The sequence below is a fragment of the Pseudomonas sp. DWP3-1-3b3 genome, assembly GCF_049896305.1.
Taxonomy (GTDB): Bacteria; Pseudomonadota; Gammaproteobacteria; order Pseudomonadales; family Pseudomonadaceae; genus Aquipseudomonas; species Aquipseudomonas azotoformans_A.
The window spans coordinates 284,087-328,378 of the sequence record NZ_JAFCUA010000007.1; the positions used below are offsets into that span (position 1 = coordinate 284,087).

General features: G+C 56.2%; 53 protein-coding genes and 4 tRNA genes (1 of these 57 running past the window's edge). 3 read left to right on the top strand and 54 right to left on the bottom strand.

What is annotated here, in order from left to right; all coding sequences use genetic code 11:
• Positions 1 to 233, bottom strand: the 5' portion of a protein-coding gene (locus tag ACP7BX_RS22210; RefSeq protein WP_426131770.1) for a GlxA family transcriptional regulator. 727 nt of this gene lie to the left of the window's left edge; the window shows 233 of its 960 coding nt (coding positions 1–233); its start codon is at positions 231 to 233; its stop codon lies beyond the left edge, outside the window.
• A gap of 96 nt (positions 234 to 329) precedes the next feature.
• On the opposite strand from ACP7BX_RS22210, the gene ACP7BX_RS22215 reads away from it, so the two are divergent.
• A complete protein-coding gene (locus tag ACP7BX_RS22215; protein WP_033897983.1) occupies positions 330 to 890 on the top strand; it encodes a cysteine hydrolase family protein in 561 nt (186 codons plus the stop codon).
• Between the two features lie 21 nt (positions 891 to 911).
• Here ACP7BX_RS22215 and tam read toward each other — a convergent pair whose 3' ends face one another.
• Entirely contained in the window at positions 912 to 1,673 is a 762-nt protein-coding gene (gene tam, locus ACP7BX_RS22220; RefSeq protein WP_426131772.1) for a trans-aconitate 2-methyltransferase, read from the bottom strand.
• A gap of 101 nt (positions 1,674 to 1,774) precedes the next feature.
• Here tam and ACP7BX_RS22225 point away from each other — a divergent pair, with 101 nt between their 5' ends.
• Positions 1,775 to 2,683, top strand: a complete 909-nt coding sequence (locus tag ACP7BX_RS22225) for a LysR family transcriptional regulator (protein WP_314533590.1) — start codon at positions 1,775 to 1,777, stop codon at positions 2,681 to 2,683.
• A 19-nt stretch (positions 2,684 to 2,702) separates the two neighbouring features.
• Here ACP7BX_RS22225 and ACP7BX_RS22230 read toward each other — a convergent pair whose 3' ends face one another.
• The 3 genes from ACP7BX_RS22230 to ACP7BX_RS22240 all read right to left on the bottom strand — a co-directional run bounded on the left by ACP7BX_RS22230 (position 2,703) and on the right by ACP7BX_RS22240 (position 5,558).
• Entirely contained in the window at positions 2,703 to 3,527 is an 825-nt protein-coding gene (locus tag ACP7BX_RS22230; protein ID WP_314533591.1) for a hypothetical protein, read from the bottom strand.
• Positions 3,528 to 3,638: 111 nt separating this feature from the next.
• Positions 3,639 to 4,154, bottom strand: a complete 516-nt coding sequence (locus tag ACP7BX_RS22235; RefSeq protein WP_017849542.1) for a single-stranded DNA-binding protein — start codon at positions 4,152 to 4,154, stop codon at positions 3,639 to 3,641.
• 9 nt (positions 4,155 to 4,163) lie between these two features.
• Positions 4,164 to 5,558 carry an MFS transporter gene (locus ACP7BX_RS22240; protein ID WP_010206876.1) on the bottom strand — a complete coding sequence of 465 codons (1,395 nt, stop codon included), beginning with the start codon at positions 5,556 to 5,558 and terminating at the stop codon, positions 4,164 to 4,166.
• Positions 5,559 to 5,736: 178 nt separating this feature from the next.
• Between ACP7BX_RS22240 and uvrA the strand changes: the two genes are divergently transcribed.
• Positions 5,737 to 8,571, top strand: a complete 2,835-nt coding sequence (uvrA, locus tag ACP7BX_RS22245) for an excinuclease ABC subunit UvrA (protein ID WP_033900046.1) — start codon at positions 5,737 to 5,739, stop codon at positions 8,569 to 8,571.
• Positions 8,572 to 8,637: 66 nt separating this feature from the next.
• On the opposite strand, the gene bfr is transcribed toward uvrA, so the two are convergent.
• The 49 genes from bfr to birA all read right to left on the bottom strand — a co-directional run bounded on the left by bfr (position 8,638) and on the right by birA (position 44,058).
• On the bottom strand, positions 8,638 to 9,102 hold the full coding sequence (gene bfr, locus ACP7BX_RS22250) for a bacterioferritin (RefSeq protein ID WP_033900044.1): 465 nt from the start codon (positions 9,100 to 9,102) through the stop codon (positions 8,638 to 8,640).
• Positions 9,103 to 9,257: 155 nt separating this feature from the next.
• Positions 9,258 to 10,706, bottom strand: a complete 1,449-nt coding sequence (locus tag ACP7BX_RS22255) for a catalase (protein WP_426131775.1) — start codon at positions 10,704 to 10,706, stop codon at positions 9,258 to 9,260.
• 237 nt (positions 10,707 to 10,943) lie between these two features.
• Entirely contained in the window at positions 10,944 to 11,330 is a 387-nt protein-coding gene (gene rplQ, locus ACP7BX_RS22260; RefSeq protein WP_003176402.1) for a 50S ribosomal protein L17, read from the bottom strand.
• Between the two features lie 41 nt (positions 11,331 to 11,371).
• Entirely contained in the window at positions 11,372 to 12,373 is a 1,002-nt protein-coding gene (locus ACP7BX_RS22265) for a DNA-directed RNA polymerase subunit alpha (RefSeq protein WP_003176403.1), read from the bottom strand.
• Between the two features lie 22 nt (positions 12,374 to 12,395).
• Positions 12,396 to 13,016 carry a 30S ribosomal protein S4 gene (gene rpsD / locus ACP7BX_RS22270; RefSeq protein WP_003176404.1) on the bottom strand — a complete coding sequence of 207 codons (621 nt, stop codon included), beginning with the start codon at positions 13,014 to 13,016 and terminating at the stop codon, positions 12,396 to 12,398.
• 18 nt (positions 13,017 to 13,034) lie between these two features.
• Positions 13,035 to 13,424 carry a 30S ribosomal protein S11 gene (gene rpsK, locus ACP7BX_RS22275; RefSeq protein WP_002555466.1) on the bottom strand — a complete coding sequence of 130 codons (390 nt, stop codon included), beginning with the start codon at positions 13,422 to 13,424 and terminating at the stop codon, positions 13,035 to 13,037.
• A 30-nt stretch (positions 13,425 to 13,454) separates the two neighbouring features.
• The gene (rpsM, locus tag ACP7BX_RS22280) at positions 13,455 to 13,811 is read right to left on the bottom strand and encodes a 30S ribosomal protein S13 (RefSeq protein WP_003194635.1); all 357 of its coding nucleotides are present in this window, start codon (positions 13,809 to 13,811) and stop codon (positions 13,455 to 13,457) included.
• Positions 13,812 to 13,940: 129 nt separating this feature from the next.
• Positions 13,941 to 14,057, bottom strand: coding sequence for a 50S ribosomal protein L36 (gene rpmJ, locus ACP7BX_RS22285; protein WP_002555468.1), 117 nt, complete (start codon positions 14,055 to 14,057; stop codon positions 13,941 to 13,943).
• Between the two features lie 28 nt (positions 14,058 to 14,085).
• Positions 14,086 to 15,414 (bottom strand): preprotein translocase subunit SecY, encoded by a 1,329-nt coding sequence (secY, locus tag ACP7BX_RS22290; RefSeq protein ID WP_003194637.1) that lies wholly within the window; start codon positions 15,412 to 15,414, stop codon positions 14,086 to 14,088.
• Positions 15,415 to 15,852 carry a 50S ribosomal protein L15 gene (rplO, locus tag ACP7BX_RS22295; protein WP_003176407.1) on the bottom strand — a complete coding sequence of 146 codons (438 nt, stop codon included), beginning with the start codon at positions 15,850 to 15,852 and terminating at the stop codon, positions 15,415 to 15,417.
• Between the two features lie 3 nt (positions 15,853 to 15,855).
• Entirely contained in the window at positions 15,856 to 16,032 is a 177-nt protein-coding gene (gene rpmD / locus ACP7BX_RS22300; protein ID WP_003186033.1) for a 50S ribosomal protein L30, read from the bottom strand.
• Positions 16,033 to 16,034: 2 nt separating this feature from the next.
• Complete coding sequence (rpsE, locus tag ACP7BX_RS22305) at positions 16,035 to 16,535, bottom strand: 30S ribosomal protein S5 (protein WP_003176409.1); 501 nt, start codon at positions 16,533 to 16,535, stop codon at positions 16,035 to 16,037.
• 3 nt (positions 16,536 to 16,538) lie between these two features.
• Entirely contained in the window at positions 16,539 to 16,889 is a 351-nt protein-coding gene (gene rplR / locus ACP7BX_RS22310) for a 50S ribosomal protein L18 (RefSeq protein ID WP_003186037.1), read from the bottom strand.
• A gap of 10 nt (positions 16,890 to 16,899) precedes the next feature.
• Positions 16,900 to 17,433, bottom strand: a complete 534-nt coding sequence (rplF, locus tag ACP7BX_RS22315; RefSeq protein ID WP_003194640.1) for a 50S ribosomal protein L6 — start codon at positions 17,431 to 17,433, stop codon at positions 16,900 to 16,902.
• 12 nt (positions 17,434 to 17,445) lie between these two features.
• Entirely contained in the window at positions 17,446 to 17,838 is a 393-nt protein-coding gene (gene rpsH, locus ACP7BX_RS22320; RefSeq protein WP_010206883.1) for a 30S ribosomal protein S8, read from the bottom strand.
• A gap of 206 nt (positions 17,839 to 18,044) precedes the next feature.
• Positions 18,045 to 18,350: a 30S ribosomal protein S14 gene (gene rpsN / locus ACP7BX_RS22325; RefSeq protein ID WP_003176414.1), complete on the bottom strand. Its 306-nt coding sequence runs from the start codon at positions 18,348 to 18,350 to the stop codon at positions 18,045 to 18,047.
• Positions 18,351 to 18,363: 13 nt separating this feature from the next.
• Positions 18,364 to 18,903: a 50S ribosomal protein L5 gene (gene rplE / locus ACP7BX_RS22330; RefSeq protein WP_003194642.1), complete on the bottom strand. Its 540-nt coding sequence runs from the start codon at positions 18,901 to 18,903 to the stop codon at positions 18,364 to 18,366.
• A 22-nt stretch (positions 18,904 to 18,925) separates the two neighbouring features.
• On the bottom strand, positions 18,926 to 19,240 hold the full coding sequence (gene rplX, locus ACP7BX_RS22335; RefSeq protein WP_007896770.1) for a 50S ribosomal protein L24: 315 nt from the start codon (positions 19,238 to 19,240) through the stop codon (positions 18,926 to 18,928).
• A gap of 11 nt (positions 19,241 to 19,251) precedes the next feature.
• Entirely contained in the window at positions 19,252 to 19,620 is a 369-nt protein-coding gene (gene rplN / locus ACP7BX_RS22340; RefSeq protein ID WP_002555479.1) for a 50S ribosomal protein L14, read from the bottom strand.
• Positions 19,621 to 19,643: 23 nt separating this feature from the next.
• On the bottom strand, positions 19,644 to 19,910 hold the full coding sequence (gene rpsQ, locus ACP7BX_RS22345; RefSeq protein WP_003176419.1) for a 30S ribosomal protein S17: 267 nt from the start codon (positions 19,908 to 19,910) through the stop codon (positions 19,644 to 19,646).
• Positions 19,911 to 19,912: 2 nt separating this feature from the next.
• On the bottom strand, positions 19,913 to 20,104 hold the full coding sequence (rpmC, locus tag ACP7BX_RS22350) for a 50S ribosomal protein L29 (RefSeq protein ID WP_002555481.1): 192 nt from the start codon (positions 20,102 to 20,104) through the stop codon (positions 19,913 to 19,915).
• Positions 20,104 to 20,517, bottom strand: a complete 414-nt coding sequence (rplP, locus tag ACP7BX_RS22355) for a 50S ribosomal protein L16 (RefSeq protein WP_003176421.1) — start codon at positions 20,515 to 20,517, stop codon at positions 20,104 to 20,106. The genes rpmC and rplP overlap by 1 nt, the downstream gene beginning before the upstream one ends.
• Positions 20,518 to 20,529: 12 nt before the next feature.
• Positions 20,530 to 21,216, bottom strand: a complete 687-nt coding sequence (gene rpsC, locus ACP7BX_RS22360) for a 30S ribosomal protein S3 (protein ID WP_003176422.1) — start codon at positions 21,214 to 21,216, stop codon at positions 20,530 to 20,532.
• Between the two features lie 13 nt (positions 21,217 to 21,229).
• Positions 21,230 to 21,562: a 50S ribosomal protein L22 gene (rplV, locus tag ACP7BX_RS22365; protein WP_003103908.1), complete on the bottom strand. Its 333-nt coding sequence runs from the start codon at positions 21,560 to 21,562 to the stop codon at positions 21,230 to 21,232.
• Positions 21,563 to 21,573: 11 nt separating this feature from the next.
• Positions 21,574 to 21,849 carry a 30S ribosomal protein S19 gene (gene rpsS, locus ACP7BX_RS22370; RefSeq protein WP_003232420.1) on the bottom strand — a complete coding sequence of 92 codons (276 nt, stop codon included), beginning with the start codon at positions 21,847 to 21,849 and terminating at the stop codon, positions 21,574 to 21,576.
• Positions 21,850 to 21,865: 16 nt separating this feature from the next.
• Entirely contained in the window at positions 21,866 to 22,690 is an 825-nt protein-coding gene (gene rplB / locus ACP7BX_RS22375; RefSeq protein ID WP_003186055.1) for a 50S ribosomal protein L2, read from the bottom strand.
• A 14-nt stretch (positions 22,691 to 22,704) separates the two neighbouring features.
• Positions 22,705 to 23,004, bottom strand: coding sequence for a 50S ribosomal protein L23 (gene rplW, locus ACP7BX_RS22380; RefSeq protein WP_002555488.1), 300 nt, complete (start codon positions 23,002 to 23,004; stop codon positions 22,705 to 22,707).
• Positions 23,001 to 23,603, bottom strand: coding sequence for a 50S ribosomal protein L4 (gene rplD / locus ACP7BX_RS22385; RefSeq protein WP_003176424.1), 603 nt, complete (start codon positions 23,601 to 23,603; stop codon positions 23,001 to 23,003). The genes rplW and rplD overlap by 4 nt, the downstream gene beginning before the upstream one ends.
• 12 nt (positions 23,604 to 23,615) lie before the next feature.
• On the bottom strand, positions 23,616 to 24,251 hold the full coding sequence (rplC, locus tag ACP7BX_RS22390) for a 50S ribosomal protein L3 (RefSeq protein ID WP_003194649.1): 636 nt from the start codon (positions 24,249 to 24,251) through the stop codon (positions 23,616 to 23,618).
• A gap of 81 nt (positions 24,252 to 24,332) precedes the next feature.
• Positions 24,333 to 24,644 carry a 30S ribosomal protein S10 gene (gene rpsJ / locus ACP7BX_RS22395; RefSeq protein WP_003186070.1) on the bottom strand — a complete coding sequence of 104 codons (312 nt, stop codon included), beginning with the start codon at positions 24,642 to 24,644 and terminating at the stop codon, positions 24,333 to 24,335.
• 158 nt (positions 24,645 to 24,802) lie between these two features.
• Positions 24,803 to 25,996 (bottom strand): elongation factor Tu, encoded by a 1,194-nt coding sequence (tuf, locus tag ACP7BX_RS22400; RefSeq protein WP_003176426.1) that lies wholly within the window; start codon positions 25,994 to 25,996, stop codon positions 24,803 to 24,805.
• Positions 25,997 to 26,026: 30 nt separating this feature from the next.
• Entirely contained in the window at positions 26,027 to 28,132 is a 2,106-nt protein-coding gene (fusA, locus tag ACP7BX_RS22405; protein WP_033900034.1) for an elongation factor G, read from the bottom strand.
• A gap of 30 nt (positions 28,133 to 28,162) precedes the next feature.
• Positions 28,163 to 28,633, bottom strand: coding sequence for a 30S ribosomal protein S7 (gene rpsG / locus ACP7BX_RS22410; protein ID WP_002555493.1), 471 nt, complete (start codon positions 28,631 to 28,633; stop codon positions 28,163 to 28,165).
• 118 nt (positions 28,634 to 28,751) lie between these two features.
• Positions 28,752 to 29,123, bottom strand: a complete 372-nt coding sequence (rpsL, locus tag ACP7BX_RS22415; protein WP_002555494.1) for a 30S ribosomal protein S12 — start codon at positions 29,121 to 29,123, stop codon at positions 28,752 to 28,754.
• 216 nt (positions 29,124 to 29,339) lie between these two features.
• Positions 29,340 to 33,539: a DNA-directed RNA polymerase subunit beta' gene (gene rpoC / locus ACP7BX_RS22420; protein ID WP_033900032.1), complete on the bottom strand. Its 4,200-nt coding sequence runs from the start codon at positions 33,537 to 33,539 to the stop codon at positions 29,340 to 29,342.
• 64 nt (positions 33,540 to 33,603) lie between these two features.
• Entirely contained in the window at positions 33,604 to 37,677 is a 4,074-nt protein-coding gene (gene rpoB, locus ACP7BX_RS22425; protein WP_019819139.1) for a DNA-directed RNA polymerase subunit beta, read from the bottom strand.
• Between the two features lie 219 nt (positions 37,678 to 37,896).
• Positions 37,897 to 38,262, bottom strand: a complete 366-nt coding sequence (gene rplL, locus ACP7BX_RS22430) for a 50S ribosomal protein L7/L12 (RefSeq protein ID WP_003210093.1) — start codon at positions 38,260 to 38,262, stop codon at positions 37,897 to 37,899.
• A gap of 78 nt (positions 38,263 to 38,340) precedes the next feature.
• Positions 38,341 to 38,841, bottom strand: coding sequence for a 50S ribosomal protein L10 (gene rplJ, locus ACP7BX_RS22435; protein ID WP_016969477.1), 501 nt, complete (start codon positions 38,839 to 38,841; stop codon positions 38,341 to 38,343).
• Positions 38,842 to 39,039: 198 nt separating this feature from the next.
• Positions 39,040 to 39,735, bottom strand: a complete 696-nt coding sequence (rplA, locus tag ACP7BX_RS22440; protein WP_033900028.1) for a 50S ribosomal protein L1 — start codon at positions 39,733 to 39,735, stop codon at positions 39,040 to 39,042.
• A complete protein-coding gene (gene rplK, locus ACP7BX_RS22445; RefSeq protein WP_003176435.1) occupies positions 39,735 to 40,166 on the bottom strand; it encodes a 50S ribosomal protein L11 in 432 nt (143 codons plus the stop codon). The genes rplA and rplK overlap by 1 nt, the downstream gene beginning before the upstream one ends.
• 117 nt (positions 40,167 to 40,283) lie before the next feature.
• Positions 40,284 to 40,817, bottom strand: a complete 534-nt coding sequence (gene nusG, locus ACP7BX_RS22450) for a transcription termination/antitermination protein NusG (RefSeq protein ID WP_003176436.1) — start codon at positions 40,815 to 40,817, stop codon at positions 40,284 to 40,286.
• Between the two features lie 9 nt (positions 40,818 to 40,826).
• Positions 40,827 to 41,195 (bottom strand): preprotein translocase subunit SecE, encoded by a 369-nt coding sequence (gene secE / locus ACP7BX_RS22455; RefSeq protein WP_003194658.1) that lies wholly within the window; start codon positions 41,193 to 41,195, stop codon positions 40,827 to 40,829.
• A 45-nt stretch (positions 41,196 to 41,240) separates the two neighbouring features.
• Positions 41,241 to 41,316, bottom strand: a tRNA-Trp gene (locus ACP7BX_RS22460).
• Between the two features lie 161 nt (positions 41,317 to 41,477).
• Positions 41,478 to 41,553 (bottom strand) — tRNA-Thr (locus tag ACP7BX_RS22465).
• 26 nt (positions 41,554 to 41,579) lie between these two features.
• A tRNA-Gly gene (locus ACP7BX_RS22470) sits at positions 41,580 to 41,653 on the bottom strand.
• Between the two features lie 24 nt (positions 41,654 to 41,677).
• Positions 41,678 to 41,762: transfer RNA gene (locus tag ACP7BX_RS22475), tRNA-Tyr, on the bottom strand.
• 143 nt (positions 41,763 to 41,905) lie between these two features.
• A complete protein-coding gene (locus tag ACP7BX_RS22480; RefSeq protein ID WP_314533619.1) occupies positions 41,906 to 42,352 on the bottom strand; it encodes a hypothetical protein in 447 nt (148 codons plus the stop codon).
• A 7-nt stretch (positions 42,353 to 42,359) separates the two neighbouring features.
• Positions 42,360 to 43,109: a pantothenate kinase gene (locus ACP7BX_RS22485; protein WP_426131779.1), complete on the bottom strand. Its 750-nt coding sequence runs from the start codon at positions 43,107 to 43,109 to the stop codon at positions 42,360 to 42,362.
• Positions 43,099 to 44,058 carry a bifunctional biotin--[acetyl-CoA-carboxylase] ligase/biotin operon repressor BirA gene (birA, locus tag ACP7BX_RS22490; RefSeq protein ID WP_314533622.1) on the bottom strand — a complete coding sequence of 320 codons (960 nt, stop codon included), beginning with the start codon at positions 44,056 to 44,058 and terminating at the stop codon, positions 43,099 to 43,101. Before birA ends, ACP7BX_RS22485 begins: the two co-directional genes overlap by 11 nt.
• Between the last annotated feature and the right edge of the window lie 234 nt (positions 44,059 to 44,292).

Here is a 44,292-nt window from a genome sequence, read left to right on the forward strand (position 1 = left end):
GGTGGCACCAGCACAGCCATCATCGGTTGCTCGGAGCCAGGATGGCTGCTGAATACGCGCGCCGGTTTGCCGGTAAGATCCATCTGCCAATGGCTGACCCGCAGCAACGGCAATTGCGCGGACTGATGCTCGGCGGCGATGCGGTTGGCCACGCCGAACAGGTCGGTCAAGCCATGCACGGCCGCCAACTGCGCACCTTGGTAGATCAACACGCCCAGCTCGACGACCACCATTGTCAGTTTTCCCCCTGTTATTGTCGGTGCAGCCAATCCCCGGTGCAGGCGCCAGCTAAGATACTGGGCCCATCAACCCATCACGAGGCAACACACATGGCCAAGCAAGCGCTCATCCTAATCGATATCCAGAACGACTACTTCCCTCAGGGCAAGTGGCCACTCGACGGCGTCGACGCCGCGGCAGACAAGGCCGCGCAAGTGCTGCAGGCGTTTCGCCAGGCGGGTGACGCGGTGATTCATGTTCGCCATGAGTTCACCTCCGAGGACGCGCCGTTCTTCACGCCAGGTTCCGAGGGGGCACATCTGCATTCCAAAGTGCTGAACGAAGGCAATGAGCCGGTGGTGCTTAAACACTTTGTGAATGCGTTTCGCGAAACCCGGCTGCGCGAACTGCTGGAACAACGCAGCATTACCGACCTGGTGGTGGTCGGCAGCATGAGCCATATGTGTATCGACGCTGTGGTGCGGGCGGCGGCGGATCTGGGCTACAAGGTCACGGTGATTCATGACGCGTGTGCCACGCGGGACCTGGAATTCAATGGGCAGGTGATTCCAGCGGCTCAAGTTCACGGGGCGTACATGGCCTCGCTGGCGTTTGGGTATGCGGGTGTAGTGTCGGCGGATGAGTACTTGAAGGCACAAGCGGCGGCTTGACCGCCACTTGGCTTTTAGGCGTTAGCGAGTCGCGATGATGAACAGGCGCGGAAACGGCAGCAACACCGTGCCATCAGCCAATGCGGGATAGGCCTTGATAATTCGCGCCTGGTATTCCTGTAGGAAAGCGGCTTTTTCGCTGTCGGTCAAAGGCGCGAGGAACGGCCTCAGCGCCGACGCCTTGAACCACTCCACCACCGCCGCGTGATCCGCCAACGGGTGCTGATAGGTGGTGCGCCACACATCGACGGTGCTGCAATGTTTGCTCAGCAGTTCGTAGTAGTAGCTCGCCGTGTGGCGTTCGTTATGTTTGACCGCAGCGATCTTGCCCGCCCACGGCCCCTCTGCCGCGACTTCGCGGGCAAGCCGGTGGGCGGGCTCATCGAGATTGTCCGGGGTTTGCACCGCCAGCGTGCCACCCGGCGTCAGTTGTTGGACCAGGTGCGGATAAAGCGTGGCGTGATCCGGCAACCACTGCAGGGATGCATTGGCCAGGATCACATCGAAGGTTTGTGCAGGTTTCCAGTCACCGATATCCGCCAGTTCAAAGTTCAGCGCCGGCAGCCGTTTGCGGGCGTCCACCAACATGTCATCGGAGCTGTCCATGCCGGTGACATGTGCCTGCGGGAAGCGCTCGGCCAGCACTTCGGTGGAGTTGCCGGGGCCGCAGCCCAGGTCGACGGCGTTGCGCACCTCGGTATTCGCAATGGCCGCGACCAGGTCACGGACGGGACGGGTGCGCTGCTGTTCGAACATCGTGTATTGCTTGGCTGACCAGGTCATCACGGCTTTCCTTCTTTTTGAGGTTGGCCACAGCCTAAATCTTGTGAGCCATGAGAACAAATGCCAGGATTGAAGCCCTCCCATACCTCAAAAGTATTCCTATGCTGGAGCTTCGCCAACTCAAGGCCTTCGTTGCCATCGCAGAAGAAGGCTATATCACCCGCGCAGCCGAACGCCTGGGCATGCAGCAGCCACCGTTGACGCGGATGTTGCAAAGCCTTGAGGCCGAATTGGGCGTGGTGTTGATGGAGCGCCTGCCCCGTGGCGTTCGCCCCACCACCGCCGGGCTCGCGTTGCTGGATGAGGCGCGGGAAATCCTCGCACAGGCTGAAGGCGTCGCGGATGTAGTCCGCCGTGCCGCACGCGGCGAACGTGGCCGGCTGGCCATCGGCTTTACGAGTTCGGCTGCCTTGCATCCTTTTGTACCGAGTGTGCTGCGGCTGTTTCGCGAAACCTTTGTCGGCGTAACAGTCGTGCTAGAGGAAGCCGGCACCGGCGAGTTGCTGGACGCATTGGTACACGAAAAACTCGACGCGGCGTTTATCCGCTCGCCTCTCAGCGGGACACAGTCGCTGCAAGACGAACCCATCCTGGTGGAGCCGATGCTGCTGGCGCTGCCCACCGATCACCCGCTGGCGCTTGATGCAGGCTCTCCCCTGCCCTTGAAGGCACTGGCGACCGAATCTTTCGTGCTTTATCGCCGGCGCGTGGGGCTGGGGTTGTATGACGCGATCCTGGTGGCGTGCCGCGAAGCTGGGTTCAGCCCGCAAGTGGTGCAGGAAGCCCCACGCATGACCGCAACATTGAGCCTGGTGGCGGCGGGACTTGGCGTGTCCATCGTGCCGGCGTCGATGCAGCGGTTGCGCGGGGACGGCATCGTGTATCGGGAATTGACGGAGTGCCGCAGCCTGGTGGCACCGCTGCATTTGGCGACGCGGATCGATGACGGTTCGGCGGTGTTACGCCGGTTCAAGGATATGGTGGTGACGGCGGCCGTTGCGGACGCCTGATCACCCCTGGAGCGCCGCGTTATTTCATCCGTGTCAGCGTGCTCATGTAGGGATCGCCATTGAGGATGAAATCCTCACGCAGGCGGCCATTGGGCATCGGCTCAAGGCTGGTCGGGGTCTGCAGCCGGTGTTTGGGAGAGCGGAACATCGCTTCATTGTCCGAATAGGTGTAACGCTGGAAGTGCAGCACATCGCCCACCCAGCGGACGTCGTTATAAAGGTAATGCCAGTTCTGGTCGCTGGGTGTGCTCAGGTAAAAGCCACCGCTGGCATCCCGTGCGATGGTGACCATCAATACATTGTCGGAGCCCCATGTGCCGGCGTAGCGCTCCATGCCCGGATGTTCGGGAATGGCTGGGGCGGCCACGAAATCGCTGGCCGCGTAGGGTCTGATGCGGGCCTGTTCAGCCTTGAGCGCCGGGTAGCGTTCGCAGACTGAGTCTATCGTGTCGACTTTTTCAAAGTCGTACCTGATCGTCATCCCATCGGTCCGGCTGGTGAACTGCATGAACTCAGGGGAGAAGACCAGCACCTTCAGTTCGAGGGTTTTGGACGGCAATATCATGTTGATCACCTGACCATCGTCCGTCACGGAATAGCCCATCACATCGGGCGGACTCTGGCTGGCCTTTACGCAATCGAATGCGTGCAGCACCAGTTGGCCGTCGGGCCTGAAGTCAGCCACCGTCGTTTGCCCTTCGTTCAACGCCTGCATGGCCCAGAGGCCGATAATCTGGCTTTTGTCATCAGCGAGGGAAGCGGCGGGCTTCGGGCTGGCCTGGAGTGCAGTGCAGCCGGTGAGTAGAACGGTGCTCAATAGGCATGAGAGAAGGCGGTTAGACACAGGTTCGTCCATGAATGTTTGGCGCGCGTGCGCGTGCGGGGGTCAACAAAAAGCCCCTGGAGCGAGGCTCAGGGGCTTTTCGGGAAACACTCAACAACTTGGAGCCGTATCCTAGAACGGGATATCGTCATCAAAGCTGTCGAAATCCGCAGCCGGTTGCGGAGCAGCCTGTTGGGGCGCTGGACGCGACTCACGCTGTGGCTGCTGGCTTGGCTGTGGACGGGACTGCTGTGGACGCGGTGCCGAGTTGGACATGCCGCCCTGGCCCTGTTGATCGCCCTGTGGACGGCCGCCCAGCAGTTGCATGGTGCCTTGCATGTCGACCACGATTTCGGTGGTGTAACGCTTGATGCCGTCTTTTTCCCACTCGCGGGTCTGCAGCTTGCCTTCGATGTAGACCTGCGAACCTTTGCGCAGGTACTCACCGGCGATCTCGGCCACCTTGCCGAACATCGACACGCGGTGCCATTCGGTTTTCTCGACCTTCTGGCCAGTCTGCTTGTCGGTCCACTGTTCGCTGGTCGCCAGACTCAGGTTGGTCACGGCGTTACCGTTAGGCAAGTAGCGAACTTCGGGATCCTGACCGCACGTACCGACCAATATGACTTTGTTAACCCCACGGGCCATAACGTTCTCCTAGGCTGGGCGCGCTGTCGGCACTGGGTTGACCAGTTGCTCGAGCGTCGCGCGATCCAATAATTCGGTGTCCAATTTGATGTAAATGGCCGCCTCTTCCGCGACCACGACTGCATCTGTTACCCCTACGACTGCCTTGAGGCGCTCTACCAGACCGCTTTCGCGGATCGCCTCAGGCGATAGCGGCAAACGCAGACTTGTGACGTAGGGAGGTTCGCGCATGGTAACAGCAAAGGCCAGCCAAAGTGCAGCCAGCCCGGCGCATCCGAGGAAGACAACCGACAAACCGCCATGCTGGAACATCCAGCCCCCCATGATGCCGCCCAGTGCAGAACCGAGGAACTGGCTGGTGGAATACACCCCCATCGCCGTGCCCTTGCCGCCGGCCGGTGAAACTTTACTGATCAGCGAAGGCAATGAAGCCTCCAGCAGGTTGAACGCGGTGAAAAACACCACCGTGCCGATTACCAGCGCCCGCAGGCTGTCGCCGAACTGCCAGAAGAATAGCTCAGTGAGCATCAGCGTCGTGACGGCGCCGAGCAGGATTCGTTTCATTTTGCGTTTTTTCTCGCCATAGATGATGAACGGGATCATGGCGAAGAACGAAATCAACAGCGCAGTGAGGTAGACCCACCAGTGTTGTTCCTTGGGCAGGCCGGCTTTTTCCACCAAGGCCAGGGGCAAGGCGACGAAGCTGCACATCAGCATCGCGTGTAATACGAAGATACCTAAATCCAGGCGCAGCAGATCCGGATGCTTGAGCGTCGGCAAGAGCGCCTTGCGTGCGACGCCCGACTCGCGATGCTGCAATGTGCCGGTGGAGCGCGGCACCATGAAGGCCACGATCACGATGCCGAACAGCGCCATGCCGCCGGTGGCGAGGAACAGTCCATGCAAGCCGAACGCACGGGTCAGCAAGGGACCGACCACCATGGCCACGGCAAACGACAGGCCGATAGTCATGCCGATCATGGCCATGGCCTTGGTGCGGTGTTGTTCGCGGGTCAGGTCCGACAGCAAGGCCATTACCGCCGCGGAAATCGCTCCGGCGCCTTGTAGGATACGTCCGGCAATCACGCCCCAGATGGAATCGGATTGAGCCGCGAGCACACTGCCGAGGGCGAATACGATCAGCCCGAGGTAGATGACCGGGCGGCGGCCAATACGGTCGGAAATGATCCCGAAGGGAATCTGGAAAATCGCCTGGGTCAGGCCGTAGGCGCCAATAGCCAGGCCAATCAATGCGGGGGTCGCGCCTGCGAGATCCATTCCATAGGTCGCCAACACCGGCAACACCATAAACATGCCCAGCATACGGAAGGCGAACACCAGGGCCAGACCGCTTGCCGCTCGGGTCTCGCCGCTACTCATGCGTTCGCTGTGGGGATCGTGCATGGAAAAACCTCGTGTGAACCGGCGGCGATTCTACCAGTCCCATCGATTGAGAGGGTATATGCGGCGGTTTGCCGCGCAGCTTTCATCTAAGGCTGCAAGCGGCCTTTTGACAGTGTATATTCATCCAGTCTTTAGCCGTATACTCCGGCATTATTTACGCCCGCCGTGCGAGGCCATCTTGGACAAGATCCTGATTCGTGGGGCTAGAACCCACAACCTGAAGAACATCGACCTGACCCTGCCCCGGGACAAACTGATCGTCATCACCGGCTTGTCCGGGTCCGGCAAATCGTCCCTGGCGTTCGACACGCTGTATGCCGAAGGCCAGCGTCGCTATGTGGAGTCGCTGTCGGCCTATGCTCGGCAGTTCCTGTCGATGATGGAAAAACCCGACGTCGACACCATTGAAGGCCTGTCGCCGGCAATCTCCATCGAGCAGAAGTCGACCTCCCATAACCCGCGCTCCACCGTGGGCACCATCACCGAAATCTACGACTACCTGCGCCTGCTGTACGCACGTGTGGGTATTCCGCGTTGCCCGGACCACGACATTCCCCTGGAAGCCCAGACCGTCAGCCAGATGGTCGACCTGGTGCTGGCCCAGCCGGAAGGGGCCAAGCTGATGCTGCTGGCGCCGGTGATCCGCGAGCGCAAGGGTGAACACCTTTCCGTCTTCGAAGAGCTGCGGGCCCAGGGTTTTGTGCGCGCGCGCATCAACGGCAAGCTCTATGAGCTGGACGAAGCGCCGAAGCTCGACAAGCAGAAGAAGCACTCGATTGACGTGGTCGTCGACCGCTTCAAGGTGCGCGCCGACCTGCAACAACGCCTGGCGGAATCCTTCGAAACCGCGTTGAAGCTGGCCGACGGTATCGCCTTGGTTGCACCGATGGACGACGAGCCGGGCGAAGAGATCATCTTCTCCGCGCGCTTTGCTTGCCCGATTTGCGGCCACGCCATCAGCGAGCTAGAACCCAAGCTGTTTTCCTTCAACAACCCCGCCGGCGCCTGCCCGACTTGCGATGGCCTGGGCGTGAAGCAGTTCTTCGATATCAAGCGCCTGGTCAATGGCGACCTGACGCTGGCGGAGGGCGCGATACGCGGCTGGGACCGGCGCAATGTGTACTACTTCCAGATGCTCGGGTCGTTGGCGTCGCACTACAAGTTCAGCCTGGAAGTACCGTTCAACCAGCTGCCGGCCGATCAGCAGAAGGTCATCCTGCACGGCAGCGGTTCGCAGAACGTCGACTTCAAATACCTGAACGACCGTGGCGACATCGTCAAGCGCTCCCACCCGTTCGAAGGCATTGTGCCAAACCTGGAGCGCCGCTACCGCGAGACCGAATCGGCCAGCGTGCGTGAAGAGCTGGCGAAATTCCTCAGCACCCAGCCTTGCCCGGATTGCCGCGGTACTCGCCTGCGTCGTGAGGCGCGGCATGTGTGGGTGGGCGAGAAGACCTTGCCGGCGGTGACCAACCTGCCGATCGGGGATGCCTGCGAGTACTTTGGTGTGCTCAAGCTGACCGGGCGCCGTGGGGAGATCGCCGACAAGATCCTCAAGGAAATTCGCGAGCGATTGCAGTTCCTGGTCAACGTGGGCCTGGATTACCTGTCGCTGGATCGCAGCGCCGATACCCTGTCCGGCGGTGAAGCCCAGCGGATTCGCCTGGCCAGCCAGATTGGTGCGGGTCTTGTGGGTGTGTTGTACATCCTCGATGAGCCGTCGATTGGCTTACACCAGCGCGACAATGATCGCCTGCTGGGCACGTTGAAACACCTGCGGGATATCGGCAACACGGTTATCGTGGTCGAACACGATGAAGATGCGATTCGCCTGGCGGATTATGTGGTCGACATCGGCCCGGGCGCGGGCGTGCATGGCGGGCATATTGTCGCTGAAGGCACGCCGGCTGAAGTCATGGCGCACCCGGATTCGCTGACCGGTAAGTACTTATCTGGCCGTGTGAAGATCGAAGTGCCGGCCAAACGCACACCGCGTAACAAGAAGCTGGCACTGCACCTCAAGGGCGCACGCGGTAACAACTTGCGCAATGTCGACCTGGAAATCCCACTGGGCTTGCTGACCTGTGTGACCGGTGTTTCCGGCTCGGGTAAATCGACGCTGATCAACAACACGTTGTTCCCTTTGAGTGCCACCGCCCTGAACGGCGCGACCACCTTGGAAGCAGCGGCGCACGACAGCATCAAGGGCCTGGAACACCTGGATAAAGTGGTCGATATCGACCAGAGCCCGATTGGCCGGACGCCACGCTCCAACCCGGCAACCTACACCGGTTTGTTTACGCCTATTCGTGAACTGTTTGCCGGGGTTCCGGAATCCCGCTCACGGGGTTACGGGCCAGGCCGGTTCTCGTTCAACGTCAAGGGCGGGCGCTGTGAAGCGTGCCAGGGCGATGGCTTGATCAAGGTTGAAATGCACTTTCTCCCGGACATCTACGTGCCGTGCGATGTGTGCAAGAGCAAGCGCTACAACCGCGAAACCCTGGAGATCAAATACAAGGGCAAGAGCATCCACGAAACCCTGGAGATGACCATCGAGGAAGCACGGGTGTTCTTCGACGCGGTCCCGGCGTTGGCGCGCAAGCTGCAAACACTGATGGACGTGGGCTTGTCCTACATCAAACTGGGCCAGTCAGCGACTACGCTGTCGGGGGGTGAGGCGCAGCGGGTGAAGTTGTCTCGCGAGCTGTCCAAGCGCGACACCGGCAAGACTCTGTACATCCTCGATGAGCCGACCACCGGCCTGCACTTCGCGGATATCCAGCAGCTGCTGGACGTGCTGCACCGCCTGCGCGACCACGGCAACACCGTGGTGGTGATCGAGCACAACCTTGACGTGATCAAGACGGCCGATTGGCTGGTGGACCTTGGGCCGGAAGGCGGCTCCAAAGGTGGCCAGATCATTGCCGTGGGCACGCCGGAGCAGGTTTCCGAAATGCCGCAGTCGCACACCGGTTACTACTTGAAACCATTGCTGGAACGCGACCGGGCCTGACTTTTTCGGGCCCAATGAAAAGCCCCTGTCACTTTACGGTGACAGGGGCTTTTTTGTAGCCGGGAATCAGAACTGCGATTGCAGGTAGTTTTCCAGACCAATCAGCTTGATCAGGCCCAACTGCTTTTCCAGCCAGTAGGTGTGATCTTCTTCTGTGTCGTTCAACTGCACCCGCAGGATTTCACGGGTGACGAAGTCGCTGTGCTGCTCACAGAGCTCGATGCCCTTGCAGAGCGCGGCACGGACCTTGTACTCGAGGCGCAGGTCGGCAGCGAGCATGTCAGGAACTGTGGTGCCCACATCCAGGTCATCCGGACGCATACGCGGCGTGCCTTCGAGCATGAGAATACGGCGCATCAGTGCGTCGGCGTGCTGTGCCTCTTCTTCCATCTCGTGGTTGATACGTTCGTAGAGCTCGGTAAAGCCCCAGTCTTCGTACATGCGCGAATGGATGAAATATTGGTCACGAGCAGCCAGTTCGCCCGTCAGCAACGTGTTGAGGTAATCGATTACGTCGGGGTGACCTTGCATCGCCCTACATCTCCCTGCTTGAAAGTCTGTAGTTTGAACCATGATGACTTGAAGGTCACGGGATCAACGGCAGAAAAGTGATGTTTTTCGGAGAAAAGTAGCTGAAATAACGCAAAAACCGCCCAAATGAGGGCGGTTCTGCTTATCGTTTAGAGTCAGTTAAGCGATACACCCAGCGCCTTTGCGATTGCTTCTCCATAAGCCGGATCGGCCTTGTAGAAGTGCTGCAGTTGACGTTGAACCACATCACTGGAAACGCCACCCATCGCGCCGGCGATGTTGTTGGTGAGCAAAGCTTTCTGCTCATCGTTCATCAGGCGGAACAGCGCACCGGCGTGGCTGTAGTAATCGGAGTCTTCACGGTGATCGTAACGGTCAGCCGCGCCGCTAAGGGCCAGTGCCGGCTCCGCATACTGAGGTGCTTGCTTCGGCGCATCGGCGTAGCTGTTTGGCTCGTAGTTAGGCGCTGCGCCGCCGTTGCTACCGAAGGCCATCGAACCATCACGCTGGTAGCTATTCACCTGGTTACGCGGGGCATTCACCGGCAGTTGCTGGTGATTGGTGCCAACGCGATAGCGGTGGGCATCGGCGTACGCGAACACACGACCTTGCAGCATGCGGTCTGGCGACAGGCCGACGCCTGGAACCATGTTGCTTGGGCCGAATGCGGCTTGCTCGACTTCAGCAAAGTAGTTCTGCGGGTTACGGTTCAGCTCCAGCTCACCGACTTCGATCAGCGGGAATTCCTTCTGCGACCAGGTTTTGGTCACATCGAAAGGGTTCTCGTAATGAGCGTTGGCCTGGGCCTCGGTCATGATCTGGATGCAGACGCGCCATTTCGGGAAGTCACCTCGCTCGATCGCGCCAAACAGATCGCGCTGGGCGTAATCAGGGTCAGTACCAGCCAGGCGAGCAGCTTCAGCCGGCGCCAGGTTCTTGATGCCCTGCTTGGTCTTGTAGTGCCACTTGACCCAGTGACGCTCGCCCTTGGTGTTAATCAGGCTGTAGGTGTGACTGCCGAAGCCGTGCATGTGACGGTAGCCATCAGGGATGCCACGGTCCGAAAACAGGATGGTGACCTGGTGCAGCGCCTCTGGAGAGTGCGACCAGAAATCCCACATCATTTGTGCGCTTTTCAGGTTGCTTTGCGGCAAGCGCTTCTGCGTGTGGATGAAGTCCGGGAACTTCAACGGATCGCGAATGAAGAACACCGGGGTGTTGTTACCCACGATGTCCCAATTGCCTTCTTCGGTGTAGAACTTCAAGGCGAAACCGCGTGGGTCGCGCTCGGTATCAGCCGAACCGCGCTCACCGCCTACGGTGGAAAACCGCAGGAAAGTAGGAGTTTGCTTGCCCACCGACTCGAACAGCTTGGCGCTGGTGTACTGCGTAATGTCTTGGGTGACCGTGAAAGTGCCGTAGGCACCAGAACCCTTGGCGTGCACACGGCGCTCAGGGATATTTTCACGGTTGAAGTGAGCGAGCTTCTCGATCAGATGAAAATCGTCGAGCAGCAACGGGCCGCGTGGGCCGGCGGAACGTGAATTCTGGTTGTCCGCAACGGGGGCGCCGCTGGCGGTGGTAAGGATTTTATTCTGGCTCATGCTCAATTTCCCTCAGGTCGGACTTGGAACTGCCGGCTAATCGGCTTGGAAGGAGTATTGATCATCAACATGACGCCTACAAATTCATTAAATTGTAGGCATCGATAGATAATTTCTAACGAACACTCCAACCCTATAGTGCCAAGCACAACCCTCGGAAGCTTGTATCGAGCACGCTTTGATCACGGGCACAAAAAACCGGGCACTAGGCCCGGTTCTTCGTTACAGCTTGTCGTCTTACTCGGCGCTTACAGCTTCGCCGGCAGTAGCACGATCAACCAACTCGACGTACGCCATAGGCGCGTTGTCGCCAGCGCGGAAACCGCACTTGAGGATGCGCAGGTAGCCACCCTCACGGGTAGCGTAACGCTTGCCCAGGTCGTTGAAGAGCTTACCAACGATAGCTTTCGAACGAGTACGGTCGAAAGCCAGACGGCGGTTAGCCAGGCTGTCTGTCTTGGCCAAAGTGATCAGCGGCTCAGCAACGCGACGCAGTTCTTTAGCTTTCGGCAGTGTAGTTTTGATCAGCTCGTGCTCGAACAGCGACACCGCCATGTTTTGAAACATGGCCTTGCGGTGCGAGCTGGTACGGCTCAGGTGACGACCACTTTTACGATGACGCATGGTTCATTCCTTACCAAACTCACGTTCGGTGATTACGACGATCAGGCAGTCGCCTTGTCGTCCTTCTTAAGACTTGCAGGCGGCCAGTTGTCGAGGCGCATGCCGAGGGACAGACCGCGGGAGGCCAGAACGTCCTTGATTTCAGTCAAGGATTTCTTGCCCAGGTTCGGAGTCTTCAACAGTTCTACTTCGGTACGCTGAATCAGGTCGCCGATGTAGTAAATGTTTTCCGCCTTAAGGCAGTTAGCCGAACGTACAGTCAGTTCCAGATCGTCAACCGGGCGAAGCAGGATCGGATCGATCTCGTCTTCCTGCTCGATTACCACTGGTTCGCTGTCACCTTTGAGGTCGACGAACGCAGCCAACTGCTGTTGCAGGATGGTTGCAGCGCGGCGGATAGCCTCTTCAGGATCCAGAGTACCGTTGGTTTCCAGATCAATAACCAGCTTGTCCAGGTTAGTACGCTGCTCGACACGGGCGTTTTCCACCACGTATGCGATACGGCGAACCGGGCTGAACGAAGAGTCAAGCTGCAAGCGACCAATGCTGCGGCTTTCGTCTTCATCGCTCTGACGCGAGTCGGCCGGTTCATAACCACGACCACGAGCTACGGTGAGCTTCATGTTCAGGGCGCCGTTAGACGCCAGGTTAGCGATTACGTGATCGGGGTTAACGATCTCGACATCATGATCCAGCTGAATATCGGCAGCGGTAACCACCCCCGAACCCTTCTTCGACAAGGTCAGCGTAACTTCGTCACGGCCGTGCAGCTTGATAGCCAGACCTTTAAGGTTCAACAGGATTTCAATTACGTCTTCCTGTACACCTTCGATGGCGCTGTACTCGTGGAGCACACCGTCAATCTCGGCCTCGACTACTGCACAGCCGGGCATTGAGGACAACAGGATGCGGCGCAGCGCGTTGCCCAGGGTGTGGCCAAAACCACGCTCGAGAGGCTCGAGAGTAATTTTGGCGCGGGTTGGACTGACAACCTGCACATCAATGTGGCGGGGTGTCAGGAACTCATTTACCGAAATCTGCATGGATGCACCTATTTTCTAGCCCTTACTTGGAGTAGAGCTCGACAATCAGGCTTTCGTTGATGTCGGCGGACAGATCACTGCGAGCAGGAACGTTCTTGAAAACGCCCGACTTCTTCTCAGTGTCTACTTCTACCCATTCTACGCGGCCACGTTGGGCACACAGATCGAGAGCTTGGACAATGCGAAGTTGGTTTTTTGCTTTCTCGCGAACTGCGACCACGTCACCAGCACGAACCTGGTAGGACGGGACGTTTACGGTCTGACCGTTAACGCTGATCGACTTGTGCGATACCAGCTGACGGGATTCGGCACGAGTCGAACCAAAGCCCATACGGTATACAACGTTGTCCAGACGGCATTCGAGCAGTTGCAGCAGGTTTTCACCGGTTGCACCTTTCTTGCCAGCAGCTTCTTTGTAGTAGCCGCTGAACTGACGCTCGAGAACGCCGTAGATACGACGGACCTTCTGCTTTTCACGCAGTTGGGTGCCGTAATCGGACTGGCGACCGCGGCGTTGGCCGTGGATACCAGGTGCTGCTTCAATGTTGCACTTCGATTCGATCGCGCGCACGCCGCTCTTCAGGAAGAGATCGGTGCCTTCGCGACGAGCGAGTTTGCATTTTGGACCAATGTAACGAGCCATTCTTTACAATCTCCTGGATTACACGCGGCGCTTCTTCGGCGGACGGCACCCGTTGTGCGGGATTGGCGTCACGTCGGTGATGCTGGCGATCTTATAGCCACAGCCGTTCAAAGCACGGACAGCAGACTCACGACCTGGACCTGGACCCTTGACGTTAACGTCGAGGTTTTTCAGGCCGTATTCCAGCGCAGCTTGACCAGCACGTTCAGCAGCTACTTGAGCAGCAAACGGGGTGGACTTGCGGGAACCGCGGAAACCCGAACCACCGGAGGTAGCCCAAGAAAGCGCGTTACCTTGACGGTCGGTGATGGTCACGATTGTGTTGTTAAAAGAAGCATGGATGTGGGCGATGCCATCAACCACTGTCTTTTTAACTTTTTTACGAGGACGAGCAGCAGGTTTTGCCATGATAATTTTCCTGTCGATTCGCTGGGGCGATTACTTGCGGATCGGCTTACGCGGACCTTTACGGGTACGCGCGTTAGTCTTGGTACGCTGACCGCGTACTGGAAGACCACGACGATGACGCAGACCGCGATAGCAACCGAGGTCCATCAAACGCTTGATTTTCATGTTGATTTCGCGACGCAGGTCACCTTCAGTGGTGAACTTCGCCACTTCGCCACGCAGCTGTTCAATCTGCTCGTCGCTCAGATCCTTGATCTTTGCGGCTGGGTTTACCCCAGCAACTGCGCAAATTTTCTGCGCAGTAGTGCGACCAACACCATAGATGTAGGTCAGCGAGATAACAGTGTGCTTGTTATCTGGAATGTTAACGCCTGCAATACGGGCCATTCAGTGGGACTCCAATTGACAGCTACCTACGCCCCGGAAGCCAAGAAATAGGGCGCGAGATAATATCGCTGTAATAACAAATAATCAACCCGGCAGCGCACTAGCTGCCGGGCTTCAAGCGGATCACACTCAGCCTTGGCGCTGTTTGTGACGCGGTTCCGCGCTGCAAATTACTCGAACAACACCTTCGCGGCGAATAATCTTGCAGTTACGGCACAGCTTTTTCACCGATGCACGAACTTTCATCACCAACTCCTCGAACCTTATGGGGTACTCAGCGCAACATGCCGCTGCCGTAGCCCTTCAGGTTGGCTTTCTTCATCAGGGATTCGTACTGGTGCGAAACGAGGTGCGATTGTACTTGGGACATGAAGTCCATCACAACCACGACCACGATCAGCAACGAGGTCCCGCCAAGGTAGAACGGAACGTTTGCTGCAACCACCAGGAACTGGGGCAACAAGCACACGGCCGTCATATATAGAGCACCGAACAGGGTCAAACGAGTCAGAACGCCATCAATGTAGCGTGCCGACTGCTCACCTGGACGGATGCCCGGAATAAAGGCACCGGACTTCTTCAGGTTTTCCGCTACGTCTTTCGGATTGAACATCAACGCCGTATAGAAGAAGCAGAAGAAAATAATCCCTGCACTAAACAGCAGAATATTCAACGGCTGACCAGGAGCGATCGACTGAGAGAGGTCCTGCAGCCAGCCCATATTTTCGGACTGACCAAACCAGGTACCCAACGAAGCCGGAAACAGCAAAATGCTGCTCGCGAAAATTGCCGGAATAACACCGGCCATATTCACTTTCAGCGGCAAGTGGCTGGTCTGCGCAGCGAAGACCTTACGGCCCTGCTGACGCTTGGCGTAGTGAACAGCAATACGACGCTGACCACGCTCAATGAACACCACAAAACCGATAATCGCTACTGCCAGCAAACCGATGGCAACCAGGGCGAAAATGTTGATATCACCCTGACGTGCAGACTCGAAAGACTGCCCAATCGCTCTCGGAAGACCGGCGACGATACCTGCGAAAATCAACATCGAGATACCGTTACCAACACCACGTTCAGTAATCTGCTCACCCAGCCACATCATGAACATCGCACCAGCCACAAATGTGGATACCGCGACGAAATGGAAGCCAAAGTCACCAGTGAACGCAACGCCCTGCCCAGCCAGGCCAACGGACATGCCGATAGCTTGGACGAGGGCGAGGACGACAGTGCCGTAGCGGGTGTACTGGCTAATCTTGCGACGGCCAGCTTCACCTTCCTTCTTCAACTGCTCCAGCTGCGGGCTGACGGCGGTCATCAGTTGCATGATGATCGATGCCGAAATGTACGGCATGATCCCCAGTGCAAAGATGCTCATCCGTTCCAGCGCGCCGCCGGAAAACATGTTGAACAAGCTAAGAATGGTCCCCTCATTCTGTCGAAACAGGTCTGCGAGTCGGTCCGGGTTGATACCTGGAACCGGGATGTGTGCGCCTATTCGGTAGACGATAATCGCCAGGAACAGAAAACGCAGACGAGCCCAAAGTTCAGACATACCGCCTTTGCCGAGCGCTGAGAGAGCACCTTGCTTAGCCATTTATTCCTCGAACTTGCCGCCAGCTGCTTCGATAGCCGAACGCGCACCTTTGGTGGCGCCGATTCCCTTGCCGATAGTGACAGCGCGAGTCACTTCACCGGACAGCATGATTTTCACACGCTGTACGTTGACGTTGATCACGTTGGCATCTTTCAGGGTCTGCACAGTAACGATGTCGCCTTCCACTTTAGCCAGCTCGGACAGACGCACTTCTGCGCGGTCCATGGCTTTCAGGGATACGAAACCGAACTTAGGCAGGCGACGATGCAGCGGCTGTTGACCGCCTTCAAAGCCTGGAGCGATGGTGCCACCGGAGCGGGAGGTTTGACCTTTGTGGCCACGACCACCAGTCTTACCCAAACCGCTACCGATACCACGGCCCGGACGATGCTTTTCGCGACGGGAACCCGGCGCTGGACTCAGATCATTGAGTTTCATCGATTAACCCTCTACACGCAGCATGTAGTAAGCCTTGTTGATCATCCCGCGATTCTCGGGAGTATCCAGGACTTCTACAGTGTGACCGATGCGACGCAGACCCAGACCTTTAACACACAGTTTGTGGTTAGGGATGCGGCCGGTCATGCTTTTGATCAGCGTTACTTTAACGGTAGCCATGATCAGAAGATCTCCTTGACAGTCAGACCACGCTTGGCAGCGATGGACTCAGGAGATTGCATAGCTTTCAAACCTTTGAAAGTGGCGTGAACCACGTTTACCGGGTTAGTCGAGCCGTAGCACTTGGCCAGAACGTTCTGAACGCCAGCAACTTCGAGGACAGCACGCATAGCGCCGCCAGCGATGATACCGGTACCTTCAGAAGCAGGCTGCATGTACACCTTCGAAGCGCCATGGGCGGACTTCATTGCGTACTGCAGCGTGGTGCCGTTCAGATCAACTTGGATCATGTTGCGACGAGCAGCTTCCATTGCCTTCTGGATCGCAGCAGGCACTTCACGTGACTTGCCACGGCCGAAGCCAACACGGCCTTTACCATCACCTACCACGGTCAACGCGGTGAAGGTGAAGATACGGCCGCCTTTAACGGTTTTGGCTACGCGGTTAACTTGAACCAGCTTCTCAATGTAGCCTTCGTCGCGCTTTTGGTCGTTATTTGACATAACTTAGAACTCCAGCCCAGCTTCACGAGCAGCATCAGCCAGCGCTTTCACGCGACCGTGGTACTTGAAGCCAGAGCGGTCGAAAGCCACTTGCGAGACGCCAGCGGCCTTAGCACGCGTAGCGACCAGCTGGCCAACCTTTGTGGCCGCGTCGATGTTGCCAGTGGCACCATCACGCAGTTCTTTATCCAAAGTCGAGGCGCTTGCCAGGACTTTGTTGCCGTCGGCCGAGATGACCTGGGCGTAGATGTGCTGCGACGAGCGGAACACGCAGAGACGCACGACTTCGAGTTCGTGCATTTTCAGGCGTGCTTTGCGAGCGCGACGCAGTCGAGTAACTTTTTTGTCGGTCATTTGCTATGCCCTACTTCTTCTTGGCTTCTTTACGACGGACGACTTCGTCCGCGTAGCGCACACCTTTGCCTTTGTACGGCTCTGGTGGACGGAAGTCGCGGATCTCAGCGGCCACTTGACCTACCAGCTGCTTATCGATGCCCTTGATCAGGATATCGGTCTGGCTAGGGGTCTCAGCAGTGATGCCCGCTGGCAGTTCGTAATCCACAGGGTGCGAGAAGCCAAGGGCCAGGTTCAAAACCGTGCCTTTTGCTTGCGCTTTGTAACCAACACCGACCAGCTGGAGCTTACGCTCGAAGCCTTGGCTTACGCCTTGGACCATGTTGTTTACCAACGCACGCGTGGTACCGGCCATTGCGCGAGTTTGTTGATCGCCATTGCGAGCAGCGAAACGCAGCTCACCAGCTTCTTCAACGATCTCAACAGACGAATGGATGTTCAGTTCAAGAGTGCCCTTGGCACCCTTCACCGAAAGCTGTTGGCCTGCGAATTTGACTTCGACACCGGCTGGCAGCTTAACGGGGTTCTTAGCGACGCGAGACATGCTTATCCCCCCTTAGAACACAGTGCAAAGAACTTCGCCGCCGACACCGGCAGCGCGCGCAGCACGATCCGTCATCACACCTTTGTTGGTGGAGACGATAGACACGCCCAGACCGCCACGAACTTTCGGCAGATCTTCAGCGGACTTGTACTGACGCAGGCCTGGACGGCTAACGCGCTTCACTTCCTCGATGACCGAACGGCCTTCGAAGTACTTCAGCTCGATGGACAGCAGTGCTTTTACATCGCTGCTGATCTGATAACCCGCAATGTAGCCTTCGTCTTTCAGGACTTTGGCAACAGCTACCTTCAACTTGGAAGATGGCATGCTTACGACGGACTTTTCAGCCATCTGGGCATTACGGATACGAGTTAGCATGTCCGCTAACGGGTCCTGCATACTCATGGGCTAGACGCTCCTAATACAAAAAAATTAGCCTTGCGGCTACATATGTCGCCGAGAATCTCCGGGTAAAAAACACGGGCTCAGGCGAGCCGCGTATTTTAGACACACTCCGGAAATGAAACAAGCCCCAAAAGGGGCTTGTTCCAGATTCAAGGTCACCGGCGGTCAGTATCTTGCGATTCAGGCCGCCAGGACGTTGAAAGTACTTACCAGCTGGCTTTAACCAGACCTGGTACGTCACCACGCATTGCCGCTTCACGCAGTTTGTTACGGCCAAGGCCGAACTTGCGGTAAACGCCGTGTGGACGACCGGTCAGGCGGCAGCGGTTACGCATGCGCGAAGCGCTTGCGTCACGTGGCTGCTTCTGCAGAGCAACTGTAGCTTCCCAACGTGCTTCTGGACTTGCGTTCAGATCAACGATGATTGCTTTCAGTGCTGCACGCTTCTTGGCGTACTTGGCAACCGTGAGCTGACGCTTCAGCTCGCGGTTTTTCATGCTCATCTTGGCCATGGTCCTACTCCAATCAGTTGCGGAACGGGAATTTGAAAGCACGCAACAGGGCGCGACCTTCATCATCGTTCTTGGCAGTGGTGGTCAGGGTGATGTCCAGACCGCGGAGAGCATCGATCTTGTCGTAGTCGATTTCCGGGAAGATGATCTGCTCTTTCACGCCCATGCTGTAGTTACCACGACCATCGAAGGACTTGGCATTCAGGCCGCGGAAGTCGCGAACCCGAGGCAGGGAGATCGACAGCAGACGATCCAGGAATTCATACATACGCTCACGGCGCAGGGTCACTTTGACGCCGATCGGCCAACCTTCACGGACTTTAAAGCCAGCGATGGATTTGCGAGCGTAGGTCACAACGACTTTCTGGCCGGTGATCTTTTCCAGGTCAGCAACAGCGTGCTCGATGACTTTTTTGTCGCCGATCGCTTCGCCCAGACCCATGTTCAGGGTGATTTTGGTAACGCGCGGAACTTCCATCACGTTCCCAAGCTTAAGTTCTTCCTTAAGCTTAGGGGCGATTTCCTTCCGGTAAATCTCTTGTAGTCGTGCCATGGTCTTATCTACCTAGCAGTGTTCAAGCATCAACCGCTTTTTGGGTCGACTTGAAGACACGAATTTTCTTACCGTCTTCTACTTTGAAACCAACGCGGTCAGCCTTGTTGGTTTCGCCGTTGAAGATGGCGACGTTAGAAGCGTGCAGTGGCGCTTCTTTCTCGACGATACCGCCCTGTACGCCCGACATCGGGTTAGGCTTGGTATGACGCTTGACCAGGTTCAGACCACCAACGACCAGACGGTCATCAGCGAGAACCTTCAGCACCTTACCGCGCTTACCTTTGTCTTTGCCGGCGATCACGATGATCTCGTCGTCACGACGAATCTTTTGCATGTCGGATCTCCTTACAGCACTTCTGGGGCGAGCGAGACGATCTTCATGAACTTCTCAGTACGAAGTTCACGGGTCACTGGCCCAAAGATACGGGTGCCGATCGGCTCTTGCTTGTTGTTCAGAAGAACAGCAGCGTTGCCATCAAAGCGGATAATGGAGCCATCAGCACGACGTACGCCGTGACGAGTGCGGACTACAACAGCAGTCATCACTTGGCCTTTTTTCACCTTACCGCGAGGAATTGCTTCCTTCACGGTAACTTTGATGATGTCACCGATACCAGCGTAACGACGATGGGAGCCACCCAGCACCTTGATGCACATAACACGGCGAGCGCCGCTGTTATCGGCCACATCGAGCATGGATTGAGTCTGAATCATATAATTTCTCCGACCCCTAGTCCTTAGACTTCCACAGCGCGTTCGAGAACATCAACCAGTGCCCAAGACTTGGTCTTGGCCAGCGGACGAGTTTCACGAATAGTGACTTTGTCGCCGATGTGGCACTGATTGGTTTCGTCGTGCGCGTGCAGCTTAGTCGAACGCTTAACATATTTACCGTAGATCGGGTGCTTAACGCGACGCTCGATCAGAACGGTGATGGTTTTGTCCATCTTGTCGCTGACAACACGGCCAGTCAGCGTACGGACAGTCTTTTCGGCTTCAGCCATGATCACTTACCTGCCTGCTGGTTGAGCACAGTCTTCACGCGAGCGATGTCACGCTTAACTTGCGAGAGCAGATGAGACTGCCCCAACTGGCCAGTTGCTTTCTGCATACGCAGATTGAACTGGTCGCGCAGCAGGCCGAGCAGTTGCTCGTTCAGCTGCTGTGCGGATTTTTCACGAAGTTCATTCGCTTTCATCACATCACCGTCCGTTTAACAAAGGAGGTGGCGAGCGGCAGCTTTGCAGCAGCCAGGGCGAAAGCCTCACGCGCCAGCTCTTCAGAAACACCCTCGATTTCATACAGGACTTTGCCTGGCTGAATCTGGGCTACCCAGTATTCCACGTTACCCTTACCTTTACCCATCCGAACCTCGAGAGGTTTTTTGGAGATCGGCTTGTCCGGGAATACACGGATCCAGATCTTGCCGCCACGTTTAACGTGACGGGTCAGAGCACGACGCGCTGACTCGATCTGACGAGCGGTGAGACGACCACGAGCTACAGACTTCAGCGCGAACTCGCCGAAGCTGACTTTGCTACCGCGCTGAGCCAGACCACGGTTGTGGCCTGTCATCTGCTTGCGGAACTTCGTACGCTTAGGTTGCAACATTTGGCGTACCCCTTACTTAGCAGCTTTTTTACGAGGCGCTGGTGCTTGTGGTTTCAGTTCTTCTTGGCGACCACCAATTACTTCGCCTTTGAAGATCCAAACCTTTACACCGATCACACCGTAAGTGGTGTGAGCTTCGTAGTTGGCATAGTCGATGTCGGCACGCAGGGTGTGCAGTGGCACACGACCTTCGCGATACCATTCAGTACGTGCAATTTCAGCACCGCCGAGACGACCGCTCACTTGGATTTTGATGCCTTTGGCACCAATGCGCATGGCGTTCTGTACAGCGCGCTTCATAGCGCGACGGAACATTACGCGACGCTCCAGCTGCTGAGCTACGCTCTGCGCAACCAGCATACCGTCGAGTTCCGGCTTGCGGATCTCTTCGATATTGATGTGCACAGGCACACCCATTTGCTTGGTCAGGTCCTGACGCAGTTTCTCAACATCTTCACCTTTCTTCCCGATAACGATACCTGGACGAGCGGTGTGGATGGTGATACGTGCAGTTTGGGCCGGACGATGGATATCGATACGGCTTACGGACGCGCTTTTTAGTTTGTCTTGGAGATACTCACGCACCTTCAGATCAGCGAACAAGTAGTCCGCATAAGTCCGACCGTCTGCGTACCAGACGGAGGTGTGCTCCTTGACGATTCCCAGGCGAATGCCAATGGGATGTACTTTCTGACCCATCTCTTCGACTCCGTTACTTGTCAGCAACCTTGACAGTGATATGGCAAGACCGCTTGACGATGCGATCAGCACGGCCTTTGGCACGTGGCATGATGCGCTTCAGCGAACGCCCTTCGTTGACGAAAACGGTGCTGACCTTCAGGTCATCAACGTCTGCGCCTTCGTTATGCTCGGCGTTGGCTACGGCCGACTCCAGCACTTTCTTCATGATCTCGGCGGCTTTCTTACTGCTGAAAGCCAACAGGTTGAGCGCTTCGCCCACCTTCTTCCCGCGGATCTGGTCGGCGACCAAGCGGGCTTTCTGGGCGGAGATTCGAGCGCCCGACAACTTAGCGGCTACTTCCATTTCCTAACCCCTTAACGCTTGGCTTTCTTGTCTGCCACGTGCCCACGATAAGTGCGGGTACCGGCAAACTCGCCTAGTTTGTGGCCGACCATGTCTTCGTTCACGAGAACTGGGACGTGCAAGCGACCGTTGTGTACAGCGATGGTCAGACCGACCATTTGTGGCAGGATCATCGAACGACGCGACCAGGTCTTAACTGGTTTGCGATCGTTCTTTTCCGCCGCCACTTCGATCTTCTTCAGTAGGTGAAGATCAATAAAAGGACCTTTTTTCAGAGAACGTGGCACTGTCGTATCCCTCTATTTACTTGCGACGACGGACGATCATTTTGTCGGTACGCTTATTACCACGAGTCTTCGCGCCCTTAGTCGGGAAGCCCCATGGCGATACCGGATGACGACCACCAGAGGTACGACCTTCACCACCACCGTGTGGGTGGTCAACCGGGTTCATGGCAACACCACGAACGGTTGGGCGAACGCCACGCCAGCGTTTGGCACCAGCTTTACCCAGCGAACGCAGGCTGTGCTCGGAGTTCGAGACTTCGCCCAGGGTCGCGCGGCATTCAGCCAGCACTTTACGCATCTCACCAGAACGCAGACGCAGGGTCACGTAGACACCTTCACGAGCGATCAGCTGAGCCGAAGCACCAGCGGAACGAGCGATTTGCGCGCCTTTACCTGGCTTCAATTCGATGCCGTGTACGGTGCTACCAACTGGAATGTTGCGCAGTTGCAGAGCGTTGCCCGGCTTGATCGGTGCCAGGGCACCTGCGATCAGCTGGTCGCCAGCGCTCACGCCTTTAGGGGCGATGATGTAGCGACGCTCGCCATCTGCGTACAGCAGCAGAGCGATGTGAGCAGTACGGTTTGGATCGTATTCGATACGCTCGACAGTGGCAGCGATGCCATCTTTGTCGTTGCGACGGAAATCGACCAGACGATAATGCTGCTTATGGCCACCACCGATGTGACGAGTGGTAATACGACCATTGTTGTTACGACCACCAGACTTCGATTTTTTCTCGAGCAGCGGTGCGTGAGGAGCGCCTTTATGCAGCTCCTGGTTGACCACCTTGACCACAAAACGGCGGCCAGGGGAAGTCGGTTTGCATTTAACGATTGCCATGATGCACCCCTTCCTTACTCAGCACTGCTGCTGAAATCGAGATCTTGGCCTGGCTGAAGGGAGATAACTGCCTTCTTCCAGTCATTACGCTTGCCCAGACCGCGAGCAGTGCGCTTGCTCTTACCCAGAACATTCAGGGTAGTAACACGCTCTACTTTCACGCTGAACAGGCTTTCGACGGCCTTCTTGATTTCCAGCTTGGTTGCGTCAGTTGCAACCTTGAAAACGAACTGGCCTTTCTTGTCAGCCAGAACCGTAGCCTTTTCGGAAACGTGCGGGCCAAGCAGAACTTTAAATACGCGTTCCTGGTTCATCCCAGCAGCTCCTCGAATTTCTTCACGGCCGACACGGTGATCAACACCTTGTCGTATGCGATCAGACTAACTGGATCGGAACCTTGCACGTCACGTACATCAACGTGTGGCAGGTTGCGAGCAGCCAGGTACAGGTTCTGATCAACAGCTTCAGACACGATCAAAACATCGGTCAGGCTCATGTTGTTCAGTTTGCCCAGCAGATCTTTGGTTTTCGGGCTTTCAACAGCGAAGTCCTGAACCACGACCAGACGGTCAGTACGCACGAGTTCAGCAAGGATGGAGCGCAGAGCTGCGCGATACATCTTCTTGTTGAGCTTCTGCGAGTGATCCTGTGGACGAGCTGCGAAAGTGGTACCACCGCCACGCCAGATTGGGCTACGGATAGTACCGGCACGAGCACGGCCAGTACCTTTCTGACGCCAAGGGCGCTTACCGCCACCACGAACGTCGGAACGGGTCTTTTGCTGCTTGCTACCTTGACGGCCGCCGGCCATGTAGGCCACGACTGCTTGGTGAACCAGCGTCTCGTTGAACTCGCCGCCAAACGTCAGTTCGGAAACTTCGATCGCTTGAGCGTCATTTACATTTAATTGCATGTCAGCTTCCCCTTAACCGCGAGCCTTGGCCGCCGGACGTACAACCAGGTTGCCGCCAGTAGCGCCAGGAACAGCACCCTTGACCAACAACAGATTGCGTTCAGCGTCGACGCGCACTACTTCGAGGGACTGCACGGTCACGCGCTCAGCGCCCATATGACCGGACATTTTTTTGCCCTTGAATACACGACCAGGAGTCTGGCACTGGCCAATAGAGCCCGGGACGCGGTGGGAAACGGAGTTACCGTGAGTGTTGTCTTGGCCACGGAAATTCCAACGCTTGATCGTACCCTGGAAGCCTTTACCTTTGGACTGACCGGTTACATCAACCAGTTGACCAGCAGCGAAGATTTCAGCGTTGATCAGATCGCCAGCCTGGTAGTCGCCGTCTTCGAGACGGAACTCCATAACAGTGCGACCAGCTGCAACGTTTGCTTTAGCGAAGTGACCTGCTTGAGCAGCAGTCACACGCGAAGCACGACGCTCGCCGACAGTGACTTGCACTGCACGATAGCCATCGGTCTCTTCAGTTTTGAACTGGGTGACGCGATTCGGTTCGATCTCAATGACCGTGACCGGAATGGAGACACCTTCTTCGGTGAAAATACGGGTCATACCGCATTTACGACCGACTACACCAATAGTCATGTTGTAAACCTCATGAGTGTACGGGGCTTTCACCCGCTATGGCCGCCCATTTCAGAGCGTTACACGACTAAGACCCAAGTCTTAGCCGAGGCTGATCTGTACTTCCACACCGGCCGCCAGATCAAGCTTCATAAGTGCATCAACGGTTTTATCCGTTGGCTGGACGATGTCCAGTACGCGCTTATGAGTACGGATCTCGTACTGGTCACGCGCGTCTTTGTTGACGTGCGGGGAGACCAGAACGGTGAACCGCTCTTTACGGGTAGGCAGTGGAATTGGACCACGCACTTGAGCACCAGTACGTTTCGCGGTTTCCACGATTTCCTGGGTGGATTGGTCGATCAGGCGATGGTCAAAAGCCTTCAACCTGATACGGATTTGCTGATTTTGCATTGGATTTCAGACTCCGGCTGCTATTCCCAGCGAGCGCAATACGCCCGTTAAAAGGAGGCGCAATTCTATAGACGGCCCTGATAGGTGTCAACCCAATAAAAAAGGCCCCCGCTGAGCGGGGGCCTTTCAAAACATCAGAGCTATCTCAGAAGAGATAATTACTCGATGATTTTAGCTACAACGCCAGCGCCAACGGTACGGCCACCTTCACGGATTGCGAAGCGCAGACCGTCTTCCATAGCGATGGTTTTGATCAGGGTGACAACCATTTTGATGTTGTCGCCTGGCATTACCATTTCTACGCCTTCCGGCAGTTCGCAGTTACCAGTTACGTCGGTAGTACGGAAGTAGAACTGTGGACGGTAGCCTTTGAAGAACGGAGTGTGACGACCGCCTTCTTCTTTGCTCAGCACGTACACTTCAGCTTCGAACTTGGTGTGCGGCTTAACCGAACCTGGCTTAACCAGAACCTGGCCACGCTCAACGTCGTCACGCTTGGTACCACGCAGCAGAACGCCGCAGTTCTCGCCAGCACGACCTTCGTCGAGCAGTTTACGGAACATTTCAACACCGGTGCAGGTGGTGACGGTAGTGTCACGCAGACCAACGATTTCCAGTGGATCTTGAACCTTAACGATACCGCGCTCGATACGACCAGTCACAACAGTACCGCGACCGGAGATCGAGAATACGTCTTCGATTGGCATCAGGAACGGCTTGTCGATAACACGGACTGGATCTGGGATGTAGCTGTCCAGAGTCTCAACCAGTTTACGAACGGACGTGGTGCCCATTTCGTTGTCGTCTTTGCCTTCCAGAGCCATACGAGCAGAACCGATGATGATCGGAGTGTCGTCGCCTGGGAAGTCGTAAGTGCTCAGCAGATCGCGCACTTCCATCTCAACCAGTTCCAGCAGCTCAGCGTCGTCTACCAGGTCAGCCTTGTTCAGGTAAACCACGATGTACGGAACGCCTACCTGACGGGACAGCAGGATGTGCTCACGGGTTTGTGGCATCGGACCATCAGCGGCCGAGCAAACCAGGATAGCGCCGTCCATTTGAGCAGCACCGGTGATCATGTTCTTCACATAGTCAGCGTGACCTGGGCAGTCAACGTGAGCGTAGTGACGGATCAGCGAGTTGTATTCAACGTGCGCGGTGTTGATGGTGATACCACGAGCTTTTTCTTCTGGTGCGCTGTCGATTTTATCGAAATCAACGATTGCGGAACCGAAAACTTCGGAGCAAACGCGAGTCAGAGCAGCAGTCAGAGTGGTTTTACCGTGGTCAACGTGACCGATGGTGCCAACGTTGACGTGCGGTAGGGAACGATCAAATTTTTCTTTAGCCACGACAATTAACTCCTTGCCTAAAGGACTGAATCAGCCTTGTTTTTTGGATACAGTTTCAGCGATGTGCGCCGGAGCTGTGTTGTATTTTTTGAATTCCATAGAGTAGCTTGCGCGACCCTGGGACATGGAGCGAACGTCGGTCGCATAACCGAACATCTCACCCAACGGAACCTCGGCGCGAATCACTTTGCCGGAAACCGTGTCTTCCATACCCAAGATCATGCCGCGACGACGGTTAAGGTCGCCCATGACATCACCCATATAGTCTTCAGGTGTAACAACTTCTACCGCCATGATCGGCTCAAGCAACTCACCACCGCCCTTCTGGGCCAGTTGCTTGGTTGCCATGGAGGCAGCCACCTTAAACGCCATCTCGTTGGAGTCGACGTCGTGGTAAGAACCGTCAAAAACGGTTGCTTTCAGGCCGATCAGCGGATAGCCGGCAACAACACCGTTCTTCATCTGCTCTTCGATGCCCTTCTGGATAGCCGGGATGTATTCCTTAGGAACCACACCACCAACTACTTCGTTCACGAATTGCAGACCTTCCTGACCTTCGTCAGCAGGAGCAAAACGGATCCAGCAGTGACCGAACTGACCACGACCGCCGGACTGACGAACGAACTTGCCTTCGATTTCGCAATTCTTCGTGATGCGCTCACGATAGGAAACCTGAGGCTTACCGATGTTGGCTTCGACGTTGAACTCACGGCGCATCCGGTCAACCAGGATGTCCAGGTGCAGCTCGCCCATGCCGGAGATGATCGTTTGACCAGTCTCTTCATCAGTCTTGACGCGGAAAGATGGATCTTCCTGAGCAAGCTTGCCCAGAGCGATACCCATTTTTTCCTGGTCATCCTTGGTCTTAGGCTCTACGGCAACCGAAATAACCGGCTCCGGGAAGTCCATGCGAACCAGGATGATTGGCTTGGCAGCGTCGCACAAAGTCTCACCCGTGGTGACGTCCTTCATGCCGATCAGGGCCGCGATGTCACCAGCGCGTACTTCCTTGATCTCTTCACGGGCGTTTGCGTGCATTTGCACCATACGACCCACGCGCTCTTTCTTGCCTTTAACCGAGTTGATCACGCCGTCGCCGGATGCCAACACGCCCGAGTAAACACGGACGAAGGTCAAAGTACCCACGAATGGGTCGGTTGCGATCTTGAACGCCAGAGCCGAGAACGGCTCGCTGTCATCGGCGTGACGCTCCATTTCTTCTTCCTCGTTATCAGGGTTGGTACCCTTGATAGCAGGAATGTCGGTTGGAGCCGGCAGGTAGTCGATAACGGCGTCGAGAACCAGGGGAACACCCTTGTTCTTGAAGGAAGAACCGCAAACAGCCAAGACGATCTCGCCAGCGATAGTACGCTGACGCAGAGCAGCCTTGATTTCCACGTTGGTGAGTTCTTCACCTTCGAGGTACTTGTTCATCAGCTCTTCGTTGGCTTCGGCAGCAGCCTCAACCATGTTGTTGCGCCACTCGTCAGCCAGTTCCTGCAGTTCTGCAGGGATAGGCTTACGAACAGGAACCATACCTTTGTCGGAATCATTCCAGTAAACAGCTTCCATGTTGATCAGATCGATCTGACCCTGGAAGTTGTCTTCGGAACCGATAGCCAATTGGATTGGCACCGGAGTGTGACCCAGACGCTGCTTGATCTGACCGATCACGCGCAGGAAGTTGGCACCAGCACGGTCCATCTTGTTTACATAAACAAGACGTGGAACGCCGTACTTGTTGGCTTGACGCCATACGGTTTCCGACTGAGGCTCAACGCCCGAGGTACCGCAGAACACAACGACAGCGCCGTCGAGTACGCGCAGGGAACGTTCAACTTCAATGGTGAAGTCTACGTGGCCTGGGGTATCGATTACGTTGAAACGGTGCTCGTCTTTGTACTGCTTCTCGGAACCTTTCCAGAAGGCGGTAATAGCAGCAGAAGTAATGGTAATACCACGCTCCTGCTCCTGAACCATCCAGTCTGTGGTCGCGGCGCCGTCATGCACCTCGCCCATTTTGTGACTTTTGCCGGTGTAAAACAGTACGCGCTCGGTGGTGGTGGTTTTACCAGCATCCACGTGAGCAACGATACCGATGTTACGGTAGCGGCTAATCGGAGTAGTACGAGCCATAAAGCCCTCGCAAAATTAGTGAAGCTAAGATTAGAAGCGGTAGTGCGAGAAAGCTTTGTTAGCTTCAGCCATACGGTGCACGTCTTCACGCTTCTTAACAGCAGCACCTTTACCTTCAGCAGCGTCCAACAGCTCGCCGGCCAAACGCAGAGCCATAGACTTCTCGCCGCGCTTACGGGCGAAGTCTACCAACCAGCGCATTGCCAGAGCGTTACGACGGGACGGACGAACTTCAACCGGAACCTGGTAAGTAGCACCGCCTACACGGCGCGACTTCACTTCGACCAGCGGAGCGATGGCGTCGAGAGCTTTCTCGAAGATTTCCAGGGGGTCGCTGTTCTTGCGTTCTTTAACCTTTTCCAGCGCGCCATAAACGATACGCTCGGCAACGGCTTTCTTGCCGCTTTCCATCACGTGGTTCATGAACTTGGCCAGGATCTGGCTTCCGTATTTTGGATCGTCAAGCACTTCGCGCTTGGCTGCTACGCGTCTTCTTGGCATGGATAAGCCCTCAAACGGTCTTCAGGTTCGTTCGGAATCGGTGCCCTTGCGGGACGCCTCCGACCTTACTCTTATCGACTCAGAAAATAAGATGATTCAGTTTTACAAAAAGCCGCTACTACTTAGGCTTCTTGGTACCGTACTTCGAACGACCCTGGTTACGACCTTTAACGCCGGAAGTATCCAAGGAGCCGCGTACGGTGTGGTAACGAACACCTGGCAAGTCTTTTACACGACCGCCGCGGATCAGTACCACGCTGTGCTCTTGCAGGTTGTGACCTTCACCACCGATGTACGAGGAAACCTCGAAACCGTTGGTCAGGCGCACACGGCATACTTTACGCAGTGCCGAGTTAGGTTTTTTCGGCGTGGTGGTATACACACGGGTGCATACGCCACGACGTTGCGGGCAGTTCTGCAGCGCAGGTACGTCGGATTTCTCGACGATACGCTTACGCGGCTGACGTACCAGCTGGTTGATAGTTGCCATCTACTAGCTCCACTGTTGTCTTGCGACGCTATTGTCTTGCAAGAAAAGCAAAATGGCAGGAACGAATTCCCGCCAAATTTAGGGGTACAAGAGTCTAAAGAGGATCTTGCCCCCAGTCAAGGCAAGGCCCCGACATCCCCACTCAGCGAACCGGGGCAAAAAAGCCTCGATCCGACGAATGGGGCTGCCGGGGCCCAGACTTATCTAGTGCAGAACTCAGTTACCGCTAGAGTTCAGCGCTTCGGTCAGTGCAGCTTCCACTTCACTGGCGCTTACGCGCAGCGGCTTGTCAGCATCACGGCGACGCTTACGCTCGCTGTGGTAAGCCAAACCGGTACCGGCTGGGATCAGACGACCCACAACCACGTTTTCTTTCAGGCCGCGCAGGTAATCGCGCTTGCCAGTTACCGCTGCTTCGGTCAGTACACGAGTGGTCTCCTGGAAGGAGGCCGCCGAGATGAACGACTCAGTGGACAACGACGCCTTGGTGATACCCAGCAGCACGCGGGTGAACTTGGAGACAAACTTGTCTTCCGCGCCCAGACGCTCGTTCTCTACCAGTACGTGAGTCAGTTCCATCTGGTCGCCCTTGATGAAACTGGAATCGCCGGATTCAGCGATTTCAACTTTACGCAGCATCTGACGCAGGATGGTCTCGATGTGCTTATCGTTGATCTTCACGCCTTGCAGGCGGTAAACGTCCTGGATCTCGTTAACGATGTACTTGGCCAGCGCACTCACACCCAGCAGACGCAGGATGTCGTGTGGATCGCTCGGGCCGTCGGAGATAACTTCGCCGCGGTTTACCTGTTCGCCTTCGAAGACGTTCAGGTGACGCCACTTCGGAATCAGCTCTTCGTACGGATCGGTACCGTCGTTCGGGGTAATGACCAGACGGCGCTTGCCCTTGGTCTCTTTACCGAACGCGATGGTGCCGCTGACTTCAGCCAGAATCGACGCTTCTTTCGGACGACGAGCTTCGAACAAGTCGGCAACACGCGGCAGACCACCGGTGATGTCACGGGTCTTCGAAGTTTCTTGCGGGATACGCGCGATAACATCACCGATCGCGATCTTCGCACCATCCGCTACACCGACCAGGGCGTTGGCTGGCAGGAAGTACTGAGCGATTACGTCAGTGCCTGGCAGCAACAGATCCTTGCCGTTGTCATCGACCATCTTCACGGCAGGACGGATGTCTTTACCGGCAGCTGGACGATCTTTCGCGTCGAGTACTTCAATGTTGGTCATACCGGTCAATTCGTCAGTCTGACGCTTGATCGTGATGCCTTCTTCCATGCCCACGTAGGTCACGGTACCTTTCATTTCGGTAACGATTGGGTGAGTGTGCGGATCCCACTTGGCCACGATTGCGCCAGCGTCGACCTTGTCACCTTCCTTAACCGAAATCACAGCACCGTACGGCAGCTTGTAACGCTCGCGCTCACGACCGTAGTCATCAGCGATTGCCAGCTCACCGGAACGGGACACAGCAACCAGGTGACCATCCACTCGCTCAACGTGTTTCAGGTTGTGCAGACGGACGGTACCGCCATTCTTCACCTGAACGCTGTCGGCTGCGGAGGTCCGGCTTGCCGCACCACCGATGTGGAACGTACGCATGGTCAGCTGGGTACCCGGCTCACCGATGGACTGGGCAGCGATAACGCCGACCGCTTCACCGATGTTCACCTGGTGACCACGAGCCAAGTCACGGCCGTAGCACTTGGCACAGATACCGTAGCGGGTTTCGCAGCTGATCGGCGAGCGAACGATCACTTCGTCGATGCTGTTGAGTTCGATGAACTCGACCCACTTCTCATCTACCAGGGTGCCGGCAGGAACGATAACTTCCTCGGTGCCTGGCTTGAATACGTCACGGGCAATAACACGACCCAATACGCGCTCACCCAGTGGCTCTACAACGTCACCGCCTTCAATGTGCGGCGTCATCAGCAGGCCGTGCTCGGTGCCGCAATCGATCTCGGTTACAACCAGATCTTGTGCAACGTCTACCAGACGACGCGTCAGGTAACCGGAGTTAGCGGTTTTCAACGCGGTATCCGCAAGACCTTTACGAGCACCGTGAGTCGAGATGAAGTACTGAAGTACGCTCAAACCTTCACGGAAGTTCGCAGTAATCGGCGTTTCGATGATGGAGCCGTCCGGCTTGGCCATCAGGCCACGCATACCGGCAAGCTGACGGATCTGCGCAGCAGAACCCCGTGCGCCCGAGTCGGCCATCATGTACATCGAGTTGAAGGACTCTTGGTCAACTTCGTCGCCGTGACGGTCGATGACTTTCTCTTTCGAGAGGTTGGCCATCATCGCCTTGGAAACTTCGTCGTTCGCCTTCGACCAAAGGTCGATCACCTTGTTGTACTTCTCGCCCTGGGTTACCAGGCCGGAGGCGTACTGGCTTTCGATCTCTTTCACTTCATCGGTTGCAGCCGCGATGATGCGAGCTTTTTCATCCGGGATAACGAAGTCGTTAACACCGATGGAAACGCCGGAAATGGTCGAATAGGCAAAACCGGTGTACATCAACTGGTCAGCGAAGATCACGGTCTCTTTCAAACCAACCACGCGGTAGCACTGGTTGATCAGCTTGGAGATCGCCTTTTTCTTCATCGGCAGGTTGACGACGTCGTACGACAGACCTTTTGGCACAACTTGATACAGCAGCGCACGGCCGACAGTAGTGTCGACGATACGGGTGCCGCTCACGCTGCCGCCATCACGGTCGTTGACGGTTTCGTTGATCCGCACTTTGACCTTGGCGTGCAGTGCGGCTTCGCCGGCACGGAACACACGGTCAACTTCTTGCAGGTCAGCGAATACACGACCTTCGCCCTTGGCGTTGATCGCCTCACGGGTCATGTAGTACAGACCCAATACAACGTCCTGCGACGGAACGATGATTGGCTCACCGTTGGCTGGCGACAGAATGTTGTTGGTCGACATCATCAACGCGCGCGCTTCCAACTGAGCTTCCAGTGTCAGCGGTACGTGCACAGCCATTTGGTCGCCGTCGAAGTCGGCGTTGTACGCAGCACAGACCAGAGGGTGCAGCTGGATAGCTTTACCTTCAATCAGTACCGGTTCAAACGCCTGGATACCCAGACGGTGAAGGGTCGGTGCACGGTTGAGGAGAACCGGGTGTTCGCGGATCACTTCAGCGAGAACGTCCCAAACCTCTGGCAGTTCGCGCTCGACCATTTTCTTGGCCGCTTTGATGGTGGTCGCGAGACCGCGCATTTCCAGCTTGCCGAAGATGAATGGCTTGAACAGCTCAAGTGCCATCTTCTTAGGCAGACCGCACTGGTGCAGACGCAGGGTCGGGCCTACGGTAATTACCGAACGACCGGAGTAGTCAACACGCTTACCGAGCAAGTTCTGACGGAAACGACCTTGCTTACCCTTGATCATGTCAGCCAGGGATTTCAGAGGGCGCTTGTTCGAACCGGTGATAGCGCGGCCACGACGACCGTTGTCGAGCAGGGCATCGACAGCTTCTTGCAACATACGCTTTTCGTTGCGCACGATGATGTCCGGAGCGGACAGATCAAGCAGGCGCTTCAAGCGGTTGTTACGGTTGATCACGCGGCGGTACAGGTCGTTAAGGTCGGACGTCGCGAAACGACCACCGTCCAACGGTACCAGCGGACGCAGGTCTGGCGGCAGAACCGGCAGAACGGTCAGCACCATCCACTCTGGCAAGTTGCCGGAACCCTGGAAGGCTTCCATCAACTTCAGACGCTTGGACAGCTTCTTGATCTTGGTTTCGGAGTTGGTTTGCGGAATCTCTTCACGCAGGCGGCCAATCTCGTGTTCCAGGTCGATAGCGTGCAGCAGTTCGCGGACAGCTTCGGCACCCATGCGGGCATCGAAATCGTCGCCGAACTCTTCCAGCGCTTCGAAGTACTGTTCGTCGTTCAGCAGCTGACCTTTTTCAAGAGTGGTCATGCCTGGATCGATAACGACATAGCTCTCGAAGTAGAGAACACGCTCGATATCACGCAGGGTCATGTCCATCAGCAAGCCGATACGGGACGGCAGCGATTTCAGGAACCAGATGTGGGCAACCGGCGAAGCCAGTTCGATGTGCGCCATGCGCTCACGACGAACCTTGGCCAGTGCAACTTCAACGCCGCACTTCTCGCAGATCACACCACGGTGCTTCAAGCGCTTGTACTTACCGCACAGGCACTCGTAATCCTTTACCGGGCCAAAGATCTTGGCGCAGAACAGGCCGTCACGTTCAGGTTTGAACGTACGGTAGTTGATGGTTTCCGGCTTTTTAACTTCACCGAACGACCACGAACGGATCATCTCAGGCGATGCCAACCCAATACGGATGGCGTCGAACTCTTCGACTTGACCCTGGTTTTTCAGCAAATTCAGTAGGTCTTTCAAGGCCTTTCCTCCTGGCGGAGCAGAGAGCGGGCTAAACAGCCCCGCTCTCGATTCGCGTCACGTGTTATTCGGTTTCCAGATCGATATCGATGCCGAGGGAACGAATTTCTTTGATCAACACGTTGAAGGACTCGGGCATGCCCGGCTCCATACGGTGATCGCCGTCCACGATGTTTTTGTACATCTTGGTCCGACCGTTCACATCGTCCGACTTCACTGTGAGCATTTCTTGCAGAGTGTAAGCAGCACCGTATGCTTCCAGTGCCCAGACCTCCATCTCCCCGAAACGCTGACCACCGAACTGAGCCTTACCACCCAGCGGCTGCTGGGTAACGAGGCTGTACGAACCGGTAGAACGAGCGTGCATCTTGTCGTCTACCAAGTGGTTCAGCTTCAGCATGTACATGTAGCCAACAGTAACCGGGCGCTCGAACTTGTTGCCGGTACGGCCGTCGAACAGCTGCATCTGGCCGCTTTCTGGCAGGTCTGCCAGTTTCAGCATGGCCTTGATTTCGCTTTCCTTGGCACCGTCGAACACCGGGGTAGCCATTGGAACGCCGCCGCGCAGGTTCTTCGCCAGATCCAGGATTTCCTGGTCGGAGAAGGTGTCCAGCTCTTCGTTGCGACCGCCGATCTCGTTGTAGATCTCGTGCAGGAACTTACGCAGGTCTGCGACCTTGCGCTGCTCTTCGATCATACGGTTGATCTTCTCGCCCAGACCTTTGGCCGCGAGGCCCAGGTGGGTTTCAAGGATCTGACCAACGTTCATACGCGAAGGTACGCCCAACGGGTTGAGGACGACGTCGACCGGGGTGCCATTGGCATCGTGCGGCATGTCTTCAACCGGCATGATCACGGAGACCACACCTTTGTTACCGTGACGACCGGCCATCTTGTCGCCCGGCTGGATGCGGCGACGGATTGCCAGGTAAACCTTGACGATTTTCAGCACGCCTGGAGCCAGGTCATCGCCCTGCTGCAGTTTGCGCTTCTTGTCTTCAAACTTGTCGTCCAGCAGACGGCGACGATCAACGATGTAGGCCTGGGCCTTCTCGAGCTGCTCGTTCAGAGCATCTTCAGCCATGCGCAGTTTGAACCACTGGCCGTGCTCAAGACCGTCGAGAATTTCGTCGGTGATGTCCTGACCTTTCTTCAGACCTGCGCCGCCTTCAGCCTTGTGGCCTACCAGAGCGGAACGCAGACGTTCGAAGGTCGCGCCTTCAACGATACGGAACTCTTCGTTCAGGTCCTTGCGGATCTCGTCGAGCTGGGTCTTCTCGATGGACAGTGCACGAGCATCACGCTCGACGCCGTCACGGGTGAAGACCTGTACGTCGATGACAGTACCTTTGGTGCCAGTCGGCACGCGCAGGGAAGTGTCTTTAACGTCGCTGGCTTTTTCACCGAAGATGGCACGCAACAGCTTCTCTTCCGGAGTCAGTTGGGTCTCGCCTTTCGGAGTGACCTTACCGACCAGGATGTCGCCTGCGCCTACTTCAGCACCTACGTAAACGATACCGGCTTCGTCCAGTTTGTTCAGTGCAGCTTCACCCACGTTCGGGATGTCTGCAGTGATTTCCTCTGGCCCAAGCTTGGTGTCACGTGCCACACAGGTCAGTTCCTGAATGTGGATCGTGGTGAAACGGTCTTCTTGAACAACACGCTCGGACAGGCAGATGGAGTCTTCGAAGTTGAAGCCGTTCCATGCCATGAACGCGATGCGCATGTTCTGACCCAGTGCCAGTTCACCCATGTCGGTGGACGGGCCGTCGGCCATGATGTCGCTACGCTGGACGCGATCACCCTTGCTCACCAGCGGACGCTGGTTGATGCAGGTGTTCTGGTTCGAGCGGGTGTATTTGGTCAGGTTGTAGATGTCGACACCGGCTTCGCCAGTTTCTACTTCGTCATCGGCAACACGAACCACGATACGGCTGGCGTCAACAGAGTCGATCACGCCACCACGACGAGCCACGACGCAAACGCCGGAGTCACGAGCTACGTTACGCTCCATGCCGGTACCTACCAGCGGCTTGTCAGCGCGCAGGGTCGGTACAGCTTGACGCTGCATGTTGGAACCCATCAACGCACGGTTGGCGTCATCGTGTTCCAGGAACGGGATCAGCGACGCAGCAACCGAAACTACCTGCTTCGGCGATACGTCCATCAAGGTGACGTCTTCCGGCGCCTTGACGGTGAACTCGTTCAAGTGACGAACAGCTACCAGCTCGTCGATCAGGACTTTCTTGTCGTTCATCGTGGCCGAGGCCTGAGCGATCACGTGATCAGCTTCTTCGATGGCGGACAGGAACACGATCTCGTCGGTGACCAGAGCGTCTTTCACCACACGGTACGGGCTCTCGAGGAAGCCGTACTGGTTGGTGCGCGCATAAGCGGCCAGGGAGTTGATCAGACCGATGTTCGGACCTTCCGGCGTTTCGATCGGGCAAACACGACCGTAGTGCGTCGGGTGTACGTCACGAACTTCGAAGCCAGCACGCTCACGAGTCAGACCGCCCGGGCCCAGTGCAGAAACACGGCGCTTGTGGGTGATCTCGGAGAGCGGGTTGTTCTGGTCCATGAACTGGGAAAGCTGGCTGGAACCGAAGAACTCTTTCACCGCCGCAGCCACTGGCTTGGCGTTGATCAGGTCTTGCGGCATCAGGCCTTCGCTTTCTGCCATCGACAGACGCTCTTTGACCGCACGCTCAACACGTACCAGGCCAACGCGGAACTGGTTCTCGGCCATTTCGCCTACGCAGCGAACACGACGGTTACCCAGGTGGTCGATGTCATCGACGATGCCTTTGCCGTTACGGATGTCGACCAGGGTCTTCAGGACCGCAACGATGTCTTCCTTGCACAGCACGCCCGAACCTTCGATCTCGGTACGACCGATACGACGGTTGAACTTCATCCGGCCGACCGCAGACAGGTCATAGCGCTCAGGGCTGAAGAACAGGTTGTTGAACAGGGTCTCGGCAGCGTCTTTGGTAGGTGGCTCACCAGGACGCATCATGCGATAGATCTCGACCAGCGCTTCCAATTGGTTGCTGGTGGAGTCGATCTTCAGCGTGTCGGAGATGAACGGACCGCAGTCGATGTCGTTGGTATACAGGGTCTCGATGCGAACGACCTGAGCCTTGGCGATCTTGGCCAGGATCTCGGTGTTCAGCTCGGTGTTGCACTCAGCCAGGATTTCGCCTGTAGCCGGGTGAACGATGACCTTGGCGGTCGTGCGGCCCAGGACGTAGTCCAGAGGCACTTCCAGCTCTTTGATACCGGCTTTTTCGATCTGGTTGATGTGGCGCGCAGTGATACGACGGCCAGCTTCAACAATGACCTTGCCTTTTTCATCCTGGATGTCCAGGACGGCAATTTCACCACGCAGACGCGAAGCGATCAGCTCCAGCTTGAGGGTTTCATCCTTCAGGCTGAATACGTTGGTGGTGTAGAAGGCATCCAGCACTTGCTCAGTGGTGTAACCGAGCGCGCGCAGCAGTACCGAGGCCGGCAGCTTACGACGACGGTCGATACGCACGAACACGCAGTCTTTCGGATCGAACTCGAAGTCCAACCACGAACCGCGGTACGGAATGATCCGCGCGGAGTACAGGAGTTTGCCGGAGCTGTGCGTCTTGCCGCGGTCGTGGTCGAAGAACACGCCCGGGGAACGGTGCAGCTGGGAAACGATCACACGCTCGGTACCGTTGATAACGAAGGTACCGTTCTCGGTCATCAATGGGATTTCGCCCATGTAGACTTCTTGCTCTTTGATGTCCTTGATCGCTTTGTTCGACGATTCTTTGTCGAAAATGATCAGGCGCACTTTTACCCGCAAAGGTACGGCGTAAGTAACACCGCGCAACACGCATTCTTTGACATCAAATGCCGGTTCGCCCAGGCGATAACCGACGTACTCCAGCGCAGCATTGCCGGAGTAGCTGATGATCGGGAAAACGGATTTGAAGGCCGCATGCAGGCCCACGTCGCGGAACTGATCTTTGGTCGCTCCCGCCTGCAAGAATTCACGATACGAATCCAGCTGGATAGCCAGAAGGTACGGGACATCCATGACGTCCGGCAACTTGCTAAAGTCCTTGCGGATACGTTTTTTCTCAGTATATGAGTAAGCCATCAGCGTTCCCCAGCTTGGTCACCTGCTTGTTTGGCCCTCCCGACGGGAGCAGCCAGAAAATCTTGCAAACCCCATGGTTTGCACCACCGCATCGGGTGGCTACAGCGCGTTAATGGCGGCGACCGAGTCGACAGCCAAGAACGGAAAAAGGCCGGTGGCAAGAGCCACCAGCCATCAGCCTTCAGCTTAACGCTTGGGCTGGAGACGCAAGGTCGATGCTTACTTCAGCTCGACTTTAGCGCCTGCTTCTTCCAATACTGCTTTGGCTTTGTCAGCTGCGTCTTTCGACACTGCTTCCAGAACCTGGGCAGGAGCGCCGTCAACTACAGCCTTGGCTTCTTTCAGGCCCAGACCGGTCAGTTCACGTACTGCCTTGATCACGTTTACTTTCTTCTCGCCAGCTTCCAGCAGCATGACGTTGAATTCGGTTTGCTCTTCAGCAGCAACAGCAGCAACAGCTGGGCCAGCGGAAGCAGCGGCAGCGGAAACGCCGAATTTTTCTTCGAAAGCTTTGATCAGCTCAACAACCTGCAGAACCGACATTTCAGCTACGGCGTTGAGGATATCGTCTTGGGAGATAGACATTGCTGTATTTCCTGAATTGGGGGACGGCCTACGCGGCCATCGAAATAAACAAAAATACGCGAGAGAAGTTGCTCAGCCTTAGGCTGCGGCAGCTTCTTTTTGCTCGCGAACTGCAGCCAGAGTACGAGCCAGCTTGCTGGTAGCGCCTTGAATCACGCTCATCAGCTGCGAAATGGCTTCGTCGCGGGTCGGCAGTGTTGCCAGTACGTCGATTTGGTTAGCTGCGAGGAACTTGCCCTCGAACGCAGCTGCCTTGATCTCGAACTTATCCTGACTCTTGGCGAATTCTTTGAACAAACGGGCAGCAGCGCCTGGATGTTCTTTGGAGAACGCGATCAGAGTCGGGCCGGTGAACACGTCGTTGAGGACACTGTATTCAGTGTCAGCAACAGCGCGCTTGAGCAGGGTGTTACGTACAACACGTACGTATACGCCAGCTTCACGAGCCTCTTTACGGAGTCCGGTCATAGCGCCTACTGTCACACCACGGGCATCAGCCACGACAGCGGACAGAGCAGCTTTGGCAGCCTCGTTGACTTCAGCGACGATGGCCTTCTTGTCTTCGAGATTAATTGCCACGGGTTTAACTCCTGCTTGTTACCGTTTCATCTGGCCGGAGCCGGATGTCGTTTTGGTGTCTGATTCGGTAAGGAACCGGGAGCACCATCTGCGTAGGCTTGTGGTTTAAGGCTTGCGCCGCCTACGGTCTTGGATAGCCCCCGCCAGGCAGGGACCCCAATTTTTCAATCGGCGCGATCGCTCGCGCCAATCTGTGTCTTATACGTCCAGCGAGCCTTGGTCGATGACCAGACCTGGGCCCATAGTGGTGCTCAGGGTAACGCGCTTGACGTAGATACCTTTCGAGGAAGCTGGCTTGATACGCTTCAGATCAGCGATCAGGGCTTCAACGTTTTCCTTCAGCTTGACGGCATCGAAGCCGACTTTGCCAACGGAGGTGTGAATGATGCCGTTTTTGTCGGTGCGATAACGAACCTGACCAGCCTTGGCGTTTTTAACCGCGGTGGCTACGTCTGGGGTTACGGTGCCGACTTTAGGGTTAGGCATCAGACCACGTGGACCGAGGATCTGACCCAACTGACCTACAACGCGCATTGCATCCGGGGAAGCAATAACTACGTCATAGTTCAGGTCGCCGCCTTTCATTTCGGCAGCCAGGTCGTCCATGCCAACGCGATCAGCGCCAGCGGCCAGAGCAGCTTCAGCTGCCGGGCCTTGGGTGAAGACAGCTACACGTACAGTCTTGCCAGTACCGTGTGGCAGCACAGTTGCGCTACGAACGACCTGGTCGGATTTACGTGGGTCAACACCCAGGTTTACAGCAACGTCTACGGACTCGCTGAACTTGACAGTCGACAGCTCAGCCAGCAGGGCAGCGGCGTCTACAAAGTTGTAGGCCTTGCCTGCTTCGATTTTGCCGGCGATAGCCTTTTGACGCTTGGTCAGCTTAGCCATTACACACCCTCCACGTTAAGGCCCATGCTACGAGCAGAACCGGCGATGGTACGCACGGCTGCATCCATATCAGCTGCAGTCAGATCCGCGTTTTTGGTTTTCGCGATTTCTTCCAGCTGAGCACGAGTTACGGTGCCAACCTTAACGGTGTTCGGACGAGCGGAACCGCTAGTCAGACCAGCAGCTTTCTTCAACAGAACCGAAGCCGGGGTCGACTTGGTTTCGAAGGTGAAGCTACGGTCGCTGTATACAGTGATGATCACTGGAGTCGGCAGACCTGGCTCAAGACCCTGAGTACGGGCGTTGAAGGCCTTGCAGAATTCCATGATGTTCACGCCGTGCTGACCCAGAGCTGGACCGACGGGTGGGCTAGGGTTGGCCTGAGCGGCCTTCACTTGCAGCTTGATGTAAGCGGTAATCTTCTTGGCCATGAGGCACTCCAATTACGGGTTCAAACGCCTCGAAAGGCTCCCCGGTTACTTGCGCGTTTATCCCAGTGACGACAAAACCCCACAGCCTAAGGCTGCGGGGTTGGGATGCTTGCTCAGCTAGACCTTCTCGACCTGGCTGAACTCCAACTCTACCGGAGTAGAGCGACCGAAAATGAGCACTGCCACTTGGATCCGGCTCTTTTCGTAGTTAACTTCTTCGACAGTACCGTTGAAATCAGCAAACGGACCATCTGTGACACGAACAACCTCACCCGGCTCGAACAACGTCTTCGGCTTAGGCTTGTCGCTACCATCAGCAACGCGACGCAGAATCGCTTCTGCTTCTTTGTCAGTGATAGGAGCAGGCTTATCAGCAGTACCGCCAATGAAGCCCATGACACGAGGGGTATCCTTGACCAAGTGCCAAGTACCTTCATTCATGTCCATCTGAACCAGCACATAGCCAGGGAAGAACTTGCGTTCGCTTTTGCGCTTCTGGCCATTCCGCATTTCAACCACTTCTTCAGTGGGAACCAGAATTTCGCCGAAGCCATCTTCCATGCCTGCCAGCTTTACGCGCTCTAGCAAAGAGCGCATAACATGCTTCTCGTAACCCGAGTAAGCATGCACAACGTACCAACGCTTAGCCACGGGACACCCTTAGCCAACAATCAAGGAAACAAGCCAGCCGAGCAGGGAATCAAGCCCCCACAACAGCAACGCCATAACCAGAACAACAGCCACAACGATCAACGTGGTCTGCGTGGTTTCTTGGCGAGTCGGCCAAACGACTTTACGGATTTCGGTGCGAGCTTCCTTTACCAGGACCGCGAAAGACTTGCCTTTAGCAGTCTGCAGGCCTACAAAGGCAGCTACAGCAGCAAGGGCAAGCAAAGCGAGGACGCGGTACAGGATCGGCGAAGCAGAATAGTACTGATTGCCAACAACGCCTACGACCACCAAGGCAACTACAGCGAGCCACTTGACCAGATCGAAACGAGAGCTTTGAGCTTCAGCCTTAGGAGTCATCTATGAAGATCCTGTGAAAAGAAAGCCAGATACACCACGTGAATCTGGCAGGTCAGGAGGGAATCGAACCCCCAACCTACGGTTTTGGAGACCGTCGCTCTGCCAATTGAGCTACTGACCTAAAACAAAATCAGGCCGACCATTATGCAGGCCTGAAAAAGACTTTACAACAACCAACCCCACTAGACTTGAAATCACCCGACGATAAAGCCAGACGCAACACCAACAAGCCGAGGCAGCTGTTAAAACAAAGGCAGATATTTTCATATCTGCCTTGTCATATGGAGCTCTTGAGCGGATTTGAACCGCTGACCTCACCCTTACCAAGGGTGTGCTCTACCAACTGAGCTACAAGAGCGAAACACCTTGCACAACCTGCAAACTTGGAGCGGGTAGCGGGAATCGAACCCGCATCATCAGCTTGGAAGGCTGAGGTTCTACCACTAAACTATACCCGCGGAGCTTGCAGCTCACGCTAAAAATGGTGGAGGGGGAAGGATTCGAACCTTCGAAGTCGTAGACGTCAGATTTACAGTCTGATCCCTTTGGCCGCTCGGGAACCCCTCCTAAGCGAGCCGGCATTTTACATTACGCCGACCTTCTGTCAAGCATTTTCTCATTTAAAAATATGAGGTTAGCTGCGTTGACCTTCGCTTCACACTGTAGGCCTTAAAGGTCTTCACTGCGAAGCGGGCGCCATTCTATGCAAACTATTCGAGAGATGCAACGCCTTCGCACAACATTATTTTATGTTTTAACTCATTGAATTCCTTAGCAAGGTTTTCAAATGGCAGATCCTCAGCCAGGCGTCGGCTTTCAGGGGCTACGCGCAGCCAATAGCCGGAGGCTTCAGCAGTATTGAGCAATTGGACCTTGACCTTTATATCCAGGCTTGTAAGGCGCTGCTCAACAGACTGCGCCTGCCGCTGATCCGCAAAACCACCGATGTACAAACACATATTCTGCGCCTCAGATGCTTTTGCACGATCTCTGCGCATCACCGCATCAGACGATTCACTGAGCAGGCGAATGTCCTGTTGCGACCCCTTGTAAAGACTCAGAGGCGTAACATCTTTGGCGCGCAACGGTGCTTCTTGCTGATGCCAGATGTAGTAGAAGGCGTTGAGGACAAGTAAAAGCAAAAACAACCAACGCATAATCACCTCAGGACAAAGGACAAGCCATCGCCAAACCGACAAAAACCAAATCTGGAACGCGACGAGCTTGTGGCACCGCATCTGCCACCAAATCGGCGTCCCCTCCCGTAAGGAACACAGTGAAGTCATCACCCCAGTAGCTTCGCGCCAGCTCTAACTGAGTGAGTACAAACCCTCGAAGCATAAGCGTACAACCTCGCTCCACTGCCTCTACGGTCGTACGACCTGGAGAGAGGCGCTCCAGCGCCCTTTCAGCAGCGGCGTCGTCGTACCGTATCTTGCGTGTATGAGTTCGCAGTTGGTTGCGCATGAGCGGCATACCTGGACAGATGAATCCACCGAGGTGCTCACCATCCGCGGCGATGAAATCCGCCGTGGCTGCCGTGCCGAAATCGAGCACCAGGCAAGCACCGCGCGCCAACTTGAACCCCCCCAGCATTGCAAGCCAACGATCAAGACCCAGGCGCTCAAAATCTTCGTAGCCGTTACGCACTCCGGCCATCGCGCGCGCGGGAGCCGCACAGGAGACGGCAACGCCGAAAGCCTCATGCAGGGCCGCAACCAGCTTGCTTGTTTCTTCCAGGGCACGAACGCTCACCAGCCGGCAACGCGTCAGCAACAATCCGGGAAGCGCCACGAGGCTTTCAATCAAAGCCAGATCCGAACCAACAATCCCTTCCGAAGAGGCGTGAGCACTGTCGGCATCAAGTACACGCCATTTGATAAAGCTATTCCCACAGTCGAGCTCAAGAATCATCACGCAACCTCAGGCTTAACTCACCACCACTGTATATTTTTTCAACACCATCAACGCTCAAGCGCAGTGCTCCCTGACGGTCTACACCCAGTACAACGCCATCGACTTGGCTGATACCTGCGATAAGAGACACCGCCCGCCCCTGCCAGGCGTGATTCTGCTCCCACTCATCTTTGAGTGCGACAAAACCACCCTCACGGTGTCGCTCCAGGTAGCTTTGCAGCTGCAACCCCAACTGCGCCACCATCGCATTGCGATTCGCCGGAGAACCTGTCTGCAACTGAACCGACGTCCATTGCTGGTCCACCTCGTCAGCCCTCTGCATATTCACGTTGATGCCTATTCCGAGGACAACGTGGCAAATATCAGCGGGGTCTCCTACCAACTCCAGCAAAATTCCGGCAATTTTCTTCTGCCCTACCAGAACGTCGTTTGGCCACTTCAGAGTAACGTCCTGCACACCCGACTCGCGCAAGGTCTGCATGACCGCCAAGCCCACCACCAGGCTCAGTCCCTCCAACTGCCGAAGGCCCGACTCGATGCGCAATACGAGGCTGTAATACACATTTTGTGCGAACGGGCTTACCCACTTCCGCCCCCTCCTACCCCGGCCGGCCGTTTGCTGCTCCGCAAGCACCAGGAGCGGCGCCGCGCAACCGCCATCAACAAGGCGCAAGGCTTCGGCATTAGTGGAGTCAACGGAGTCAGAGATATGAATGGGCCACGCCAGGGAGGGCGCATTCAACGCAATATCTTCAGCAGTCAAGAACACCAGCGGTGACGCCAACTGATAACCCTTACCTCGCACCTTATGGAGGGGCAGATTGAATTCTGCTTCCAGATGCTGGAGCTGCTTCCAGACAGCACTGCGGCTGACACCCAGGGCGGCACCAAGCGCTTCACCCGAGTGGAATCGGCCATCTTTCAGAAGTTTTAACAGCGTCAGCATGCAAATATCGCCTCACAATGAGGCACGCATGATAGCCATGCGCAGAGTCATTGCATAGAAACGCAGGACCTTAGCACTGAAGGTCGTCGAAATGGCCGCCTTTGTGTTTTTCGACCGCCCAAAACAAAACCCCATCTGCTTTCGCAAATGGGGTTTCGGAATTTAATCTTGACGATGACCTACTCTCACATGGGGAAACCCCACACTACCATCGGCGATGCATCGTTTCACTGC

Excerpts from the sequence above, each read along its gene's own strand:
- ACP7BX_RS22235 (WP_017849542.1), bottom strand. The coding sequence starts at position 4,154 with ATGGCCCGTGGGGTTAACAAAGTCATATTGGTCGGTACGTGCGGTCAG.
- rpmJ (WP_002555468.1), bottom strand. The coding sequence starts at position 14,057 with ATGAAAGTTCGTGCATCGGTGAAAAAGCTGTGCCGTAACTGCAAGATT.
- rpsQ (WP_003176419.1), bottom strand. The coding sequence starts at position 19,910 with ATGGCTGAAGCCGAAAAGACTGTCCGTACGCTGACTGGCCGTGTTGTC.
- rplQ (WP_003176402.1), bottom strand. The coding sequence starts at position 11,330 with ATGCGTCATCGTAAAAGTGGTCGTCACCTGAGCCGTACCAGCTCGCAC.
- fusA (WP_033900034.1), bottom strand. The coding sequence starts at position 28,132 with ATGGCTCGTACTACTCCGATTAGCCGCTACCGTAACATCGGTATCGTT.
- rplL (WP_003210093.1), bottom strand. The coding sequence starts at position 38,262 with ATGTCTATCTCCCAAGACGATATCCTCAACGCCGTAGCTGAAATGTCG.
- rplW (WP_002555488.1), bottom strand. The coding sequence starts at position 23,004 with ATGAACCAGGAACGCGTATTTAAAGTTCTGCTTGGCCCGCACGTTTCC.
- rpmC (WP_002555481.1), bottom strand. The coding sequence starts at position 20,104 with ATGAAAGCGAATGAACTTCGTGAAAAATCCGCACAGCAGCTGAACGAG.
- ACP7BX_RS22240 (WP_010206876.1), bottom strand. The coding sequence starts at position 5,558 with ATGCACGATCCCCACAGCGAACGCATGAGTAGCGGCGAGACCCGAGCG.
- ACP7BX_RS22225 (WP_314533590.1), top strand. The coding sequence starts at position 1,775 with ATGCTGGAGCTTCGCCAACTCAAGGCCTTCGTTGCCATCGCAGAAGAA.
- rpsD (WP_003176404.1), bottom strand. The coding sequence starts at position 13,016 with ATGGCTCGTTACATTGGTCCAAAATGCAAACTCGCTCGTCGCGAAGGC.
- rplD (WP_003176424.1), bottom strand. The coding sequence starts at position 23,603 with ATGCAATTAAATGTAAATGACGCTCAAGCGATCGAAGTTTCCGAACTG.
- ACP7BX_RS22255 (WP_426131775.1), bottom strand. The coding sequence starts at position 10,706 with ATGAGCCAGAATAAAATCCTTACCACCGCCAGCGGCGCCCCCGTTGCG.
- tam (WP_426131772.1), bottom strand. The coding sequence starts at position 1,673 with ATGACCTGGTCAGCCAAGCAATACACGATGTTCGAACAGCAGCGCACC.
- rpsL (WP_002555494.1), bottom strand. The coding sequence starts at position 29,123 with ATGGCAACTATCAACCAGCTGGTACGTCAGCCGCGTAAGCGTATCGTC.
- rplF (WP_003194640.1), bottom strand. The coding sequence starts at position 17,433 with ATGTCTCGCGTCGCTAAGAACCCCGTTAAGCTGCCAGCCGGTGTCGAA.
- rplE (WP_003194642.1), bottom strand. The coding sequence starts at position 18,903 with ATGGCACGACTACAAGAGATTTACCGGAAGGAAATCGCCCCTAAGCTT.
- rplR (WP_003186037.1), bottom strand. The coding sequence starts at position 16,889 with ATGACCGACAAAAAAGTTACTCGACTGCGTCGCGCTCGCAAAGCACGC.
- rpsK (WP_002555466.1), bottom strand. The coding sequence starts at position 13,424 with ATGGCAAAACCTGCTGCTCGTCCTCGTAAAAAAGTTAAAAAGACAGTG.
- rpsC (WP_003176422.1), bottom strand. The coding sequence starts at position 21,216 with ATGGGTCAGAAAGTACATCCCATTGGCATTCGCCTGGGAATCGTCAAG.
- rplV (WP_003103908.1), bottom strand. The coding sequence starts at position 21,562 with ATGGAAGTAGCCGCTAAGTTGTCGGGCGCTCGAATCTCCGCCCAGAAA.
- rpsG (WP_002555493.1), bottom strand. The coding sequence starts at position 28,633 with ATGCCAAGAAGACGCGTAGCAGCCAAGCGCGAAGTGCTTGACGATCCA.
- secE (WP_003194658.1), bottom strand. The coding sequence starts at position 41,195 with ATGACTCCTAAGGCTGAAGCTCAAAGCTCTCGTTTCGATCTGGTCAAG.
- rplN (WP_002555479.1), bottom strand. The coding sequence starts at position 19,620 with ATGATTCAGACTCAATCCATGCTCGATGTGGCCGATAACAGCGGCGCT.
- rpoB (WP_019819139.1), bottom strand. The coding sequence starts at position 37,677 with ATGGCTTACTCATATACTGAGAAAAAACGTATCCGCAAGGACTTTAGC.
- birA (WP_314533622.1), bottom strand. The coding sequence starts at position 44,058 with ATGCTGACGCTGTTAAAACTTCTGAAAGATGGCCGATTCCACTCGGGT.
- secY (WP_003194637.1), bottom strand. The coding sequence starts at position 15,414 with ATGGCTAAGCAAGGTGCTCTCTCAGCGCTCGGCAAAGGCGGTATGTCT.
- rplC (WP_003194649.1), bottom strand. The coding sequence starts at position 24,251 with ATGACTATTGGTGTAGTCGGTCGTAAATGCGGTATGACCCGTATTTTC.
- rpmD (WP_003186033.1), bottom strand. The coding sequence starts at position 16,032 with ATGGCTACCGTTAAAGTAACGCTGATCAAAAGCATGACCGGCCGCATC.
- rplB (WP_003186055.1), bottom strand. The coding sequence starts at position 22,690 with ATGGCAATCGTTAAATGCAAACCGACTTCCCCTGGCCGCCGTTTTGTG.
- rpsM (WP_003194635.1), bottom strand. The coding sequence starts at position 13,811 with ATGGCCCGTATTGCAGGCGTTAACATTCCAGATAACAAGCACACTGTT.
- ACP7BX_RS22480 (WP_314533619.1), bottom strand. The coding sequence starts at position 42,352 with ATGCGTTGGTTGTTTTTGCTTTTACTTGTCCTCAACGCCTTCTACTAC.
- rplO (WP_003176407.1), bottom strand. The coding sequence starts at position 15,852 with ATGAAACTCAATGATCTGAGTCCAGCGCCGGGTTCCCGTCGCGAAAAG.
- rplP (WP_003176421.1), bottom strand. The coding sequence starts at position 20,517 with ATGTTGCAACCTAAGCGTACGAAGTTCCGCAAGCAGATGACAGGCCAC.
- rplK (WP_003176435.1), bottom strand. The coding sequence starts at position 40,166 with ATGGCCAAGAAGATTACCGCTTACATCAAGCTGCAAGTGAAGGCCGCT.
- rpsH (WP_010206883.1), bottom strand. The coding sequence starts at position 17,838 with ATGAGTATGCAGGACCCGTTAGCGGACATGCTAACTCGTATCCGTAAT.
- rplX (WP_007896770.1), bottom strand. The coding sequence starts at position 19,240 with ATGCAAAAGATTCGTCGTGACGACGAGATCATCGTGATCGCCGGCAAA.
- ACP7BX_RS22215 (WP_033897983.1), top strand. The coding sequence starts at position 330 with ATGGCCAAGCAAGCGCTCATCCTAATCGATATCCAGAACGACTACTTC.
- ACP7BX_RS22485 (WP_426131779.1), bottom strand. The coding sequence starts at position 43,109 with ATGATTCTTGAGCTCGACTGTGGGAATAGCTTTATCAAATGGCGTGTA.
- ACP7BX_RS22265 (WP_003176403.1), bottom strand. The coding sequence starts at position 12,373 with ATGCAGATTTCGGTAAATGAGTTCCTGACACCCCGCCACATTGATGTG.
- bfr (WP_033900044.1), bottom strand. The coding sequence starts at position 9,102 with ATGCAAGGTCACCCCGACGTAATCGATTACCTCAACACGTTGCTGACG.
- rpsE (WP_003176409.1), bottom strand. The coding sequence starts at position 16,535 with ATGTCAAATAACGACCAAAAGCGCGACGAAGGCTACATTGAGAAGCTG.
- rplA (WP_033900028.1), bottom strand. The coding sequence starts at position 39,735 with ATGGCTAAGCTGACCAAGCGTCAAAAGGCTATCGCCGGCAAAATCGAA.
- rpsN (WP_003176414.1), bottom strand. The coding sequence starts at position 18,350 with ATGGCCAAGATGAGCATGAAAAACCGCGAGCTGAAGCGTCAGCTCACG.
- rpsJ (WP_003186070.1), bottom strand. The coding sequence starts at position 24,644 with ATGCAAAATCAGCAAATCCGTATCAGGTTGAAGGCTTTTGACCATCGC.